The sequence below is a fragment of the Cobetia sp. 5-25-4-2 genome (assembly GCF_013374075.1).
Classification (GTDB): Bacteria; Pseudomonadota; Gammaproteobacteria; order Pseudomonadales; family Halomonadaceae; genus Cobetia; species Cobetia marina.
Genome location: NZ_BLWK01000010.1, coordinates 1 through 57,671, shown reverse-complemented (window position 1 = coordinate 57,671; position 57,671 = coordinate 1). Strand labels below are relative to the sequence as shown.

The 57,671-nt window shown below is 61.4% G+C and carries 49 protein-coding genes (1 of these 49 running past the window's edge); 30 read left to right on the top strand and 19 right to left on the bottom strand.

The genetic code is table 11. From position 1 onward, the window contains the following. The 15 genes from HXS65_RS16255 to HXS65_RS16185 form a co-directional block, all read left to right on the top strand. Window positions 1-643: the 3' portion of a glycosyltransferase family 4 protein gene (locus HXS65_RS16255; protein ID WP_176494395.1), read on the top strand. Its footprint begins 539 nt before the window's first position; only the last 643 of its 1,182 coding nucleotides appear in the window; its start codon lies beyond the left edge, outside the window; it ends in the stop codon at window positions 641-643. Window positions 644-756: 113 nt separating this feature from the next. Further along, window positions 757-1,866, top strand: a complete 1,110-nt coding sequence (locus tag HXS65_RS16250) for a glycosyltransferase family 4 protein (protein ID WP_077374081.1) — start codon at window positions 757-759, stop codon at window positions 1,864-1,866. A gap of 1,041 nt (window positions 1,867-2,907) precedes the next feature. After that, the gene (locus tag HXS65_RS16245; protein ID WP_139345440.1) at window positions 2,908-3,198 is read left to right on the top strand and encodes a hypothetical protein; all 291 of its coding nucleotides are present in this window, start codon (window positions 2,908-2,910) and stop codon (window positions 3,196-3,198) included. Window positions 3,199-3,225: 27 nt separating this feature from the next. After that, window positions 3,226-4,359 carry a polysaccharide export protein gene (locus HXS65_RS16240; RefSeq protein WP_077374075.1) on the top strand — a complete coding sequence of 378 codons (1,134 nt, stop codon included), beginning with the start codon at window positions 3,226-3,228 and terminating at the stop codon, window positions 4,357-4,359. Between the two features lie 5 nt (window positions 4,360-4,364). Continuing rightward, window positions 4,365-6,584 carry a polysaccharide biosynthesis tyrosine autokinase gene (locus HXS65_RS16235; RefSeq protein ID WP_084208242.1) on the top strand — a complete coding sequence of 740 codons (2,220 nt, stop codon included), beginning with the start codon at window positions 4,365-4,367 and terminating at the stop codon, window positions 6,582-6,584. Between the two features lie 54 nt (window positions 6,585-6,638). Continuing rightward, window positions 6,639-7,949 (top strand): exopolysaccharide biosynthesis polyprenyl glycosylphosphotransferase, encoded by a 1,311-nt coding sequence (locus tag HXS65_RS16230; RefSeq protein WP_240499685.1) that lies wholly within the window; start codon window positions 6,639-6,641, stop codon window positions 7,947-7,949. A 96-nt stretch (window positions 7,950-8,045) separates the two neighbouring features. After that, the gene (locus HXS65_RS16225) at window positions 8,046-9,188 is read left to right on the top strand and encodes a DegT/DnrJ/EryC1/StrS aminotransferase family protein (protein WP_176494394.1); all 1,143 of its coding nucleotides are present in this window, start codon (window positions 8,046-8,048) and stop codon (window positions 9,186-9,188) included. A 3-nt stretch (window positions 9,189-9,191) separates the two neighbouring features. After that, window positions 9,192-10,025 (top strand): WbqC family protein, encoded by an 834-nt coding sequence (locus tag HXS65_RS16220; protein WP_176494393.1) that lies wholly within the window; start codon window positions 9,192-9,194, stop codon window positions 10,023-10,025. Next, a complete protein-coding gene (locus HXS65_RS16215; protein ID WP_176494392.1) occupies window positions 10,016-11,494 on the top strand; it encodes a lipopolysaccharide biosynthesis protein in 1,479 nt (492 codons plus the stop codon). Before HXS65_RS16220 ends, HXS65_RS16215 begins: the two co-directional genes overlap by 10 nt. Continuing rightward, complete coding sequence (locus tag HXS65_RS16210; protein WP_176494391.1) at window positions 11,484-12,605, top strand: glycosyltransferase; 1,122 nt, start codon at window positions 11,484-11,486, stop codon at window positions 12,603-12,605. Before HXS65_RS16215 ends, HXS65_RS16210 begins: the two co-directional genes overlap by 11 nt. Continuing rightward, a complete protein-coding gene (locus HXS65_RS16205; protein ID WP_176494390.1) occupies window positions 12,602-13,618 on the top strand; it encodes a phosphoribosyltransferase family protein in 1,017 nt (338 codons plus the stop codon). The genes HXS65_RS16210 and HXS65_RS16205 overlap by 4 nt, the downstream gene beginning before the upstream one ends. A gap of 52 nt (window positions 13,619-13,670) precedes the next feature. Further along, window positions 13,671-14,468 (top strand): glycosyltransferase family 4 protein, encoded by a 798-nt coding sequence (locus tag HXS65_RS16200; RefSeq protein ID WP_176494389.1) that lies wholly within the window; start codon window positions 13,671-13,673, stop codon window positions 14,466-14,468. Between the two features lie 8 nt (window positions 14,469-14,476). Further along, the gene (locus tag HXS65_RS16195) at window positions 14,477-15,595 is read left to right on the top strand and encodes a hypothetical protein (protein WP_077374048.1); all 1,119 of its coding nucleotides are present in this window, start codon (window positions 14,477-14,479) and stop codon (window positions 15,593-15,595) included. A 118-nt stretch (window positions 15,596-15,713) separates the two neighbouring features. Beyond that, complete coding sequence (locus HXS65_RS16190) at window positions 15,714-16,886, top strand: glycosyltransferase family 4 protein (protein ID WP_084208247.1); 1,173 nt, start codon at window positions 15,714-15,716, stop codon at window positions 16,884-16,886. A gap of 860 nt (window positions 16,887-17,746) precedes the next feature. Beyond that, window positions 17,747-18,853, top strand: a complete 1,107-nt coding sequence (locus tag HXS65_RS16185; protein WP_084208248.1) for a glycosyltransferase family 4 protein — start codon at window positions 17,747-17,749, stop codon at window positions 18,851-18,853. A gap of 28 nt (window positions 18,854-18,881) precedes the next feature. Here the strand turns inward: HXS65_RS16185 and HXS65_RS16180 are convergent, their stop codons facing one another. The 3 genes from HXS65_RS16180 to HXS65_RS16170 all read right to left on the bottom strand — a co-directional run bounded on the left by HXS65_RS16180 (window position 18,882) and on the right by HXS65_RS16170 (window position 22,305). Continuing rightward, window positions 18,882-20,138 (bottom strand): FAD-binding oxidoreductase, encoded by a 1,257-nt coding sequence (locus HXS65_RS16180; protein ID WP_176494388.1) that lies wholly within the window; start codon window positions 20,136-20,138, stop codon window positions 18,882-18,884. Between the two features lie 201 nt (window positions 20,139-20,339). Next, on the bottom strand, window positions 20,340-20,912 hold the full coding sequence (locus HXS65_RS16175) for a carboxymuconolactone decarboxylase family protein (protein ID WP_176494387.1): 573 nt from the start codon (window positions 20,910-20,912) through the stop codon (window positions 20,340-20,342). 64 nt (window positions 20,913-20,976) lie between these two features. Continuing rightward, window positions 20,977-22,305: an aspartate aminotransferase family protein gene (locus HXS65_RS16170; protein ID WP_176494386.1), complete on the bottom strand. Its 1,329-nt coding sequence runs from the start codon at window positions 22,303-22,305 to the stop codon at window positions 20,977-20,979. Window positions 22,306-22,470: 165 nt separating this feature from the next. On the opposite strand from HXS65_RS16170, the gene HXS65_RS16165 reads away from it, so the two are divergent. From HXS65_RS16165 to eat, 4 genes are all read left to right on the top strand, one after another. Then, window positions 22,471-23,403 (top strand): MurR/RpiR family transcriptional regulator, encoded by a 933-nt coding sequence (locus HXS65_RS16165; protein ID WP_176494385.1) that lies wholly within the window; start codon window positions 22,471-22,473, stop codon window positions 23,401-23,403. Between the two features lie 295 nt (window positions 23,404-23,698). Further along, window positions 23,699-25,105: an ethanolamine ammonia-lyase subunit EutB gene (locus tag HXS65_RS16160; RefSeq protein WP_176494384.1), complete on the top strand. Its 1,407-nt coding sequence runs from the start codon at window positions 23,699-23,701 to the stop codon at window positions 25,103-25,105. A 56-nt stretch (window positions 25,106-25,161) separates the two neighbouring features. Further along, a complete protein-coding gene (eutC, locus tag HXS65_RS16155) occupies window positions 25,162-25,989 on the top strand; it encodes an ethanolamine ammonia-lyase subunit EutC (protein WP_176494421.1) in 828 nt (275 codons plus the stop codon). A 96-nt stretch (window positions 25,990-26,085) separates the two neighbouring features. Next, window positions 26,086-27,492 (top strand): ethanolamine permease, encoded by a 1,407-nt coding sequence (eat, locus tag HXS65_RS16150; protein ID WP_176494383.1) that lies wholly within the window; start codon window positions 26,086-26,088, stop codon window positions 27,490-27,492. Window positions 27,493-27,585: 93 nt separating this feature from the next. On the opposite strand, the gene thiE is transcribed toward eat, so the two are convergent. Then, entirely contained in the window at window positions 27,586-28,209 is a 624-nt protein-coding gene (gene thiE / locus HXS65_RS16145) for a thiamine phosphate synthase (protein ID WP_176494382.1), read from the bottom strand. After that, window positions 28,199-29,035, bottom strand: a complete 837-nt coding sequence (gene thiM, locus HXS65_RS16140) for a hydroxyethylthiazole kinase (protein WP_176494381.1) — start codon at window positions 29,033-29,035, stop codon at window positions 28,199-28,201. Before thiM ends, thiE begins: the two co-directional genes overlap by 11 nt. A 403-nt stretch (window positions 29,036-29,438) precedes the next feature. On the opposite strand from thiM, the gene HXS65_RS16135 reads away from it, so the two are divergent. Continuing rightward, entirely contained in the window at window positions 29,439-30,509 is a 1,071-nt protein-coding gene (locus tag HXS65_RS16135) for an endonuclease/exonuclease/phosphatase family protein (protein ID WP_255304533.1), read from the top strand. A 162-nt stretch (window positions 30,510-30,671) separates the two neighbouring features. Here HXS65_RS16135 and yghX read toward each other — a convergent pair whose 3' ends face one another. Beyond that, window positions 30,672-31,559, bottom strand: a complete 888-nt coding sequence (gene yghX / locus HXS65_RS16130; protein WP_176494380.1) for a YghX family hydrolase — start codon at window positions 31,557-31,559, stop codon at window positions 30,672-30,674. Between the two features lie 220 nt (window positions 31,560-31,779). On the opposite strand from yghX, the gene HXS65_RS16125 reads away from it, so the two are divergent. From HXS65_RS16125 to HXS65_RS16115, 3 genes are all read left to right on the top strand, one after another. Then, entirely contained in the window at window positions 31,780-31,956 is a 177-nt protein-coding gene (locus tag HXS65_RS16125; protein ID WP_157109441.1) for a hypothetical protein, read from the top strand. Between the two features lie 181 nt (window positions 31,957-32,137). Beyond that, window positions 32,138-32,551, top strand: a complete 414-nt coding sequence (locus HXS65_RS16120) for a Lin0512 family protein (protein ID WP_176494379.1) — start codon at window positions 32,138-32,140, stop codon at window positions 32,549-32,551. Further along, window positions 32,548-32,925: a Lin0512 family protein gene (locus tag HXS65_RS16115; protein ID WP_176494378.1), complete on the top strand. Its 378-nt coding sequence runs from the start codon at window positions 32,548-32,550 to the stop codon at window positions 32,923-32,925. Before HXS65_RS16120 ends, HXS65_RS16115 begins: the two co-directional genes overlap by 4 nt. Window positions 32,926-33,069: 144 nt before the next feature. Here the strand turns inward: HXS65_RS16115 and HXS65_RS16110 are convergent, their stop codons facing one another. Further along, complete coding sequence (locus HXS65_RS16110; RefSeq protein WP_084208260.1) at window positions 33,070-34,101, bottom strand: HlyD family secretion protein; 1,032 nt, start codon at window positions 34,099-34,101, stop codon at window positions 33,070-33,072. Between the two features lie 22 nt (window positions 34,102-34,123). Further along, window positions 34,124-35,662 carry an MFS transporter gene (locus HXS65_RS16105; RefSeq protein WP_218015103.1) on the bottom strand — a complete coding sequence of 513 codons (1,539 nt, stop codon included), beginning with the start codon at window positions 35,660-35,662 and terminating at the stop codon, window positions 34,124-34,126. 124 nt (window positions 35,663-35,786) lie between these two features. Between HXS65_RS16105 and HXS65_RS16100 the strand changes: the two genes are divergently transcribed. Next, the gene (locus HXS65_RS16100) at window positions 35,787-36,536 is read left to right on the top strand and encodes an IclR family transcriptional regulator (protein WP_176494361.1); all 750 of its coding nucleotides are present in this window, start codon (window positions 35,787-35,789) and stop codon (window positions 36,534-36,536) included. A gap of 149 nt (window positions 36,537-36,685) precedes the next feature. Here HXS65_RS16100 and HXS65_RS16095 read toward each other — a convergent pair whose 3' ends face one another. Both HXS65_RS16095 and HXS65_RS16090 read right to left on the bottom strand, forming a co-directional pair. After that, window positions 36,686-37,381, bottom strand: coding sequence for a haloacid dehalogenase type II (locus HXS65_RS16095; protein WP_176494376.1), 696 nt, complete (start codon window positions 37,379-37,381; stop codon window positions 36,686-36,688). Window positions 37,382-37,672: 291 nt separating this feature from the next. Then, complete coding sequence (locus HXS65_RS16090; protein WP_176494375.1) at window positions 37,673-38,191, bottom strand: lactoylglutathione lyase family protein; 519 nt, start codon at window positions 38,189-38,191, stop codon at window positions 37,673-37,675. Between the two features lie 221 nt (window positions 38,192-38,412). Here HXS65_RS16090 and HXS65_RS16085 point away from each other — a divergent pair, with 221 nt between their 5' ends. Further along, window positions 38,413-39,288 (top strand): LysR family transcriptional regulator, encoded by an 876-nt coding sequence (locus tag HXS65_RS16085; protein ID WP_176494374.1) that lies wholly within the window; start codon window positions 38,413-38,415, stop codon window positions 39,286-39,288. A 26-nt stretch (window positions 39,289-39,314) separates the two neighbouring features. On the opposite strand, the gene HXS65_RS16080 is transcribed toward HXS65_RS16085, so the two are convergent. From HXS65_RS16080 to HXS65_RS16060, 5 genes are all read right to left on the bottom strand, one after another. Beyond that, complete coding sequence (locus HXS65_RS16080; RefSeq protein ID WP_141392023.1) at window positions 39,315-40,283, bottom strand: LysR substrate-binding domain-containing protein; 969 nt, start codon at window positions 40,281-40,283, stop codon at window positions 39,315-39,317. A gap of 234 nt (window positions 40,284-40,517) precedes the next feature. Beyond that, window positions 40,518-40,994, bottom strand: a complete 477-nt coding sequence (locus tag HXS65_RS16075; RefSeq protein ID WP_176494373.1) for a GFA family protein — start codon at window positions 40,992-40,994, stop codon at window positions 40,518-40,520. A gap of 124 nt (window positions 40,995-41,118) precedes the next feature. Continuing rightward, a complete protein-coding gene (locus HXS65_RS16070) occupies window positions 41,119-41,445 on the bottom strand; it encodes a gamma-glutamylcyclotransferase family protein (RefSeq protein WP_077373980.1) in 327 nt (108 codons plus the stop codon). A gap of 261 nt (window positions 41,446-41,706) precedes the next feature. Next, the gene (locus HXS65_RS16065) at window positions 41,707-42,306 is read right to left on the bottom strand and encodes an HD domain-containing protein (RefSeq protein ID WP_176494372.1); all 600 of its coding nucleotides are present in this window, start codon (window positions 42,304-42,306) and stop codon (window positions 41,707-41,709) included. Then, the gene (locus tag HXS65_RS16060; protein ID WP_176494371.1) at window positions 42,306-43,475 is read right to left on the bottom strand and encodes a TauD/TfdA family dioxygenase; all 1,170 of its coding nucleotides are present in this window, start codon (window positions 43,473-43,475) and stop codon (window positions 42,306-42,308) included. The genes HXS65_RS16065 and HXS65_RS16060 overlap by 1 nt, the downstream gene beginning before the upstream one ends. A 711-nt stretch (window positions 43,476-44,186) precedes the next feature. On the opposite strand from HXS65_RS16060, the gene HXS65_RS16055 reads away from it, so the two are divergent. From HXS65_RS16055 to HXS65_RS16035, 5 genes are all read left to right on the top strand, one after another. Further along, a complete protein-coding gene (locus tag HXS65_RS16055; protein WP_084208264.1) occupies window positions 44,187-45,968 on the top strand; it encodes a transporter in 1,782 nt (593 codons plus the stop codon). Window positions 45,969-46,084: 116 nt separating this feature from the next. Beyond that, the gene (locus HXS65_RS16050) at window positions 46,085-46,663 is read left to right on the top strand and encodes an acyltransferase (RefSeq protein ID WP_176494370.1); all 579 of its coding nucleotides are present in this window, start codon (window positions 46,085-46,087) and stop codon (window positions 46,661-46,663) included. A 330-nt stretch (window positions 46,664-46,993) separates the two neighbouring features. Then, on the top strand, window positions 46,994-48,877 hold the full coding sequence (locus tag HXS65_RS16045) for a heparinase II/III family protein (protein WP_176494369.1): 1,884 nt from the start codon (window positions 46,994-46,996) through the stop codon (window positions 48,875-48,877). A gap of 461 nt (window positions 48,878-49,338) precedes the next feature. Continuing rightward, on the top strand, window positions 49,339-49,857 hold the full coding sequence (locus HXS65_RS16040; protein WP_176494368.1) for a hypothetical protein: 519 nt from the start codon (window positions 49,339-49,341) through the stop codon (window positions 49,855-49,857). 108 nt (window positions 49,858-49,965) lie between these two features. After that, a complete protein-coding gene (locus tag HXS65_RS16035; protein ID WP_176494367.1) occupies window positions 49,966-50,400 on the top strand; it encodes a hypothetical protein in 435 nt (144 codons plus the stop codon). Window positions 50,401-50,571: 171 nt separating this feature from the next. Here HXS65_RS16035 and HXS65_RS16030 read toward each other — a convergent pair whose 3' ends face one another. The 4 genes from HXS65_RS16030 to HXS65_RS16015 form a co-directional block, all read right to left on the bottom strand. Further along, complete coding sequence (locus tag HXS65_RS16030; RefSeq protein WP_176494366.1) at window positions 50,572-51,543, bottom strand: methylenetetrahydrofolate reductase; 972 nt, start codon at window positions 51,541-51,543, stop codon at window positions 50,572-50,574. After that, window positions 51,540-52,088 (bottom strand): methylenetetrahydrofolate reductase C-terminal domain-containing protein, encoded by a 549-nt coding sequence (locus tag HXS65_RS16025; protein ID WP_176494365.1) that lies wholly within the window; start codon window positions 52,086-52,088, stop codon window positions 51,540-51,542. The genes HXS65_RS16030 and HXS65_RS16025 overlap by 4 nt, the downstream gene beginning before the upstream one ends. A 333-nt stretch (window positions 52,089-52,421) precedes the next feature. Further along, entirely contained in the window at window positions 52,422-52,754 is a 333-nt protein-coding gene (locus HXS65_RS16020) for a hypothetical protein (RefSeq protein WP_176494364.1), read from the bottom strand. Window positions 52,755-53,088: 334 nt separating this feature from the next. Beyond that, the gene (locus tag HXS65_RS16015) at window positions 53,089-57,069 is read right to left on the bottom strand and encodes an S-layer family protein (RefSeq protein ID WP_176494363.1); all 3,981 of its coding nucleotides are present in this window, start codon (window positions 57,067-57,069) and stop codon (window positions 53,089-53,091) included. Window positions 57,070-57,671 lie beyond the last annotated feature (602 nt).

Here is a 57,671-nt window from a genome sequence, read left to right as displayed (position 1 = left end):
GCACGAGATCCTCCAGCGTCAGGCCCGGCTGCAGGACGCCGCCGCCGCGCCGCCCGCAGTGGCGCCTTCTGAGATCGTCGCGCCGAAGGTGGCGGTGGCGGTGGGGCGTCTGACGCACCAGAAGGGCTTTGATCTGCTGCTGGAGGCATGGGCGGCGATTCCCGCCGAATCGCGTGATGGCTGGGTGCTGCGCATCGTCGGCGAGGGTGATGCACGCGAGGCGCTGGAGGCGCAGGCGGAGCGGCTTGGCATCACGCGCCAGCTTCAGATGCCCGGCCAGTGCAGCGACATCCGGCGCGAGTACGCCGCGGCAGACCTGTTCGTGCTGTCATCACGCTTCGAAGGCTTCGGGCTGGTACTGGTCGAGGCGCTCAGCTGTGGCGTGCCCTGCATCAGCTTCGCCTGCCCGGCCGGGCCCCGCGAGATCCTCAAGCATGGCATCAATGGCTATCTGGTCGAGCAGGGCAATGTGGCAGCGTTCAGTCAGCAGCTGGGCGCCGTGCTCGGTGATGATGAAGTGCTTGCGCGCCTGCGTGCCAATGTCGATTACGGCCTGGAGCGGTTTTCGCGCCGTACCGTCGAGGCCAGTTGGCAGGCCGTGCTGGAGGGACTGGAAGCCCCGGCACTGCTGCGTGTCATCTGAGCTGAGTCAGGCACCAGACATGTGATTTGCGAGCCCTCCTTTCGGGGCTCGCGTTCGCGCTATCGGATACGAATCTTCAGGTACGACAGCAGGAGGCTATCGCCGTGAGAATCATGCATGTCATCTCGACCCCCGCATCAGGAGGTGCCGAGGTCTACGTCAAGGACCTGAGCCTTGCCATGGTCGCGGCGGGGCACAGCGTTCATGTCACGTTTCTGGAAACCGCTGAGCAGTGCGGGCGAGATCTGGACTATGAAAGACACTTCCTGGCCCAGCTGAGTCAGGCGGGCATCAGTCATTCGTTTCTGGGCGCCGACACGCGTCGCCGTCCCTGGCGGGGCGGCACGCGGCTGCGCGCGGAAGTGAATCGATTCGCCCCGGATGTGGTGCATTGCCATCTCTACTACGCGCTGATGTTCGCCTTCCTGCTGCCACGCAAGCTTGCGGTGATCATGACCGTGCACAGTATCGAGCTGGGGGCGCCCAACTGGCTGTTTCGACTGTTCGATCGTCGCGTCAGCGCCTATGTCGGCATCTGTCACGCCTGCACGCGCAAGCTTGCGCCGCTGGTCAGGCGGCCAGTGGTCCAGATCGACAATGCCGTCTCGGGGGCACGCCTCAAGCACAGCGGCTGGCAGATGACGGCGCTGGATACCCCGGTGAAGCTGGCAGCCATCGGACGTCTCACCGAAGCCAAGCAGTATCCCTTGATGCTCGAGAGCTGCCGCCGCCTCAAGGCACAGGGGTTGAATGTCACGCTCAGCATCGCCGGGGAGGGGCCGCTCAAGGCCGAGTTGGTCACGCAGATCCGTGACGCCGGGCTCGAGGATCAGGTCACCTTGCTGGGCAACATCTCGGATGTGGCGGGGCTTCTGGCCTCATCGGACATCTTCCTGATGTCGTCTGCCTGGGAAGGACTGCCGATCTCGCTGCTGGAAGCCACGCTGAGCGGGCTGCCGGTGCTGGTCACCAACGTCGGTGGCTGCGCAGAAGTCGTGCATCGGGTCGGCAACGGGCTGGTGGTGGATGAGCAGACGCCGGCGCGCTATGCCGATGCTCTCACCCGCCTGGTGGCTGACGAGGAGCTGCGACGCAGCTGTGCGCGCAACGCGCGACGCCACGGCGGCAGCTACCACATCAACACGGCGCTGGCCGGGCATCTGGAGCTCTACACCAGCCGACTGCAAGGCGAGCTGGATGCGGCACCCGAAGTCTCGGTCTGAACGCGCAGGGCGAGGGTGGCGAATGGGAGAAGAGTGCGCATGGGGCCCTGCGGGGCTGAAGAATGGGCCTGAGGTGCGGACCTGAAAGGTGCGCCTGAAAAGCGGGCTTGAGATGCGGGCTTGAGATGCGGGGCCTGGCGCTGGACATGGCAGTCAGAAGAGTGGGCAATCGATGCGATGATCGGTTGCCCTTTTTCTTGTCCTGGAAATGGGGAATGGCGCTATGCGGCCACCTGAATGAGACGTCTCATGCCAGATGATGGGGAGCGCTGGGTCATGAGGTTCATGCGGATGTCAGTCAGGTGTGGCATCAGGATGAGTGGCTCTCAGCGGTTGGCGATTCATTCACGTCATCGCTCTACTAATACTTGAGATGAGAGAAAGCAGTCTAAAGTGAAGTGCGGCAATACAATCGTCGTGAAAGAGAGTTTACGCCTTGCTGTTGTGGTCGATTAATTTATTATCAAGTCCGTAATCAGACATTGAAAATCAAGCAGATCGCCACCTCATGAAATATCGATGATGTCACGCTGATTAAGACGTGATTATTCACGATTCATCGTAGATGAGAGGGTGATTTGATGATGGTCAAGTGCCGAATCCATCACGAAATCCCTGTGACGTTCTGATCGCTGCTGTCAGTCTCGATGGCGCCAGTTCGTGGCATGGGAGAAGAGAATGGAAAGGCCGACAGGAAGTCAGGCAGGTACGAACTGGTCGCAAGTTGCTGTATTTCATTGTGTCTCACCACTCCAGAATACGTGAATGTCATCTTCTCCTGATGCCGGATGCAGAGGGTTCGCCCTTGCTCATCCGGTGATGCAATGCGGAGATTGACGTTTCACGATTCACCCAGGCCTTCTCGTGATGCGTTGTTGATACTCGGGAAAGTGTCGAGAGATCTCTGAAATACCGGCGAAAATGAGTCCTCATTTTCGTTCTTATGCCCTCCTGTAATGGCTGATCACGCTATCAGTCATCCTTCAATGACGATACTGATGATGTCGAGCATGAGAGTCATGAGTCATCGATGAAGATGCCGTGATTATCTTTCATGTCGTCATGATGAGTTGTGCTGATTCTTCAGGCCGTGTCATGGATCAGGATGGTCTGATGCCGTTGGATGATTTTCATGATCCGGTACATGTCGGGATTGGGTCGATCCTGACAGGTCACCGTTCGTTCAACGGCGCGCTGGCGGAGGCAGGGAATGATTCGCGCCTGTCTCGCAAGGGAACGTCACAGAATTTCCACGTGCTGCAGGGGAGAAAGCCGATTCCTCGGGGCGGTAGCGTGTCCGGATACACGATGAATGCGCCGATCAGGATGTGATCGAGCAGAGCGCAGGGCTTACAGGGGATGACAGAGGTTATGAAGAGATCGACCAGATCGACGCTGCGGGGAGTTTCCCTGGCGATAATGCTGGCCGCCTTGGGAGGCTGTGCCTTCGCCCCTGGCGGCCATATGGACTATGAGGTCGAGACGGCGCCGCTGTCGGACCATGTCACGGTCAGCCCGATCACGCCGGCCTTGATCAGCAGTTATCGCGCACTCCCGGCTCAGACAGCCCCGGCCGATGACGCTCTGGTGGATGACATCAAGCGCTACGTCTACCGCGTGGGTGGCGGTGACATCCTGGCCATCAATCTGAGCACGCCGCTGGATCTGGCCCAGGAGACGGGCGTTCAGCGCCAGACGGTGGAAGCGCTGACCTACATCGTGCAGCCGGATGGCACGCTGTATTACCCCTACGTCGGGCGCATCAACGTCAAGGACATGACCGTGGATGAGGTGCGCGCCTCGCTGGTGCGTGGCCTGTCACGCTTCATCACCGACCCGCAGGTCAACGTCTCCGTCGCCCAGTTCCGCTCGCAGCGCGTCTATCTGAGCGGCGCGGTCCGTGAGCCGGGCTTCGTGCCGGTCACCGATGTGCCCCTGACCCTGATCGATGCCATCAGTGCCAGTGGTGGCGTCACCGAACTCGCCAATACCCACGACATCACCCTGACCCGCGACGGCCACCAGGAGCACCTGAGCCTCTATCAGCTGCTGCAGCAGGGCAACATGCGTGAGAACCGCCTGCTGCACGATGGCGACGTCATCAATATCCCGGTGGCGACCGACCAGAACGTCTTCGTGCTGGGGCAGGTCCTCAAGCCCGGCAACATGCCGGTGGGCAACGAGCGTCTGAGTCTGACCGATGCCCTGTCACGCGCCGGTGGCGTGGATGAGGACCGTGCCGACCCCTCCGGTGTCTTCGTGGTCCGTGAGAACGGCCCGGACGCTGACAAGCTCGCCACCGTCTATGTGCTCGATATCTCCGATGCCACCTCGCTGATGCTGGGGGCACGCTTCCCGCTGCAGCCCAGGGATGTGGTCTATGTCACCGCGGCGCCGGTCAGCCGTTGGAACCGCGTGCTGAGTCAGTTGTTGCCGTCGGTCACCAGTACCGGGGCCTTCGTCTCGGTCATCGACGACATCGAGGGAGATTGAGGTCCATGAATCAGTTCACTTCTCCCATGCCGCCATCTTCCGGTGACGCTGGCCGGGACGCGACGCGTCGCCTGGACTTCAGCACCCTGCTGGCACTGCTCTGGCATCGTCGCTGGTGGTTGATCGCCAGCACCGTGCTGCTGACGCTGATCGGCATCTATGTGGTCGGCAGCCAACAGCGCATCTATCTGGCTGATTCGCTGATCCAGATCGAGGACAAGGGCGGCAGCGCCAGCCTGCTGGGCACGCTGACGGGTCAGTCCGGAGGCCCCGAGGAGGGCAGTACCAGTGACGAGCTGGAGATCCTGGCCTCGCGGCTGGTGCTCGGGCAGGCCGTGGCGCGTGAGCGTCTCAACATCGTCGTCACACCGGTGCGCTACCCCGTCATCGGCGACTGGCTGTCCCATCGCGGAATGCGTCTGCCGGAGAGTCTCGGCGGCAATGAATATGCCTGGGGGGATGACGTCCTGAAGGTCACCACGCTGGAGCTTGGCGGCCAGTGGCAGGGACAGACGCTGACCCTGGAAGTGGTCGATGAGCAGCACTATCGCCTGCTGGACGCCGAGGGCAACCTGCTGATGCATGGCACGGTGGGCGAGAATGCACTGTCCGGTGACATCAAGGTCTTCGTCCAGCGCATGGAGGCCAGCCCCGGGGCGCGCTTCGCGCTGACCAGCATCTCGGACCTCAGTGCCATCAACTCCATCAAGTCGCGTTTCACCGCCGAGCGCAACGGCAGCGATACCGGCGTGGTGACCCTGAGTCTGTCCGGCAGCGACCAGCAGGCCATCGTCAGCACCCTGGACACCATCACCGACGTCTTCCTGCAGCAGAACATCGAGCGCGAATCCGCCGAGGCCGACAACCAGCTGGGCTTTTTGGGTGACCAGATCCCGACGCTGCGCGGCCAGCTCGATGAGGCGGAATCCGCCCTCAACGACTATCGCCGCCGCCGCGATTCCGTGGACCTGACCGCCGAGAGCCAGCAGGTGATGGAGAATCTGGTGGGGCTGGACAACCAGCTGACCGAGATCAAGCTGCGACTGGCGGAGCTGTCGCGTGCCTACACCCATGAGCACCCGGCCTATCGGGCACTGGTGGCGCGTCGTGACTCCCTCAATCAGGAAAAGGCGCGGGTCCAGAAGCAGGCGGAACAGCTGCCGGCGGCGCAGCGCGAAGCGCTCAATCTGAACCGCAACGTCAATGTCAGCCAGGAAATCTACGTCGCGCTGCTCAACAAGCGCGAAGAAGTGCGCCTCAAGAAGGCCGGTACGGTCGGCAACGTGCGGATTCTGGATCCCGCCGTCCTGCAGCCTGGCCCCATCTCGCCGAGAACCTCGCTGATGATGGTGGTCTTCGCGATGGCCGGTTTCCTGCTGGGCGTGCTGGGCATCCTGCTGCGGCATTCCATGCGCAAGGGCATCGACAGCGCCGAACAGATCGAGTCCCTGGACCTACCGGTCTACGCCACCATCCCGCTCTCGCCGCTGCAGCAGGGCATGATGCGTCGCGTGCGCCTCAAGGGCGAGAAGTCCGGGCGCGAGATCTATCAGGGCGTGCTGGCGACCTCGCAGCCTTCCGACATCAGCATCGAGGCGCTGCGCAGCCTGCGCACCAGCCTGCACTTCGCGCTGCTGGACAATCAGCGCAAGTCGGTGATGTTCACCGGCCCGAGTCCGGGCATCGGCAAGAGCTTCGTGAGCCTCAACCTGGCCGCGGTGAGCGCCGAGGCCGGCCAGCGCGTGCTGCTGATCGATGCCGACATGCGACGCGGACATCTTCACCACGCCTTCCAGCGCACCTCCGAGCAGGGCGGCCTCTCGGATGTCCTCAGCGGCGCAAGTCCTCTGGAAGAGGTCATCTATCACACGCGCATCGACAACCTGGACTTCCTGGGCCGTGGGGTGGCACCACCGAATCCGTCCGAGCTCCTGATGCAGGAAAACTTTGCCCAGTTGCTGGAGCAGCTGGGAGAGCGCTATGACCTGATCATCATCGATACCCCGCCGGTACTCGCCGTCACCGAGGCGCTGATCATCGGGCGCCATGTCGGCGCGAGCCTGATGGTGGCGCGCTTCGGCATGAACCAGGTGCGTGAGCTGGAACATGCTCGCAAGAAGCTCGAGAACAACGGCATCCACGTCAAGGGCGCGATCTTGAATGCCATCGAGCAGCAGGCCGGGGATAAGCAGCACTACGGGTATTACAACTACAGCTATACCTGATGCCGTGTCGCGGCACGGCTCTCATGACGCTTGAATCACGGAGGAGATGGCACGATGAGCGGTTTACCCTTATCGATGGAGCACCAGCGTCGTTACTCGCATCATTACGAGCGCTTGATCGCCAGCAAACGCCTGCAGCTGGTCTTCGGCATGCTGGTGGTGGTGATCGCGCCGGCACTCTACCAGGCGGGGCTCAACGAGCTGGTACCCGGTGACCACGGCTGGTGGCTGACCAGCGATGCCCAATGGCACGCCATGATCGGCACGGGGGTGGCCTATACGCTGTCCATCACCGCCGTCAATCGCCTGTCGCGCCTGCCGGGGACCCGCTCCTACCTCTACGTGGTACCCACCATCGTCATCTGCTATCTGATGCTGATGCTGGCGCTGGGGGTCTTCGATCTCGACTACTCGCGTCATCAGGTCGGCCTGTCCTTCCTGCTCGCCGTGAGCCTGTGCACGGCCTACTACTACATCGACACCCATGTCCGGCGCATGCGCTTTGCCGTGGTGCCGTTCGGCAAGGCGCCGGCGCTGTGTCAGCGTCGCGAGGTAGAGTGGCTGACGCTCAAGGGGCCGGACCTCGTGGGCATGCGGCGCATCGATGGCGTGGTGGCAGACCTGCGTGCCGAGATGCCCCGTGAGTGGGAGAGCTTCCTCGCTGACTGCACCATCCACCGCATTCCCGTCTATCACGCCACCCAGGCCCACGAGATGATCACCGGCCGCGTGCTGCTCGATCACCTCTATGCCAATGAATTCGGCTCGCTGATGCCGCGTGAGGATTACGAGGTCATCAAGCGCTGGATGGACTTCAGCGTGGCGCTGGTGCTGCTGCCGCTGCTGGCACCGGTGATGCTGCTGACCGCGCTGGCCATCCGACTGGACAGCCCGGGCCCCGTGGTCTTCCGTCAGCCACGCATGGGCTTTCATTGCCGTCCCTTCACCGTCTACAAGTTTCGCAGCATGTATGACGGCATGAAGGGGGCCGGCTTCACCCAGGAAGGCAGTGACCCGCGCATCACCCGGGTCGGGCGCTTCATCCGCAAGTGCCGTCTCGATGAACTCCCGCAGCTGTTCAACGTGCTCAAGGGTGACATGAGCCTGATCGGGCCGCGTCCGGAATCGATGAATCTGGCGGACTGGTATCGCAAGGATGTGCCGTTCTTCCATTACCGCCATGTGGTACGCCCGGGCATCACCGGCTGGGCGCAGGTCGAGCAGGGCTATGCCGCGGAAGTCGAGGGCATGATCCGCAAGCTTGAATACGACTTCTTCTACATCAAGCACTTTTCCTTCTGGCTGGATCTGCTGGTGGTGATTCGCACCATCCGGATCGTGATCAGCGGGAACGGGTCGCGCTAGCCGACCCTCCTTCCTCCGGTTACCCCTGGCACTCGCGACCTGACAGGGGCCCATGAGCTACCACCCATTGTCTGATGCACGAAAGGAGTCGAGATCATGATCACGGTGACGCGCCCCTATTTTCCCGAGCGGAAGAATTTCGATCGTTATGTGGATGCCATCTTCCAGAGCCGCTGGTTGACCAATCATGGCCCGCTGGAGCAGGAGCTGACCCGGCGCCTGGAGACCTATCTGGGCGTCAAGCATCTGCTGCTGGTCAGCAATGGCACCCTGGCACTGCAGGTGGCCTATCGCGCGCTGGGGATCAACAACGTGGTCGGACAGCGCGAACCCGCCGAGGTGATCACGACTCCCTTCACCTTCATCGCCACGGCCAGCAGCCTGAAGTGGGAAGGGATGCAGCCGGTCTTCGCGGACATCGATCCTGCCACCCTGTGCCTGGACCCCGCACAGGTCGAGGCGGCCATCACGCCGCGTACCCGCGCCATCGTGCCGGTGCACGTGTTCGGCAACGCCTGTGACGTGGAAGCCATCGATGCGCTGGGGGAAGAGCGCGACCTCAAGGTCATCTATGACGGCGCCCATGCCTTCGGCGCGACCTACCGTGGCAACAGCCTGCTGTCGTACGGGGATGCCAGCACCCTGAGCTTCCATGCCACCAAGCTGTTCCACAGCATCGAGGGCGGCGCGATCATCTTCAAGCGCAAGGAAGACCTGGAGCGTGCCCGCAAGATGATCAACTTCGGCATCACTGGCCCCGAGTGCATCGAGGAACTGGGCATCAATGCCAAGATGAACGAGTTCCAGGCCGCCATGGGGCTGTGCGTGCTCGACGAGATCGAGGGCAACCTCGAGAGCCGCGCGCTGGTCTGGCATGCCTATGCCCAGGCGTTTCAGGGCAACGTGCAGCTTCAGGCACGTCAGCCGGGCGTCAGCCTCAACTACGCCTATTTCCCGATCATTCTGGAAAGCGAGAGTGTCCTGCTGGGGGTGATGCAGCGTCTGGAGCGGGAAGGCTACCAGCCGCGGCGCTATTTCTGTCCGTCGCTGGAGTCACTGGCATTTCTGGGGCGACCGGCGGCAGACCTGCAGGACGCGGACTTCCAGCAGCCCGAGATCGTGCATTCCAGAGACATCGCCAGCCGTATCCTGTGTCTGCCGTTGTTCTCGGGACTTCAGGTCAGCGAGATTCTCGCCGCGGTGCGCGTCATCGTCGATCGGCATCAGAAGGCAGCCTGAACGATGAACATCGCGATCATGCAACCCTACCTGTTGCCGCATCTGGGCTACTTCCAGCTGATGCACGCCTGTGACGAATTCCTCATCTATGACGACGTCGCCTACATTCCGCGTGGCTACATCAACCGCAACAGCGTGCTGCTGGGCGGCAAGGCCCATCGCTTCACGCTGTCGGTGCCGGATGCCTCACCCAATCGGCGCATCGGCGAGCTGTCGTTCGCACCGCCCCCCCTGTCACTGTTGACCACTCTGCACCATGCCTATGCCAAGGCGCCGCATTACGCAGAGGTCATGCCGCTGCTGCAGACGATTCTCATGCATGAGGATCGCCGCATCGGGGCACTGTGCCAGTTCAGCTTCGAGACGATCTGCCGCTATCTGGGGCTCGAGTGTCGCTTCGCGCTGACCAGCGAGATGGATTACGAGCGCAGCCAGTCGGCGCAAGACCGTCTCATCGAACTTTCCCGCCAGCGCGGCGGGCGCGGCTACGTCAACAGTATCGGCGGGCGCAAGCTCTACCGGGGGGAGGCCTTCGAGCAGGCAGGGCTGCGTCTGTCCTTTCTCTCCAGCCATCCGCGTGATTACCGCCAGGCAGCGCCCGGCGCGCGTGAGGGCGAGTTCGTCGGCAGTCTCTCGATCATCGATGTGCTGATGTGGTGCTCACCCGCTGACGTCGTCTCGCGGCTGGCGGAGTACACCCTGCTGTCGGGAGATGCACCCTGGGGGCCCGCCGCTGAGGGCATGGATCAGCTCTGGCAGCCGTCGCTTGCAGAGCCTGCTTCGCGCCCGCGCGCCTCTTCACGAGAAGCAGCCGGAGGCGTCGCCGCGTGTCACTGACCCACAAGACGACCATCGGCATCCTGTGGAATTTCATGGATCAGCTGTTGCGCCGTGGCATGGCCAGCATCGTCACCTTGCTGCTGGCCCGTCTGCTGCTGCCGGAGGACTTCGGGCTGCTGGCCATGGTGCTGGTCTTTCTGACCATCGCCTCGGCCATGATGGATTCGGGCCTGCAGCAGGCCATCCTGCGTCTGCCGACTCTCGGCCCGCGTGATGCCAGCACCGCCTTCTTCAGCAACATCGGCTTCGGGGTGGTGGCCTATGTGCTGCTGTATCTCAGCGCCCCGTTGATTGCCGATTTCTACGCTGAACCACGACTTGTCGTGCTGGTGCGTATCGGCGGGCTGGTGGTGTTGATCAACGCCTTCGAGGTGATCCAGGGCGCGATGCTCAACCGGGCGCTGGATTTTCGCACCCGCATGAAGGCCGGCATCCCCGGCAGCGTGATCTCGGGCAGCGTCGCGGTGTTGCTGGGCTGGCTGGGCTTCGGGGTCTGGGCGCTGGTGGGCCAGATGCTGACGGCGGCCTTCGTGACCACGGCACTGATGTGGTGGTGGGGCAGCTGGCGTCCGCACCTGACCTTCGACATGGACGCCTTCAAGGCCATGTTCAGCTTCGGCTACAAGATGTTCCTGTCGCGCATGCTGGACGTGGTGTTCGTCAATCTCTACGTGCTGGTGATCGCCAAGCTGTTCGCGGCTTCGGTGGCGGGGCTGTTCTTCTTTGCGGATCGCCTCAAGGAGCTGGTGCTCAATCAACTGGTCGCCGCGATCCAGAACGTGACCTTCCCGGCCCTGGCCAGCATCCAGCATGACCCGGTGCGGCTGAAGGATGCCTATCGACGCATTCTGCAGCTGATGGTCTATCTGCTGTTCCCCGGGGTGCTGCTGATGGCGGCGCTGGCCCGTCCGCTGTTCGAGGCACTGTTCCCCGACCGCTGGCTGGACGCCGTGCCCTATCTGCAGTTGATGTGCATTGCCGCCGTCATGTATCCGCTCAGTTCGCTCAACCTCAATGTGCTCAAGGTCAAGGGGCGCTCGGACCTGTTCCTGGGGCTTGAGGTGATCAAGAAGCTGCTGATCTGCGTGGTGCTGGCGCTCACCTGGCAACACGGCGTGATCGCGATCCTGATCGGTCAGATCGTGGTGGCGGTGCTGTCCTACATCCCCAATGCGTGGTTCTCGCGAACGCTGATCGATTACAGCATCCGCGAGCAGTGCGTCGACTTCCTGCCGAGCCTGATGCTGTCATCGGTCATCGCGCTTTGCTGCTGGCTGGCGGTGGAGCATCTGGCGGCATCGCCAGACTGGTCTCCGTGGGCGGCGCTGCTGGGACTGGGATGTCTCTCCGGCGCAAGTTACCTGTTGCTCTCTTGCCTGCTGCGCTTTCCGGCCTGGCAGTCGGGTGTTGGTCTGATACGAGATCGTCTTTCACAACGGAAAGTGGAGAATCTTCATGCTAGCTGAAGTGAGCTATTCCCAGGCGCAGGGTACCCCGGTCACGGGGGGCGCCCTCGAGGAAGGGCCGATTCCGGTTCCCCCGGCGCCGGCGGATGAAGCCACCATCATGGCGGACTGGGAGGGGAATCTCTCCACGCCGCGTGTCTCGGTGATGTGCTTCGCCTTCAATCACGGCGACTACATCGCGATGGCGCTGGATGGTTTTCTGATGCAGCGCACGCGGTTTCCCTTCGAGATCGTGGTGCATGATGATGCCTCCACCGACGGCACGCGCGAGATCATCGAGGACTATGCCGCGCGTTACCCCTCCATCATCCGGCCGATCCTGCAGGACGTGAACCAGTACTCGCAGCACGTGTGGCCCATCACCTTCTGCATGCCGGTGATGCGCGGCGACATCATCGCCTACTGCGAAGGGGATGATTACTGGGTCAAGGCCGACAAGCTGGCGCGTCAGGTGGCGCTGTTCGATGCCAACCCGCGTGCCACCGTGTGCTTCCACCCGGCCATCGAGTATGACGAGCATCGCGATGAGCATTCGATCATCTGCCGCTATGCCGACAGCGTCGCGCGTCTCTCCCCCGAGGCCATCATCGGGCTGCGGGGCGGCTCCATTCCGTCACCGGCGCTGACCTTCCGCCGCGTGGAGTCGCATGTGGACGCCATGCTGGAATCCTACCGTGGTGCGCCGATCATGGACTTCTTCCTGCAGGCCTACATGGCGCTGCTGGGTGAGACGCTCTATTACGAGGATGCCGCCTGCGTCTATCGTCGCAACGCCAAGGGCTCCTGGACCTCCCAGCAGCAGGATCATGAGGTCGAGCAGCGCTACCAGCGCGACATGCTGGCCGCCATCGACACCTTCTATGGCGCCACGCGCACGCTGCCGGAAGCCGACACCCTGTATATCCCGCTCTATCACTACTTCAAGCAGTACGTGATGGCGCCCGGCACCACCCAGCAGCGCCTCGCCAACTTCCGCCGCGGGCTGGGCTATCTGCACCACATGCAGCGCAACAAGGTGCTGTCGCTGGTCCGCCGCGACATGTTCGCCAAGCTGACGCGTCGCAAGGCTGCCACGCCCGGGCAGGCGAAGGACACGGAGGCAGCGGCATGAACTATCGCAGCTACGGCGATCTGGGCCGTGACATCGCCAGTCAGATGTCACGCCTGCAGGCAGGGGACTTCGACCTGATCGTCGGCATTCCGCGCAGTGGCATGGTGCCGGCCTACATGATCAGCGCGATGCTCAATCGCGCCTGTACCGATCTCGATGCCTTCCTGGCGGATGGCGTGCCCGGCAAGGGCATCACGCGCAAGTTGCGCGAGTCCACCGCCGGCGAGGTGTCCGAGGAAGGCACACGTTCCGCCTGGGCCTATCGTCGCGTGCTGCTGGTGGATGACAGCCTCAACAGCGGTGCCTCGCTCAAGGCCTCCCTGGCGCGCATCCCGGCGGATTGCCCCTGCGAGATCATGACCTGCGTGATCTACGCCAACCCCGGGGTCACCAATGAAGTGGATCTGGCGCTCGTCGAGCTCGAACACCCGCGCGCCTTCCAGTGGAACCTCTTCCACCATCCGGCACTGGAGGATGCCTGCGTGGATATCGATGGCGTGCTGTGTCTCGATCCTTCTCCCGAAGACAACGATGACGGCCCGCGCTATCGCAGATTCCTGCTCGAGGCGACCCCGCTGCATCTGCCCACCTACCGGGTGCACTCGCTGGTCACCAACCGTCTCGAGAAGTACCGCCCCGAGACGGAGGCCTGGCTTGCGCGCCATGGCGTGACCTATGAGCGACTGATCATGCTGGATCTGCCGAGCAAGGAAGCGCGACTGAAACTGGGCTGTCATGCCAGCCACAAGGCCGGCTATTACCGCGAGTCGGGCTGTCGGCTGTTCATCGAGAGTGAAGTGGGGCAGGCCAGCAGCATCGCGCAGATGACCGGCAAGCCGGTCTACTGCGTGGATGCCCAGCAGATGGTCAACCCCGAATGGCTGGCCATGCTGAAGTTGCAGCGTGGCAAGTGGATGACACGCCAATGCAAGCGTGGCATCCGCCGGGTGATGAAGCTGCTGCCGGCCTCCTGGGAGCGTCAGGCACGGGGCGTCTTCCAGCGAGTGGCATGAACCTCGCGCGGACACCCCCTCGGGGGTGTCCATCCACTGCAAAGGAATCGTTATGAAAACGCACAGGATGGCGCTATTCGTCTCGGCCGGCTCCGATCATGGCGAGACTCGTCAGATGCTGGCGCTGGCCGCGGGTCTGACCCGCCTGGGACACGAGGTGGATGTGGTACTGCCGCATGCCGAGGAAGACGTCGTCACGTCGCTGGCGCATGGCGTGCGTCTGGTGGAGCTTGGCAGGCAGGGGCCGTTGGCCCTGTCATTGGCCCTGACGCGCTACCTGGCGCGCCACAAGCCCTGTGTGCTGATGTCCAGCGGTCTGGAAGCCAACCTGACGGCGCTCAAGGCGGCGCGCCTCAATCGGCGGCGCGTGCCGGTGGTCATCCACCACGTCGCGGCGCTGGCGCAGGAGCTGGCAGCGGCGGGGAATCGTCGCGACGCGGCAAGACGTGCGATGGCGCTCAAGTATCCGCAGGCGGCATTGGTGATCGGGGCCAGCGAGGTGATCACTCAGGCACTGGCCAGCGAGGCAGGCATCCCGCAGGCGAATACCGCGCAACTGGATCTCGCGCCACAGCGCATCGGTGGCGCGGCGCACGCCGGGGAATCGTCTGCGGCGCTGGAAGAAGGGCCCTTGATGCGGTGTCTGTGGCTCTTGATGCAGGCGGCAGGCATGAACACGCAAGAGCTGGAAGATAGCCCGTCAGTCGCGTCCGCGACTCCCGCACGCGTGCAGGGACGGGACACGCAGACCGTGCCGGTCACCGCGTTTGCGGGTGACAGGGCATCGGCGACGTATCGCGTCACGGCCAATGCCGGCCTGTCTGCTACACACACCGACGTCAGGGACTGAGCCGTTTCATGGAAGCCATACTGCTCGACCTGCCCAATCTGCTCGTCTGTCTGGTACTGGTGATGGTGGGCTTCGTGCGCGGGTGGGTGACCCGCAACGTCGCGATCATCCTGAGTCTGAGCAGCCTGGTGCCTTACCTGCTCAACAATGTGCTGTTCTCGCCGGAATACATGCCGGACCAGTTCCGTTACTGGGAGCAGGTACTGGCCATGCGTAGCATGGACTGGGACTCGATGGATCACTCGCTGACCGTCTCGTTCTCCTCGAGCCTGCTGGCCCTGCTGCCATTGCCGCTGGTGGAGACGATTTCCAGTCTGGGATTCTTCAACAAGTTTCTCTACATCGGCGGGCTGATGGTCATGCTGCGCCGCGGGATCATCTCGCATGCGGTGCTGCTGTTCCTGCTCTGCTACCCGAGTCTGGTGCTCTACAGCTCGCTGAGTCTGCGCGACACCCTGGTGACGGGCTTCATGCTGGCCAGCTTCCTGCTGGCCATCGAACGGCGACCGGGCTGGGCACTGCTGATGCTGATGCCGCTGTGGCTGATCAAGTTCCAGAACATGCTGATCATGCTGGTGTTCCTCGGCGTCTACGTGGTCTACGACGTCAGCCGCCGTGGCCTTTCCACCAAGCGCTTCTGCTGGTTGCTGGTCGGTCTGGTCGCCAGCGTACTGATCATCTATCCGCTGGCGGTGGACCAGATCAACTTCTTCCGCGCGGCCATGTACATCGAGGATGGCGGCAAGAAGGAGGATGTCGAGATCATCCAGGGCTTCGGCGACTTCGTGGTCACGGGCATCCAGGGGGCGCTGTACTTCCTGATCAAGCCGCTGCCCTGGGAGGCGGCCAACCCGCTGCAGCTGATCCAGGCCGGCGAGAATCTGCTGGTGGTGGTCTTCCTCGTCTGGCTGACCCTGCAATGCTGGCAGGTCCAGCGCGAGAAGACGCTCTTCTGGCTGCTGTACCTGATCGGCGCCTTCACCATCTATGGACTGGTGGTCTTCAACTACGGGACGGCAGTGCGCTACCGCTTCCCGTTCCTGGTCATCTACGTGGTCTGCATGGCCTACGACACCGGGCTGATTCGCCGCTGGCAGCAGGAACGCCGCCCGGCCTTGCTCGACTGACGCCTCGCGCTGATCGCCTGCCCGCACACTTCCTGCCGCTCATGTGGCTGGCAGATCACCGGGCAGGCGATCCGTGCCCCTCGCTTGTTCCTCTGCATCACATGCCAAGGATAGCCACATGCCGACATCAGATTCCCGGCCCGCCACGGTGGTGCTGGTCTCCAACTCGTCCTTCTTCCTCTACAACTTCCATCGCGGTGTCATCGAGGGCCTGCGCGATACGGGCTATCGCGTGGTGTGTCTCGCTCCCACCGATGCACACAGTGCGCGCCTGGTCGATGAGCTCAAGGTCGAGCATCGGCCGCTGGGGATGGAAGGCAAGGGCACGTCACTCGTGGGTGAGGGCAAGAGCCTGATGGCGCTGTTGATGACGCTGCTCAAGCTCAGGCCACGCTATGTCCTCAACTTCACCATCAAGGCCAATATCTACTCGGGGCTTGCCTGTCGCCTGCTCAACATCCCCTACACCAACAACGTCTCGGGACTGGGCACCGCCTTCCTCCACGACAGCTGGCTGTTCCGCCGGGTACGGGCGCTGTACGGCATCGCCAATCGCGGCGCACGCTGCGTGTTCTTCGAGAACCGGGATGACCAGGCGCTGTTCCTGCGCATGGGGCTGCAGAAGTCGACACCTTCCGTGGTGCTGCCCGGAGCGGGGATCGACCCTGAACGCTTCGCCTTCACCGAACAGCCCCAGAGCCCGCCGCTGACCTTCGTGATGGTCGCGCGGCTCATCGCCGACAAGGGCGTGCGGGAATACGTGGCAGCGGCGGAACGCCTGCATGAGCGCTATCCCCAGGCACGCTTCTGGCTGATCGGGCCGTCGGGCATCAGCAACCGCACCGCGATCAGTGACGAGGAAATCGCCCAGTGGCGTGCGCGGGGCGTGCTGCATTATCTGGGGGAACAGCGTGATGTCAGGCCGTTCCTGGCCGAGTCCAACATCCTGGTGCTGCCGTCCTACCGAGAAGGCATGCCGCGTACGGTACTCGAAGCGGCCTCGATGGGACGTCCCGCCATCGTCAGCGACGTGCCCGGCTGTCGCAGCTCGGTGCTGCCGGGGGCCACTGGCTGGCTGTGCGAGGCCGGCAGCATCGACTCTCTCGAGCAGCACATGCAGGCCTGCCTGGAAATGCCCCGCGAGGCCCTGGAGGCGGCGGGGCTGGCCTCACGGGAGCGTATCGAGCGCGAGTTCGATCAGGCCATCGTGGTACGGGCCTATCTCGGGTGCATGCAGCACACCCTGGCGCCGGAAATCGGACGGGGACGCGGCGCGATGTCACCGGCCTGAGCGGCGAAAGCATGACGGATTTGCTGCTATGCAGTGCGGCGAATATCGGAAACGGCGTGCGCGCGAGAGGCGCATAATGGACAGACCACGTTACCTGTCAGGCCGTCATCCTTCTGGTGCCTGCGCCGCCGTTACCTTCACGTCGTCATCGCCTTGTCGTTACCACGCCCACACGGCGCGAGCCCGCGGTGTCAGTCTGCCGAGTAGAGGGCAGCGCATGATGGCGATTGCGCCATTTGACTGTCCTGCCAGTTGCCATGCACGTAATGGAAGCATCTCGGGGTCGTGCCCGGGATATCTGAGAATACATGGAGTAGAGAGTCATCATGCGTGGATATCGTTTCTGCACCCAATGTGGCGGTGCCAGCGTGCACCGTATCAAGCGCCACTGGTGGCAGCGGCTGATCGGGCTGCCGCCTCGCTATCATTGCGAGGACTGTGGCGTGATTGACCAGGTCTCCGACAGGGAGCATCACCCAGCTCTGCATGAGGCGAAGCCGGGCGGTAGAGCCTCCTCCTGAGCGACGCATGATGTCGTCGTGACACCGCGATCGTGGGCCGAGCTCGCGATTGTCAGGCGAGACAGCGCGATGGCCATGCATGATCGACCCTCGCCAGAGCCCCCGGACATGGCTTCTCGCCAGAGCCCCTCGAACTGGCTTCCGAGCTAGCCTTTCGAAATGGCTCACTCGATATCGTCCACTCGAAATAGCCCTTCAAAATAGACCCCGCCATCGACACTCGTCGGTGGCGGGTTTTTTCTGCGCCGGAGATTGTCATGTCTGGTGCACCGCGCCCCTGGCTGCGCCTGCCGGACACGGCTCTCCTGCGTGAATTTCCCTGCACGGAGCGCATGAGAAATGAAGATCCTGTTCATCGTCGGCAATCTTTCCAGTGACGGCGGTACGGAACGCGTGACCTGCGAGATCGCCAGTGGACTGGCACGCGCGGGACATGATGTCACCATCGCCAGCCTGTTCGGTCCCGCGACCACCTCCTTTCATCTCGATGACGCTGTCATGACCAGTGAGCTCAAGCTCAAGGAAGCGCGCGGTGGCGTGCGCCGCTTCATGGGCATCAGCTCGGGTCTGCTTGCCAAGGTGCGCCGCCATCAGGCGGATGCGGTGATTCTGGTGGACTCCATCCTGTTCGCCTTCTGTGCGTCATGGGCACCTTTCGTGCGTTCGCGACTGGTGTGCTGGGAGCACTTCAATCTCGGCACGCATCATGGCTCGCACCTGCGCACGGTGGGGCGCTCGACCGCGGTGCGTCTGGCGGATGCCATCGTGGTGCTGACCGAGCGGGACGCCACGGCGTGGCGTGCACGCTATGGCATCACCGACAAGGTGCAGGCGATCTGGAATCCGGTGCCGCGCATCCCCCAGGAGGATGCGCCGACTCAGGCATCGCGCACCGTGCTGGCCGTCGGCCGCCTCACCGAGCAGAAGGGATTTGATGTCCTGCTGGAGGCCTGGGCCAGGGTCGCCCGTCAACATCCGGACTGGCGACTGCGCATCGTCGGCTGGGGAGAGGATGAGAACGCCCTCAAGGCCCAGGCCTGGACGCTGGGTCTGAGCGAGAGCGTGGTCTTCGTCGGTCGCACCTCCCGGGTGGAAGAGGAGTATCAGCGGGCGGCGCTGTTCGCGATGAGTTCGCGCTGGGAGGGATTGCCGATGACGTTGCTGGAGGCGCAGTCCTTCGGTCTTCCTGTGGTCTCCACCAACTGCGAGACCGGCCCGGCGGAGATCCTCCAGGGCGGCAGTGGCGTGCTGGTGGATGTGGAAGATGCTGCGGCACTGGCGCGTGAGCTCTGCCTGCTGATCGAGGACGCGCCGCGGCGCCAGCAGATGTCCCTGCTGGCGCGCGAGAACGCGGCACGCTTCGATGCCGACGTCCTGTGTGACGAGTGGCAGCAGCTGCTGGCGCGCATGCTGCCCGGGCAGCGGGTGCTGGACAAGGCATCCTGAGGCTCGGCCTAGAATGCCTCGCGTCGTATCAGAAACGTGCCGGGGAGCAGGGTGCCAGCCAGTCCGGTAAGCCTTCGGCTAAACACTCGCTGACAAGTCGCCCGGTCACGCCCGCCAGGGTCACGCCGATATGCTGGTGGCCATAGGCATGGATCACGCGTGGCTCGTTGGGTGACGGGCCGATCACCGGCACGGAGTCCGGCAGGGTGGGGCGAAAGCCCAGCCAGCGCCGGGCTACCGGGGCATCCAGTCCCAGCACCCTGCGCACTCGGGTTTCCAGATAATCGAAGCGGGCCGGGTTGGCGGGCCCCGCAAGCGAACTCAACTCCACGGTGCCTGCCACTCGCAGACGCGGCCCTTCGGCGCCTCGCAGAGGCGTCATGTAGAAGGCACTCTCCACCGGACAGGTCGGGCGGTTGAGCGGCGAGTGCTCGAGATCGAATTCGATGTGGTAGCCACGCTCGGTATCCAACGGAATCCTGTCGCCGATCTGGCGGGCGAGATGTGCCGACCAGGCCCCGGCCGCCAGTACCACGCGGTCCGCCATCAGCCGTCTGCCGTCGGCGTACTCCAGCAGCATGCCGGAGGCCTGAGAGCTCAGGCGGGTGACCTCGGCGGTGACGAGTCGGCCCTCCTCGCGCAGCGGAGCGGCTAGGGTATCGATGAACACCTGCGGGTCATCCAGATGACAGGAAGAGGGGAACAGCACGCCGCCGGCGGTATGGCCTGCCATGGCGGGTTCCAGCGCGATCAGCTCGTCCGCTGTCAGTACCTGCTGCTGGATGCCGAGCTGGTCACGCAGCCGGATATCGCCCTGTGCGGCCTGCAGGTTCTCGGCCTTGCCGTAGGCATATAGACAGCCCTTGCGCTGAATCATCCCGGCCGCCGCCGGGGCAGCGTCCAGCAGCGGCTGATAGTCCTCGTAGGTGTGACTGAGCAGACGCGCCAGCATCTCGCTGTTGGCTCGAAAGCGCGTGGCGTTGCACTGACCCATGAAGCGCATCAACCACGGCGAGAGCCTCGGCAGGCACTTCCAGTCGATGACGAAGGGGGAGTCAGGTGACAGCAGCAGTGAGGGCATGCTGCGCCAGATCTCGGGGCGAGCGATGGGCAGGCAGCCATAATCCGCCAGGGTACTGGCATTGCCGAAGGAGGTGCCGCTGGCGATGCCCTCGCGCTCGATCATCGTCACCTCGTGGCCGCTGCGCCGCAGCCACAGGGCGCAGGCGACACCGACGGCGCCCGCGCCGATCACGGCCACTTCCGTGTGTTCGCTATCACTCATCGAATGCTCACCATGTTGTCTTGTCGTTGTTGTCGGGGTGCTTGCGCCGCAATGCATCGCGCCCCGGAGTCAGCCGGGGCGCAGAGTGTGACAACCCGAGCATGCCTCGCAGGGGAAATCTCGGCAAGGGCGTCCTGCGTCTCGGCAGCGTGTCCGCCAGGGCGATGGGCGCCGGGCGATGAGCGACTTGCGGCGAGCGGTTCAGGAGCCATTCGGCTCCTCGAAGGGCAGCGGGATGTCATCGCCACGCCGCACGGCGAAGACATTCAGCGTCATCGCCACCAGAGCGTAGTAACCCAGTATGCCAACCAGTTCGACCACGACCGTCTCGCCGAACATCGCGACGGCCTCGGCATACAGCGCATCATCGATACGTCGCTCGGCGTAGAGTGCGCGGGTGACGCGATGGATCAGCCGCTCATCATCGCGGTCGAACTCAGGCTCCCGCTCCTCGCGCAGTGCCGTGATGACATCCGGCGAGAGACCGGCCTGCTCGGCGATCGGCGCGTGGATCTGCCATTCCGCCTGGGACTTCCACCACACCGCCGTGGTGAGAATCGCCAGCTCGCTCAGGCGCAGCTCAAGGCCGGTAGCGTAGCGGCAGAAGGCGCCGAGTCGCTGGGCGTGATTGGCAAGCTCCGGACTGTGGACCCAGGCCAGAAACGGGCCATCGAGGTTGCCGCGCGGGCCGCTGAGAATCTCGGCGATCACCTCACGTTGGGCTGCGCTCATGCTGGCCTCATCCAGTTCGGTCAGGCGCGATGTGATCGCCATGAAAGTCACTCCATTCAAATCCATTCAAAGATCGTGGGTAGGCAATGCGCCTGCAGCTGAGCCGTCACAGGCTGGCCAAGGTGGTGTCGATGGCACGCCCCAGCCTGTCGGTGATCTCGTCCAGATGTGAGTCTTCCAGCATGAACGGCGGCGCCAGCAGGATGTGATCGCCCTGGCGGCCACCCAGGGTGCCGCCCATCGGGTAGCACATCAGGCCTTCGGCCATGGCAGCCTTCTTGAGGCGAGCATGCAGCTTGAGCGCAGGGTCGAAGGGGCGTTTGGTGTCGCGGTCGGCCACCAGCTCCACGCCCTGGAAGAGACCGCGACCACGGATGTCGCCGATGTGGGGATGGTTCGCGAAGCGCTCGTTCAGGCGTGCCTGCAAGCCATTGCCCAGCCGCGTGACCTGCGCCAGCAGCTCGCGGGACTCGATGGCCTGCTGGACGGCCAGTGCCGCGGCACAGGCGGTGGCATGGCCGATGTAGGTATGGCCGTGCTGGAAGAAGCCGGAGCCATTGGCGATGGCGTCACGAATGCGCTGGCTGACCAGGGTCGCGCCGATCGGTTGATAGCCGGCGCCCAGCCCCTTGGCGATGGTGATCAGGTCCGCCGTGACACCTTCCTGCTCGGCGGCGAACAGGCTGCCGGTGCGTCCCATGCCGCACATCACCTCGTCGAGAATCAGCAGCACGCCGTAGCGGTCACAGACCTCGCGGATGCGCGTGAAGTAGCCCGGCACCGCCGTGACGGCCCCCAGGGTGGCACCCACGACGGGCTCGGCCACGAAGGCCATCACGTTCTCACCGCCCAGACGCAGGATTTCCGCCTCAAGCTCGGCGGCGAGACGCACGCCCATCGCCTCGGGCGTCTCGTCGGGTTGCTGGTCCCGATAGGCGTAGCAGGGGCTGACGTGACTGACGTTGATCAACAGCGGCTCGAACTGCTGGCGGCGCCAGGCGTTGCCGCCAGTGGCCAGCGCGCCCAGCGTATTGCCGTGATAGCTCTGACGCCGCGCGATCAGATGCTTGCGTTGGGGCTGGCCGATCTCGACGAAATATTGGCGGGCCAGCTTGAGCGCTGCCTCGACCGCTTCCGAGCCACCGGAGACGAAGTAGACGGAGTCGAGCCCCTCGGGGGCGCGCTCGATGAGGAAGTCGGCCAGCTGCTCCATCGGCTCGCTGGTGAAGAACGAGGTATGCGCGTAGGCCAGTCGGCTGACCTGATCCTTGATGGCCTGAGCTACCGCTTCATCGCTGTGGCCCAGGCATGAGACGGCAGCGCCACCGCTGGCATCCAGATAACGGCGACCCTCTCGGTCGACGATGTAGGGGCCATCGCCCTGCACGGCGGTGGGGTAGTCCTGATGGAGGTTGCGATGGAAGACGTGGCTCATGGGGGCTCCGTGGGGCGGGGGCGCGAAGGTGTAATGCAAATATGTAGTGCATTTGTCGTTTATGCAATCAATAATTGCATGTTGTCGCTTGTGCCTTCGGACTCGACCCGCCAGAGATGCTACCGTTGCCGCCATCTGTCCTGTCCCTTGCCAAGGAGGCATCCCATGCCCCCATCCTCCCGAGCCCCCGGGCCCGCATCCCCTGACTCGCCGCCGGAGACCCTGGAAGGGTTGAAGCAGCTGCTGGTGGCGATCGATCGTCGTGAGGTGGCGATCCGCCTCGGCGCGAGTTCCCGACGCGTGCTGGCCGTGCTGATCGAGTCGCCGCAGCGCACGGCGGTGTCTTCCATCAGCCAGCTGGCGGAGATGACCGGCGTGAATGCCTCGACCTTCTCGCGTCTGGCGCAGCGCCTGGGTTACGAGGGCTTCAGCCGGTTTCAGGCTGTCTTCCGTCAGGCCGTGACGGACGGCGAGCACTTCTACAGTCAGCAGGCGGCGCGACTCTCGTCACGTGATGCCGACAGTGGTGCCATGGCACAGCTGGCACGACTGGGGCGTCAGGAAAGCGCCAACATTCTCGGCATGCTCGAGAAGGTGAACGCCGCGGACTTCGAGGCCGCGACCACCTTGCTGGCCGAGGCACCGCGCGTGCGCCTGCATGGCATGCGTCAGTTCAATTCTCTGGCACTGTTCATGGCCTATGGACTTGGCATGCTGCGCCCGGACGTGGCGCCGCTGGATGCCAGTCGTCAGGGCGTGGCGGATGCGCTGGCCCAGCTGACGGCCGGCGACGTGCTGGTGGTGGCCAGTTGCTTCCCCTATACCCCAAGCGTGGTGGCCTGTGCCGAGGTCGCAGTGAAACGCGGAGTCGTGGTGATCGCGTTGACCGATTCGGCCAGCTCCCCGCTGGCGCCGCTGGCGCGCCACAGTTTCCATGTGCCCAATCACAGCCTCTTCTACAGCAACAGCATGAGCGCCTTCATGTTTCTCGCCGAAGGTCTGCTCAGCGAGGTGGCCAGCAAGCTGGGAGAGGCAGGCGTGGCCTCGCTCAAGCAGCGCGAGGCGATCATCACGGAGCTGGGAGGCGCACGTCGCTGATCTGGCGCCGATGCACTTGTCCCATCTCACGCGGCATGGCTGGGCGGGCGCACCAATTGGCAGCATCTGTCTGCTCGCCTCCGTTCGCGAATAACTGAAGGCGCGCCAATCTGGTGCAAGGGTGTCGCCGCGGTGATGTTCACTCTCGCCGTGCAGGCGTGTCAGTCATGAAGGCACGCCTTGCAGCGTAGGGTCTGCAGGCATGTGCAGGACCAAAGAGGGGCCTGAAGAAATTGGCGTGATTCCTGCAAAACGACTGAGATGAAATGACATCTGTCAGTGCAAGGAATCACCCATGAGTCGCGAATACCGTTACACCCTGGGCAGTCAGGTCCATCGCTTCGCCAGTCTGGCCGAGCTGATGGCCAAGGCGACCCCCGCCCGCTCCGGAGATCGCCTTGCTGGCGTGATCGCGGAAACCGCCGAGGAGCGAGTGATCGCTCAGCTGTGTCTGGCCGAATTGCCCCTCAAGACCTTCCTGAACGACGTGCTGATTCCCTACGAACAGGACGACATCACCCGCCTGATCATCGATGAGCATGATCCGGTAGCCTTCCTGCCGATCGCCCATCTCACCGTCGGCGACTTCCGCAACTGGCTGCTGAGTGATCTCGCGACGCCCGCGGTACTGGCGCAGGTGCGTGCCGGCATCACCCCGGAAATGGCTGCGGCGGTCAGCAAGCTGATGCGCAATCAGGACCTGATTCTGGTCGCGAAGAAGTGTGAGGTGGTCACGGCCTTTCGCAATACCATCGGCAAGAGCGGCCATCTCTCCACGCGCCTGCAGCCCAACCATCCCACCGATGATGTCACCGGCATCGCTGCCAGCATTCTCGATGGCCTGCTCTACGGCAACGGCGACGCCGTGATCGGCATCAATCCGGCCACCGACAACGTGGCCCAGAGCATCAAGCTGATGCGTCTGATGGATGAAGTGATCCAGAAATACGAAATCCCCACCCAGTCCTGCGTGCTCACCCACGTCACCAACACCATTGAATGCATCGAGCAGGGCGCCTCGGTGGATCTTGTCTTCCAGTCCATCGGCGGCACCCAGGCCACCAACGAGAGCTTCGGCGTCGAGCTTTCCGTGCTGGCGGAGGCCCAGCAGGCCGCGCTGTCGCTCAAGCGCGGCACGGTGGGCGACAACGTGATGTATTTCGAGACCGGCCAGGGCAGTGCGCTGTCCGCCGATGCCCATCACGGCCTGGACCAGCAGACCTGCGAGGCACGCGCCTATGCGGTGGCCCGCAAGTACTCGCCGTTGCTGGTGAACACCGTGGTCGGCTTCATCGGTCCCGAGTATCTGTTCAATGGCAAGGAGATCATCCGCGCGGGGCTTGAGGACCACTTCTGCGGCAAGCTGCTGGGGCTGCCGATGGGCTGCGACATCTGCTACACCAATCATGCCGATGCCGACCAGAACGACATGGATACCCTGCTGACGCTGCTCGGGGTGGCCGGCTGCAACTTCATCATGGGCATCCCCGGCTCCGATGACATCATGCTCAACTATCAGACCACCTCCTTCCACGATGCTCTCTATGCCCGGCGGGTGCTGGGCCTGGGCCCGGCGCCGGAATTCGCCGCCTGGCTCGAGGAGATGCAGATCTTCACCGATGTCGCCCAGCAGAAGCTGCCCGCTGACATGCCATCCTGCTTTGCCGATTCCCTGCGTCAGGTGTCCGGAGGTGAGGCATGAGCCACGACTCCTCCCCCAGTGATACGTCATGCGCGGCTCGCGAGGGCCAGCAGGGAATGGCTGTCAGCGAGTCGCCCGCCATCGTCACGCCCAATGCCTGGCAGTTGCTGGGGCAGTTCACGGATGCGCGCATCGGCCTGGGCCGCGCCGGCATCAGCCTGCCGACCCAGCGCTCGCTGGAATTCCAGCTGGCGCATGCCCGCGCGCAGGACGCCGTCCATCTGCCGCTGGAGATTCCCCGGCTGACCGAAGATCTCCAGCAGCTGTCTGCACTCGAGAACGCCCCAGATATTCAGCATCTGCACAGCCGCGCCGTGGATCGCACCACCTATCTGCAACGCCCCGACTACGGTCGGCGTCTTGATGAGGCCTCGTGTGAGCAATTGTCCAGCCTCGCACCGGAGCCTGCGGATCTGGCCATCGTGATCGTCGATGGGCTGTCGTCTCTGGCGGTCCAGAACAACGCCGCGCCCTTCATCGCGGCATTGCTGGAAACGCTTGCCGAGGAGGGTCCGGATGCCTGGACGCTGACACCCATCAGCGTGGTGGAGCAGGGACGGGTCGCGATCGGCGATGAAGTCGGTGAACTGCTCAAGGCGCGGGCGGTGCTGGTGATGGTCGGCGAGCGCCCCGGTCTCAGTTCTCCGGACAGCCTCGGCCTCTATCTCACCTGGCAGCCGCGCGTCGGCCTCAGTGATGCCAGTCGCAACTGCATCTCCAACGTGCGCCCGGCAGGGCTCGACTTCGCCATGGCTGCCCAGCGTCTGCATTACCTGCTGCGCGAGGCACGCAAGCTCGGCCTCACCGGGGTGGGGCTCAAGGACAGAAGTGGTGACAACTCGCTGGAGAGCGGGGGCGGTATCCAGAACTTCCTGCTGTCCTGACGGGATGGCAGCGCATCAGCGGGAATCTCCCGATCCAACAATGACAATGCTTGACGGAAACTAGGCGGCACCATGACTCGCGACACGAATCACGACATGAATCACGACACCAACGAGCAGGACTATCTGGCCAGACGCCAGTTGAAGAAGGGCACGGCGGGCTGGATTCTGCTGGCGGGACTCGGGGTCTCCTATGTGATCTCCGGCGATTTCGCCGGCTGGAATTTCGGTATCGCGGAGGCGGGCTGGGGCGGCTTCGCGATCGCGGCGCTACTGATGGGCATCATGTATCTGGCGCTGGTGCTGTCGCTGGCGGAAATGTCAGCGGCGATACCGGCCGCCGGCGGCGGTTACAGCTTCGCGCGTCAGGCCATGGGCCCGGCCGGCGGCTATCTCACCGGCCTTGCGGTATTGATCGAATATGCGCTGGCACCCGCAGCCATCGTCATCTTCATCGGCAGCGCGGTGGAGTCGCTGCTGGGCATCAATGGCCCGATCATCTACGCCATCTTCTACCTGGTATTCATCGGCATCCACTTGGCGGGGGTCGGCGAGGCGCTCAAGGTGATGATGGTGATCAGCGGCCTGGCGGTGTTCGCGATCATCGCCACCGCGGTCGCGCTGATCGGTGACTTCGACAGCAGTCGCCTGTTCGACATCGCGCCGACGGATGCCTGGGGCGCCAGCGATTTCATGCCCAATGGCTGGTATGGCATCTGGGCCGCGCTGCCCTTCGGCATGTGGCTGTTCCTGGCCGTGGAAGGGGTGCCGCTGGCGGCTGAGGAATCGCGCAATCCGGCTCGTGATGTTCCGCGTGGCATCATCGGCGCCATGCTGTTTCTGATGTTCACCGCCGTGCTCGTCGTCTTCCTTCTGGCCGGTGCCGCCGGTGCCGAGGCGATCGGCAGCAGTGCCGTGCCGCTGGTGGATGCGCTGAACGCGACCGGCAGCGAAGGGTTGGCGACGCTGGTCAACGTGCTGGCACTGGCCGGGCTGGTGGCCTCGTTCTTCTCGATCATCTACGGCTACAGCCGTCTGGTGTTCGCGCTGTCACGGGCCGGCTATCTGCCCAAGACGCTGTCGCTGACCAGCAAGCGCAAGGCGCCGACCTGGGCGCTGGTGGTGCCGGGCATCTTCGGTTTCCTGGTCTCGCTGACCGGTGAAGGCGATCTGATCCTGGGCATGGCGGTGGTGGGGGCGACAGTCTCCTATGCGCTGATGGCCGGCAGCCATATCCTGCTGCGTCTGCGCCAGCCACAACTTGCGCGCCCCTATCGCACGCCGGGTGGCATCGTGACATCTTCCATCGCGCTGGTGCTGTCGCTGATCGCGCTGACCGGGGTCTATGCCTTTGACCCGCGCGCCTTCAACTACACTCTGGTGCTGTTCGTGGTGGGCATCGCCTACTACGCCATCTTCAGTCGCCATCAGCTGGTGGCGAAGACCGCCGAGGAAGAGTTCGCGCTGGTGGCCAATGCCGAGAGTGATCTCGCGGCCAGCTGATCCGCTCAGGCAGACCCTTTAGCAAAGACGACAACGCCCGCCATGGCTGACCATGGCGGGCGTTGTCGTCTCTATCTGATGGGCAGGATCAGATCAGAAAGGATACTGCGCCAGAAATTGCTGGGCGGCGGCGGCGGGGTCCTCGGCACAACACAGCGCCGAGACCACGGCGAGGCCGTCAGTGCCGCTGCTCATGACGTCTCCCGCATTGGTCAGCGAGATGCCGCCGATGGCCACCGTCGGCAGCGGGCTTGAGCGCACCAGCTGGGTGAGTCCTTCGATGCCCAGCGGTGCGGCGTGATCGGGCTTGGTCGCGGTGGCATAGACCGGGCCGAGGCCGAGGTAGTCGATGCGCTCGAGATCGACGGCCTTGAGCTGCTCAAGCGTCTGGACCGACAGGCCGATCAAGGCGTCCTCGCCCAGACGGCGACGCGCCTCGACCGGGTCGCCATCGCTCTGGCCGATGTGCAGGCCATCGGCGCCACTGGCCAGCGCGACCTCGATGCGGTCATTGATGATCAGCGGCACCTCGTACTCGTCCAGCAGCGCCTTGAGGCGGATGGCCTGGGCGATCATCTCCTCGTCGCTGGCGTGCTTGTCGCGCAGCTGCACGACACTGACGCCGCCGCGCACGGCGGCCATCACGGTGGCTTCCAGGCCGCGCTCGGCGCACAGCGCGGGGTCGGTGACCAGGTAAAGGGATAGATCAAGTGACATCGGTCAGCTCCAGGCGAGAGGCAAGCAGAGTGGAATCGGCGTCGAGAGTATACAGGGCATCCAGGAAGCGTGGCACGAAGCTGCCCGGGCCCTCTGCTGACTGGCCCGCCGTCTCACCGGCCTCGGCGTAACAGGCCAGCGCGGCGGCGGTGGCCTGCAAGGTGTCGTCATGTCCGTCGAGTGAGGCGGCGAGGAAGGCGGCGACCACGCTGCTCAGCGCGCAGCCCATGGCGGTGACGCGGCCCATCAGCGCATGGCCGCCCTGAATCGTGATTTGCCGCTGGCCATCGGTGACGACATCGACGTGGCCGGTCATCGCCACCACGCAGTTCTGCGCGCGCGCCAGGGTGATGGCGGCGCGGCTGGCGCGTTCCAGCGCATCTTCGCCGTCATCGCCGCTGTCCACGCCACGGCCCTGATTCATCTCGCCGGCCAGCGCCAGCACCTCCGAGGCATTGGCACGTATCACGCTGGGGCGATATTCCAGCAGCGCGCGGCACGCGTACTGGCGCAGGCTTGAGGCGCCGATGCCGACGGGGTCCAGCACCCAGGGTTTGCCATCGCGGTGGGCGCACATCGCCGCCAGCTGCATGGCCTCGATCCAGCTGGGCGACAGGGTGCCGATATTGATCGACAGCGCCGCACTGATGGCGGAGATTTCCTGGATCTCCTGCTGCGCATGCGCCATCAGCGGCGAGGCGCCAATGGCCAGCAGGGTATTGGCGGTCGGGGTCATGGCGACATGATTGGTGATGTTGTGCACCAGCGGGGTGGTCTGACGCAGACGGCGCAACGCGTTGCCGGGGGAGTGGGATGGCGATGTCATCATGGAAGCTCGTGGTGAAAGACAGGGAAGACGCTGTGAGTCGAGGGTAAGAGCTTGCGCTGCAAGGTCAAGCGACGACCGTCGTGAGCGTGTGGCTGACCCGGTAGTCATCGAAAGTCGCGCAAAGGGTAATAAATAACATCATGGTTCTATAAACCTTGACGACAAGTCCATAAGATACAGGGCCTTACGGTCTTTTGTGTACGAGTCATCAGTCAAGGGTCATGCAGTGATACGCACAGGTCATCGCGGTAGCGTCAGCAATTCGAGCAGCAGTCACTCAAATATCGCCAGCAACAGCAGCACGAGTAGCATCAGCAAGAACACGCGCGGCCGGCAGCCCTCTGATGGCTCTCGGCTTGAGCGGATTGTCAGACGGGTGGTGACGGCGCTGGCAGTCCCCGTGCTGTTGGGCGCTGCGGCCAGCAGTCAGGCGAATGCGGTGATTGCCAGCTGGAACCTGAAACATGCCGGCTGGAACAACGGCAAGCATCTCGAGCAGGTCGCGGCGGTGGCCAGCCACATGGATCTGATCGGCCTGCAGGAGGTGATGAAGGAGGAGGTCGTCAGCGAGCTCGAGCAGCAGCTGGAGGCCCTGACCGGCGACGAGTGGGACAGCCTGGTCAGTCATGCGGTGGGGCGCAGCACCTATACCGAGCGTTACGCCTATCTGTATCGCGACAAGACGATCGCCTATCAGGGCGGGGCTACCGTCTATCTCGATCCCGAGGATGTGTTCTCGCGCGAGCCGCTGCTCGCCACCTTCGTCGAGAAGGACACTGGGCGGGCCTTCAGCGCCGCCAACGTGCACATCGTCTATGGCGACAGCAAGGCGGATCGCTCGCCGGAAATCCGCGCGCTAGCCGATATCTATGACCTGATGAAGGAAATCTCGCCCGGCACCCCGGCGATCATCATGGGCGACTTCAACATGGCACCGGATGAGCCTGCGTGGGGAGATCTGCGTACCCTCGGCCTGCGCCCGCTGATCACCGAGGGTGCGACGACGCTCTCCAAGACCGATGGCCGCTATGCCTCGCTCTACGACAACATCTGGTATGTGCCGAGCGAATGGCCCAAGGCCAATGGCGACGTGTTCCGCTTCCCGGACTATCTGGGTATCAGTCATGAGACAGCGCGTGCCGATGTCTCGGACCACGCGCCGATCTATCTGTCGGTGACCGGCGAGACACTGGCGTTGCTGCCGCTGGAGGGTGGTCAGCCGCAGGCAGCCGGGGCAGAGGTCGCCTCCCGCAGGGCGTCAAAGACCTCCAGCTCGGCGAGTCAGACCTGCATCGACCTCAACACCGCCAACGCCGACCAGCTGGATCAGCTGCCCAATATCGGGCCGGCGCGTGCCGCAGACATCATCCGTCAGCGTCCGTGGAGTTCCAGTGGTCAACTGACCCGCATCAGCGGTATCGGCCAGGGCACGCTCAGCGAGATCGTCGCCAGTGGGCTACTGTGCAGCTGAGCTTTTTTCAGAACTGGCCTGTTCTGAACTGATCAGGCCTGAGCCTGAGGAAGTATCGGCCCCGGTCACACGGAAATGACGAAGCCAGCCATCACGCAATCCAGGTGATGGCTGGCTTCGTCGTATCGAGGCTGGTGGCTGTTTCCCCGGTGCCGCCTGAGGTCAGCTCAGATACTTCTCGAACCAGGCAAGGGTTCTGTCCCAGGCGAGCTTGGCGGCCTGTTCGTCATAGCGTGGGGTCGAGTCGTTGTGGAAGCCGTGGTGGGTGCCGGGGTAGAGATAGGCCTCGTAGACCTTGTCATGCTCCTTCAGCGCGGCTTCATAGGCGGGCCAGCCGGCATTGACGCGCTCGTCATGCTCGGCGTAGTGCAAGAGCAGCGGGGCCTGGATGGCCGCGACTTCCTCGGCGCGTGGCTGGCGGCCATAGAAGGGCACGGCGCAGGCCAGTTCCGGATAGGCGACGGCGGCCGCATTGGAGACCCCGCCACCGTAACAGAAGCCGGTGATGCCGATCTTGCCGGTGGTGCGGTTCTCGGCCATCAGGTAATCGATGGCGGCAAAGAAGTCGTTCATCAGCTTTTCCGGGTCTACCTGTGCCTGCAGCTCCTTGCCCCTGGGGTCGTTGCCGGGATAGCCGCCCACCGAACTGAGGCCATCCGGCGCCAGCGCGACATAGCCGGCCTTGGCCACACGCCGCGCCACATCCTCGATATAGGGATTCAGGCCGCGGTTCTCGTGCACTACCACCACGCCGGGCAACGGCCCGCTGGCATTGGCCGGTGTCACTCGATAGGCGCGCACCTCGCCGTGGCCTTCGGGAGAGGGGTAGGTGATGTATTCGGCGACGATGTCGGGGTCGGTGAACTCGACCTGTGAGGCCAGTGCGTAGTTCGGGCTTAGACTGGCCAGTATCGAGGTGGCCGTCATGCCCGCGACGGCAAAGGCTGCCGCGCGATCCAGAAACTGGCGGCGGGTGATCTGGCCATGCACATAGCCGTCATACAGCTCCAGCAACTCGGGGGCAAAATCCTTTGCGGTCAGGCGGGTCATGTCAGACTCCTGTGATCAAGGGAATTCTGAACATAGCAACCCTGAGGTGACGCCACCATGTCAGCGCGAGTCTTTTTGTCGGATAGGCGAAGGGAGGCTGAATTCGGCATTCTTCCTGTACTACGCTCACCAGAGCGGTGGCCAATCGCTTGAGGCAAGCGGTGGGTGAGCGGTGAGCCGCCTGAGAAGCGTGCTCAAGACGTCTGACGTGGAGGCCAGCATGACAGAGGCGGAGTATCAGAGATTGCGCTGGAGAAGCATCGCGCTCACCAATGCCCAGTTGGTGTCGGCCGGTCTGGCGGTGGTGAATCTGTTTCGCGGCGATTTCGCCTCGGTGGTGGTGCTCGTCGGGGTCTGCTGGGTGCTTGGCTGGTTCAAGCCACGCTGGGATGTCTAGCGTTGATGGCGGGCCTATCGCGCCAGTTGCGGATGGATATTCATGAAAGTGGAACGTATTGTATGGAAAATTGATGTTTGATGGCGGATGATGGCGAAGCAGGCCGAGAGATTGCTCTGACTTGCCTTCATTTCCGTGCCATCGGCATGGCGCGGTGAACGACGTTTCTCAAGGAGGCCACATGTCCAGGACACGCATGGTGACCCAGTTCGGTATGGGCACTTCCATTCGCAGCCAGAACTACACCGAGGCGGCGGCCCGCGGGATACGTGATGCCCTGTGGCACAACTCCCTGAATGTGGCGGATGCCTTCGGCTTTCCCAGGGAGGCGATGCTGATCGAGGTCGAGATCGGCGTGCAGCAGCCCGACAAGGTCGACAGTGACGCCCTGCTGGGGATCTTTCCCTATGGCCAGCCCAGCGTGAAGGTGGTCAAGGGCGGACTGGACGTGGCCAAGCCGGATGGCAGCGGGGTGAGCGTGATCGCCAATGTCGCCCTCATCGTGTCGTTTGACATGCTGGCGAGCGGTATCGACATGCCGGAGCGCCCTCAGGCTTCGCGACAGACCCGCCATCCGTCAGGAGGTCAGGCATGAGCGAGCAGCGCATCATTCTCGAGATGGGCACCGGCAATGACCTCTACGGAGAGGACTACACCAAGGCCGCCTGCCGCGCAGTGCAGGATGCCCTGCATCATTCCTCCATCGTGCTGTTTCAGTCCCTGGGCATCGACCATCGTCAGATGCGTGTCGAGGTCACCATCGGCGTACAGACACCGGAGGCCGTGGATGTGGATGTCGTGACATGCGAGTTGCCACGCGGGCGCGCCGAGGTCACGGTGGTGCACGGTGGGCTGAATGTGCATGATGAGGCCAATGGCCAGACCCATGTCATCGCCTCGGCCGCCATCGCGGCAATGCTGGAGATCGAGCACGACGACTGGCAGCTGTGCCCGCCATCGTCTGGATAGTCCGTAGTGTCCAGGCAGGCCGTATTGCCTGCATCGCCTGTCTGCAAGGGCACGCAAGACAAGACGCCCCATCTGTCACTGACAGATGGGGCGTCTTGTCTTGCCGGCTAGCCGGCCGTCGCGTCCGGGAGCGAGTCCCTTGGATCAGGAGGCGTCCCGAGTAGTGACGTGGGTGATCACCGACATGCCGATGCGCACCTTGTCGAAGTCGGGTTGATCGGGGTCAAACGCGATCTTGACCGGCATGCGCTGGGTGATCTTGGTGAAGTTGCCGGTGGCGTTCTCGCTGGCCACTGCCGAGAAGGCGTTGCTGGAGGCCGGTGCGATGCTCTCGACATGACCGTGGAAGGTCTTGCCCGGCAGGCTGTCCAGCGTCATCTCCACCGGCTGGCCCGGCGCCATCTCGGCCATCTGGGTCTCGAGATAGTTGGCGACCACGTAGGCTTCCTTGTGTGGCACGATGGCCAGCAGCGAGGAGCCCGGCTGCACGTAGGCACCGACACGCAATGAGCGCTGGGTGACGATGCCATCCTTGGGGGCGCGGATGGTGGTGTAATCGACGTTCAGCGCTGCCTGCTCAAGCGTGGCGCGCGAGCGCTCGACCTCGGCGCGGGCCTCGACGCGCTGAGCCTGCAGGACACCGATCTGTTTCTCGGCCGAGCGCTGAGCGGCCTGATACTGCACGAGTCGTGCCTCCCAGATGCCCTGTTCCTCATCGGCCTTTTCCTTGTCCTGCTGGGAGGCGGCATTGGTCATGCGCAGGCTGCGATAGCGTTTGGCATCATTGCGTGCGTAACGCAGTGACGCCTCGGTCGCCTTCACTTCGGCGAGGGCTTGCTGGACCACCGCGCGCTGACGTTCGATGTTGGCGTCCAGATCTCCTACCGCCGCCTGACTGGCGGCGAGATCCGCCTGGGCGGAATGCAGGGAGGCCTGGTAATCACGGTCGTCCAGCGTGGCCAGTATCTGCCCCTCGTGAACCACCTGGTTGTCTTCCACCCGTACCGTGTCGATCTGGCCGGCCACCCGTGGGGTGACCATCACGCTATCGGCACGCACGTAGGCGTTGTTGGTGGCCTCGCGGCCATCGTGACCCTTCCAGTAGAGCGCTGCATAGAGAATCAGCAGCAGCAGGGCCAGTCCGCTCAGCAGCAGAGTCGTGCGTGTCTTGTTCATGGCAGTATCGTGTTCTCGCTTTTCAGGTCGCAGGAGAGTGGGTGTGCTGGCGGGCGGCAGGTGCCGGTTGCGGCGGGTAGGCGCGCACCGGCAACACCATGACCAGCACCAGCAGGGCCACCACGAAGGGAATGATGGCGAGGTAGGCATCCGCGTAGCTCATCACCGCGGCCTGCTCGGAGAGGCGCGTGGCGATATCGCGCGCGGCGTCCAGCGGGATGAGGCCAGCGGGCTGATTGCCCTGCAGGCCCAGCGCCTCGCTCAGACGGGTCGAATGCAGGGCATCACGCTGGACGATGAAGCTGCCATAGACAGTGGCGGCCACCACCGTGAACAGCGCCCGCAGCGAGTTGACCATCGCGGTGGCGAAGGGGCCGTCCAGCGGACTGATGGCGCCGGTGGCATTCATCAAGAGCGGCACGACCACCATCGGTTGGCCCAGGGTATTGAGCACCTCGATGAGCAGGAAGTTGTCACGGTTCCAGTCGCTGGTGAGCTGCGAGCCCAGCAGGCAGCTGATCAGGATCAACACCAGGCCCGTGGCCATCACATAGCGGCTGTCGACGTTCCTGCGATTGATCAGTGTCGCCACCAGCGGTGCCAGCACGAGCTGCGGCAGAGCCATGGTCAGCATCACCGGGAACAGCTGCATGGGGCGATAGCCCTGTACCTCGCCCAGGAAGGCGGCGGGAATGGTGCCGGCGGCCAGGGTCAGGAACATGAAGGTACACAGGGTAAGAATGCCGAAGGCGAAGTTGCGATGGGCCAGGAGCTGCAGCTTGTAGAGCGGCAACGGGTGGAACCATTCGTGGATTAGGAAGGCGGCGAAGGCCAGTCCGCCCGTGCCCAGCAGGGCGATGATCACGGGGGAGTTGCCCCAGTCGAGACGCTCGCCCTGGGTCATGCCGGCCACCAGTGCGCACAGGGCGGTGACGCCCAGCAAGGCACCGAGCCAGTCGAACTGCTTGAGGCGCTCCAGCTTGAGCGGGTCCTGTGGCAGGCCCCAGGACACCAGCGCCGCCGCGATGAGACACATCGGCGCGGTTTCCCAGAACACCAGATTCCAGTCGCCCAGGTCGCCATAGAGTGCGGCCAGCGGTGCCGACAGATAAGGGCCGAAGGTGGCCGTCATCGCATAGGCTGACAGGCCATAGAGCTTGCTGTGCCACGGCAGAAAGCGCAGCGCCGACATCATCAGCAGCGGCAGGATGCTGCCGGATGCCAGCCCCTGGGCAACGCGCAGCCCCGCCATCAACGGGAAGCTGTCGGCCAGTGGCACCAGAAGCGAGAACACTGCCAGTGACAGGCAGGCACCGATGGCGAAGCGGCGCAGGCTGAAGGTGACGGCCAACCAGCCGGCCAGCAGCATCATCGAGACTTCAGCGGCGCTGTAGAGGGTGGTCAGCCAACTGCCTTCATCATGGGAAAAGCCGAAATGACCGATCACATCCGTCAGCACCGTCTGAGTGACTCGCTCGCCGACACCGGACATCAGCGAGGCGAGCAGGATACCCACGAGGCCGAGAGCGATTCGTAGATTGAAGGGTTGAGCAGCAGCCACTGGCAGGTTCTCGCGTCTGACGGAAAGGGCAGGAAGATATCGCGGTGGGTGTTTCGTTATGCGGTACACTGTACCATTCAGTGGTTTTGTTGAGCAAGTAGTTAGCTTGTTAAGGAGATGTGACTTGACCACACGTGAAGGCGGTGGCGTACAGGTCGTGGCCAGGGTCGCGGCGATTCTCAAGAGCCTGGAAGGCAATGAGCGGGGCATGAGTCTGGGGGAGATCGCGCAGCGCAGTGAGCTGCCGCGCTCCACCGTCAAGCGGCTGGTGGACGCGCTGGCGCAGGAGGATCTGCTGGAGATTCATGGGCATGGCGGTATCCGGCTGGGGTCTGCCTTGATGCGACTGGCGCGGCATAGCCAGCTCGACATCACCACGCACGCCAAGTCATTTCTGGAAGCCTTGAGTGTCACCACCGAGGAGACGGTGGTGCTCTGCAGCCTGAGCGGCAACGAGTTGCTGATACTGCATTCCGTATTGTCCCCGCAGCCCCTGCGGGTATCGCCGATGGCCGGCAATTTCCTCTCACTGCACGCGACGTCCAGTGGCAAGGTCCTGCTGGCACACCTGCAGGACGCGCAGGTCAAGCACTTGCTGGGAACCGCGCTCACGGCCTACACGGACAAGACCGCGAACATGCCCGAGCTGCTCGAGCAGCTGGCGGAGATTCGTCGCTGCGGATACGCATACGACGCCGGTGAGCACACCCGCGGGGTCGCGGCCATCGCCATGGGTCTCGAGACCAGTCAGGGGCATTACGCCATCTCGGTACTGGGACCGGAGTGGCGCATTGCCAGCCGGCATGACGAGATCAAGACGGCCCTCGGCCAGACCCGTGACGAGATGCTCAAGACGTTCCGGTCACTGGAGTGAAGGCATCGACAAGAGGCAGGGGGCAGAAGAAGGCTGCAGATCACCAGGGAGGTGGAGGTGAGGCGGGGGAAGAGGTGAATCGGACACGCCACGGGCCTTGAGTAGGCGCCGTGGCGTGTCTGTCATGCGGCTTTCACCAGCGGGGGAGATCAGGCGTGTCGGGTGGCGATCAGGTGATCGGCCAGGGTCATCAACTCATCGGCCACATGGTCCGGTGTCGGGACATTGCTTGCCGGCAGCACGGCATTGTGCGGACGCGTCAGGAGTGCACCCTGCATGCCGGCTGCCTGGGCGCCGATGGTATCCCAGACGTGACAGGCGACCATGCACATGTCATCGAGCTTGACCTCGAGTTGCTCGGCCACGTGCTGGTAGGTCGCGGGCGCCGGCTTGAACTGTTCGACGGCTCCGACACTGAAGTGCTGCTCGAAGGCCTCGCTGATGCCGGCCTTTTCCAACGGTGTCGGTGAGGCACCGGCGGGAGAGTTGGTCAGGGTCACCAGGCGAAAACCGGCCTGCTTCAAGCGCTCAAGCGCCGGTGCGACGTCGGGGTGAGCCGGCATCTCGGCCATGCGCGACTTGAGCTCATCGATATCGCTGTCCTTGAGCGTGACCTGATGGATATCGGCGACCATCTTCAGGGTACCCACGCCAAGCTCACCGAAGGGGGTATAGCGATGCGCAAGCGTCATGGTCTGGGAATACAGCACCAGTTGCGCGAACCATTCACGCAGCACGCCTTCATCGCCGAAGACGCGCCCGAACAGCGGTGAAAGGGTGGTGATGTCGAGCAGGGTCTCGTTGACGTCGAATACCAGAACGGAGACGGGCTTTGGGGTGGACATGAACACTCCTGGACAGACTGGGTGTGGGGTGTGGGCCTGGGGAGGCAGTACAGCGGATGTCGGTGAAAGGAGTCTCCCTGCATTGCTGGCCCGGTAGCGCCCATCGATTGCCTACCAGCTTACGCAAATTTGAATGATTGCTCAACAATCGACAGGAGGCGACCGTGATGGGGCCTGGCCATGACGAAAAAAGCCCCTTGCCCCTTCTGATGACAGGGGGCAAGGGGCGCTGGTTCGATGCACGCATGCGTCGGTCATCGACTCATGCGTGCATCGCTGCCTGGGGCTTGATCAGTCGTTCTGATAGGCACCGGCGGCATAGGTCATTTCATAGCTGTGGCTGTAGACCTCGAGGATGTTGCCGAACGGGTCTTCCATATAGACCATGCGGAACGGCTTCTCGCCCGGGAAGTACTCGCGTACCGGCATGCGCTGCTTGCCGCCGGCGGCCACGATGCGTTCGGCCAGCCCTTCGACGTCCGGGTCCTGAACGCAGAAGTGGAAGATGCCGGTCTTCCAGTACTCGAAGTTGTTCTCCGGCGTCTCGTGGTGCGGGAATTCGAAGATCTCGACCCCGATACGATCACCGGTGGACAGGTGGGCGATGCGGAAGCTGCCCCAACCCGGACCGAAGACATCGCTGCACATCACGCCGATGGCGGAGTCGTCTTCGGTGATGGTGGTCGGCTCCATCACCACGTACCACCCCAGTACCTCGGTATAGAACTTGACGGCGGCTTCCACATCACCGACGGACAGGCCGATGTGGGAGAAGGTGCGCGGATACGGTGTGTGCTTTTCGCTGCTCATGATTCACCTCGTGAAGGGAGTCGTGAAGGGAATTGGCTCAGTCACTGTCTGCGTGACGTTGGATGCCATCTTGGGTGTCATGAGCAATAATGAAAACTACGTAGCTGTTATGATAGTGATAAGAGTTCGTTATGGCGGACCGGCGTCGACGCCGATCAGGACTGCCGGCTGTCAGGCCAGACACGTCCCGGGCGCCATGACTGTCGCAACGAGGAGCCGACATGCTGCAACCCCAGTGGTTACGTACCTTCCGCACTCTGGTGAGTGTCGGCAATTTCACGCGCACCGCAGAGCAGCTCGATCTGACCCAGGCCGCTGTCAGCCAGCATGTGCGACATCTGGAAACCCAGCTGGGCAAGCTGTTGATTCGACATCCTCGCAAGCTCGAGCTGACACCGGCCGGCCATGCGTTGCTGGATTACGCGCGCGAGATGGAGACGGCGGAGCAGCGCCTGGCCCAGCGCCTGGCCGGCAATGAAGACAGTCACGGGGATATTCGGCTGATCACGCCGGGCAGCATCGGACTGGCGCTTTACCCCCGCTTGCTGGCGCTGCAGCAGGCGTCACCCGGTCTCAATATCCATCATCGCTTCGCCCCCACGCGCGAAGTGGTGGAGTCAGTGCTTGAGAATCACTTCGAGCTGGGCATCGTCACCCAGAAGCCGGATGACCCGCGCCTGAGCGTGACGGAGCTGACCCGCGAGCCACTTGAGCTGGTGGTGCCGGCGGGTGTCGAGATCCATGACTGGCGCGATCTCGAGACGTTGGGCTTCATCGATCATCCCGATGGCCAGGACATGGCGTCACGACTGCTCAGTCGGCGTTTCCCGGGCAATCCGGGGGTCCGCTCATTGCCGCGCAGTGGCTCCACCAATCAGATCAGCCTGATTCTGGAACCGGTGGCCTGCGGGCTGGGCTTCAGTGTCGTGCCTCGCCATGCCCGTGAGGCCTTCCAGAATCATCAGGCCATCAAGGTGGTGGCACCCGCAGACGGGGATGTCGAGGTGGTGGATACGCTGTGGTGGATTACACGGGCGGAGTGGCCGCTGTCAGCGCGCGCCAGACGGGTACAGCGCGATCTTCAGGCCGGTCTCTGAGAGCTGATGAGTGAGGAGGGCGGGCGTCAGGCGTCAGGCAATGTCAGGCCTGAGAATTCGCGCATCAACCAGCGAGTGATGGGCTGGATCACGGCGCTGTTGGGATGGCGGACACTCATGCGATAGCCATGACGGTCACGCGAGATATGCGGCGTCAGGGCGATCAGCGAGCCGTTGTCGAGCAGGTCCTGAATGACGTGACTCCAGCCCAGCGCGACTCCCTGATGGTTGACGGCGGCGTTCAGCGTCAGCGGGAAGTTGTTGAAGGGAAAGGCCTTGTCGAGACGCGGTACCGGCAGTCCCGCATGACGACACCAGGTGGCCCAGTCCAGCCAGCGACTATCGCGCATGTCCAGATGCAGCAGCGTGATGCGCGACAGCGCCTCGGCATCCAGCCCCTTCTCCAGCCCATGACGCCGCGCGTAATCCGGGGAGCAGACAGGAAAGGCGCGCTCCGCGACCACCAGCGTATCGCGATGATCGCCCGTCAGCGGCGGGCCGAAGCGGATCGCGATATCGGCCTGCTGCATCTGCGGGTCTTCATCGCGATCGATCGGCAGCAGCGTGAAGTGACACTCCGGAAAGGCCTGCTCCAACCGCTCCAGTCGCGGGCGCAGCCAGACGTGGGCAAAGCCGGCACCCGCGGCGATGGTGATGCGCGGTGTCGGCTTGTGCACCTTGCGACGTGCTTCCGTGACGGCGCTGCAGACCTGGCCAAGTCCGCCTGCCAGTTCGGCATGGAAGCTCTCGCCGTAGTGGTTGAGGATCAGCCTGCCGCCCTGGCGATCGAACAGCGGATGGCCCAGGTGCTCCTCCAGCGCGCGGATGCGCTGGGAGATGGTGGGCTGGGTGGTATCCAGCTCATTGGCCGCAGCCGTCATCGAGCCCAGGCGAACCGTCACGTCAAAGGCGACCAGCCCGCGCAGGGAGGGCAGGTCATCCAGAGGGCTGGCGGTATCGTCTGGCGCAGGGGAGCGTGTCTTTCGGGCCGGCACGGGAGTCCTCGCTGTGATGCACTGTCACGGCGGTCCTGTCCTGGAATATCCGGGCCTGCGAGAGGCTTCACGCCGTACACCGCGGATATCAGGCAGGAGCGCCGCCTTGTATAGGCGGCACTTATACGCGACGCAGCGAGTGACATCAACGCTCAGCCCGGCGAATCAGGGCGCGAGGTCGCACCTGATCCTGACCAGGGTCGCACCTGTTCCTGTTGGAGGGCGTCCCTGAGCTTACTGAGTGCCGCGCTCGGCAATTCGCGCATGCCAGGCCGCGATGCTCTCGTCGGGATACTCGGCGTGATGGGCATCACGCACCTCGTGCGGGACTTCCACCCAGTTGGCCTTGCTGTCGAGCATGATGTGGACATGCTCCGGTGGCACGGGCAGCGGGGTGTCTATCGCCCCCGCCTGCGGGTGGATCAGTTCTGGCCAGCGGGCATCGTAGAGCCACAGTGCACTGCCGCAGTGCTTGCAGAAATGACGTTCCGCCGGGCTTTCGACCCCGTCGATCACCGCGTGATAGATCGAGATGTGCTCGCGGCCTTCCACCTTGAGGGTGCCGGCGTCGCCCGCCAGGTTGATCGCGTAGCCGCCGCTGCCTGCCGTCTTGCGACAGATCGAGCAGTAGCAGCGCTGGTACGGGTAGGGATGCGGTGACTCAAGCTGGAATGTGACGGCCTGGCAGTGGCACGAACCTTCAAGCTGCATGAGAAATTCTCCTTGTGATGCCTGGGCGAGGGTGCTGGCGAGGCTGGGGCCGAGAGGGTGACGCGATCCAGAGGCAGGGGGATCGCTCTGTCACTTGTCGCTCTGCCTGCCCGGCAGGAGATTCTCACATCGCCAGCGCATAGACATAGACCTCGAGCTCACGATTGTCGTCGAGAATGACGGTGGTGACGCGACGCTGATAGATGGGGCCCTCGAAGTCATCGAGAGCGTCCCAATGCTCGGGCAGCTGCGGTGAGGAAAAGACGTGGCCGCGTATCACCTGCCCCGTGTTGTCGACCACCAGCCCGGGGAAGTTGTGCTCGGTACCCTGATCGCTGTTCTCGAGTCGGCCGCGCAGATAGGCCGGGCGCCATTCGCCATCGATGTTGGCGATGACATGTTCGTTGAGTCCGCCTGGCCCCAGCGGGCCATAGATGAAGAGGTGTTCCATGTGTCTGCCTGTCGGGTCGGGGAGGGGGAATGCGTCTCAAGGAGCGAGACTGCCGCATCATCAGGGACAGTCTTCATGGATACTTGCCTTGCCCCACGATGATGAAGGCTGAGTGGCGAGGTTCAACCCCCTGTTGGCGTGGTGCGCTCAACGCAACGCCCACAAACCACATTGCCCCCACTGGGCGGGCCAGTGGGGGCAATGGTCAAGCACAGGAGTGGAGCAGGTCAGGCGCGATTCATGCGCCCGCCATCCACACGTTCAGACGCGGCTGTCGAAACCGCCGGCGGGCTCTTCGCCGATCACGTCCGGATCGAAGGGCTTGCGTGCGAAGACGCGACGCAGAGCCGGCTCGAAGTGCTCCAGCGGCGGGGTCGGATAGTCCGGATCGAAGGCCGCCTGATCATAACGCTCGCAGAAATCCACACACTTCTGATACCAGGGGTGATCCTTGTAGATCTCGCGCTCGTTGCGGTCCTCGCCGGAGAAGTGACCGTAGTAGAACTTCTGGAACAGTCCATGGTGGTGGATGATCCAGGTCACTTCGGCACGCACATAGGGGCGCACGATGGAAGCGGCCAGCTGCGAGTGATTGTAGGGCGCCAGCTCGTCACCCAGGTCATGCAGGAGGGTCGCGACGACGAGATCATCATCGCCACCGTCGGCTTCGGCACGTGCCGCTGACTGCAGGGAGTGCTCCAGACGGCTGACCTTGTAGCCGCTCAGACCATCATCGAGCTTGCGCAGGGCAAGCTTGAGGCGCTCCACCAGCCCTTCATTGAACTGATCCTCAAGACGCTCGAGCAACGCATAGTCTTCTGCGGTGCCGTCCTTCATCTGGGTGAATGAAACCTGATCCATTACGCCATTTCCTCACGGTTTTCTTGTTGTGCCTGCTGCTGACGCTGACGCATCAGGGTCGTGGCGAAGCGCTCACGCGGGCCGTCGCTGTCCATGTAGCAGCCCTGCAGGTGACGATGCCCCTCATTGGTGTCGAACGCCGTACGGCCATGCAGCACGCGGGTGTTGTCGAACATCATCAGCTCACCGGACTCGAGCTGGAAGCGAATCTCGTTGGCCGGGTCCTGGAACAGCTGTCCAAGACGCTGACGGGCCTGATGGTAGCGGCGCGTGTTCTCCAGCGACATGTGCGGCAGATGATCAAGACGCGGGCTGTAGTTGACGCCGATCGGCTCACCATCGGAATTCTCGCGAATCACGCAGCGACGGGTGGTCAGCTCGGTACCGGCATCCAGGAAGCGGAAGCCCACCGGGGTGGTACGCAGCAGTTCATAGCCTTCCGGCATCTCGGCCTTGAGCTGCTTGAGCGCATTCAGGCTGTCGACCAGCGTGGACAGGCCGCCAGTGGTCTCGTTGACCAGGCAATGCAGCATCTGGATGCCCGGCACCGGATCACGATACGGATTATCGGTGTGCGGTCCAAGTGCCACGCTGCGATAGGCCAGATCGTTGCCGGTCGGGCGCGAATACACCTCGAAGTAGCTGCCGAAGTTGGTGTCCTTCACGTAACCGAAGTGACCGGCCACTTCCAGAATGCGCTCCGGATCGGTCGGCACGTTCTGCACGATGATGTAGCCAAAGCGCAGATAGGCCTCCAGTGCCTTCTGGAAGTCCTCATTGTTGCCCATCTTCTCCCAGTCGACGCGCTGCGCCTGCTGATCGATGCCCGCATCCCAGCTCTCGGCCTTGGGGAACGGCGTGATGCCCTGCAGCTCATGCGCCAGCAGGGTGAGGTCATACACCTCGCAATGCCCGTCACTGAAAGTGAATTCCACGTGCGTCTCATCGACCGGGCGCGCCGCGGTCAACTCGAGATTGACGTCGATGGCATGCGAATCGAACAGACGCTGGGTGGTGACCTCATCGAGCTGCTCCGGGTCCTGGGTGCGCTCGCGCAGCCACAGCGGGCTGACCGGCTCGTGGCCTTCAGCGGTGATCAGGTTCAGTGACAGCGGCGACTCGCTCAGGGTCAGCGGCAGCGCGTCGGACAGGGCATTGGTCAGGGACATGCAGGCATCTCTCCATTAGCACGGTTGTATATCGTGGCCATTATGGGAGCGAGGCATGGGACCTAAGTAGGGGGTGAGTGTTATCGGAGGGTATGCATTTTTCTTATGGAGTGAGTCGTGGCGAGATGACGTGAATGCTCAGCCTGAAGATGCTGACGTCACTGGGCGGTTGACGTGTTCTCGTGACTGCCGGGCGTGGGGGGGAGCACTCCCTTAACCACCACTCATACCAGGGACTCTCGGCTGCGATGGACGATGATATTGACATGCCATTGGTCGCATATAGGAGGTCTTGCGTGTCAAGAAATCCAGCGAATCACTCCTGTAAGACCAAAGGATAAATGCGATTTTATTTTTCTATATCAATGACTTGTATTTTAAGCGGGGTGCTCGAAAAGAGAATTTTCGTGAAATTGACTGCGTGTAATCATGGTTTGTCGAACCCGTAATATGAATACATATTTATATATTAAACAAGAATTAAAACGACATTTCATATTTTTGGTGTGCTTGCTAGCTTTGGTGAAACGCCATTTCATTCGCTTGGTTCAAGGAGAGGCGTGACGCCACGGGGTCCTGCTCGAAAAGTGCTCGTCAGGTGATGAGTTACGCACTGCCCCCCCTTAAGACCGGAAGTCATCGGAGTGCCCTGCCGCGGCACGGCGCTTCATCTCTGCACGCCATACGCCAAATAAATACAAGAGGCACAAGATGAGCATCGATATATTGATCGTCTTGGTATATTTTGCATTTCTAATGTTGCTGGGGTGGCTCTATCGCTCCGCGACTCGTTCGACAAACGATTATTTCCGAGGTGGCGGTCGCATGCCGTGGTGGATGGTCGGCGCCACGGCATTCATGATGTCGCTGAGTGCCATGACCTTCACCGGACTGATGGGCAAGGCGCTGACGGGCGGGATCTCCATCGTCATCGTCTTCGTGGCCAATGCCACGGGGTATTTCATCAACTACCTCTTCTTTGCCGCCAAGGCTCGGCAGATGCGAGTGGTCAGCCCCATCCAGGGGATTCGCCTGCGCTTCGGTCGCGTCAACGAGCAGGTCTTCACCTGGGCGAATGTGCCGCTCAACGTGATGCAGGCTGCCATCTGGCTCAATGGCCTCTCTGTCTTCGTCAGTGCCGTGCTGGATATCCCCATCGAGCAGACCGTGGCAGGGGCTGGCTTCGTTGTCCTGTTCATGTCCCTGGTCGGTGGCAGCTGGGCGGTCATCGCCTCCGATTTTCTGCAGATGGTGCTATTGACGGTGATGACCTTCGTCGCGGCGGTGGTGGCGGTCGTCAAGTCGGGCGGCGTGGAGAATCTGATGAGCCGAGGCCTGCCGGAGCATGCTTTCCTCGGGGATGGGTACAGTTATGGATATCTGTTCGTCGGCTGGTTCATCTGCATCTTCGTGAAACAGTTCTTCAGTACCAACAACATGATCGATTCCTATCGCTATGTGGCCGCCAAGGACACGCGTCATGCGCGTAAGGCAGCACTGCTTGCCTGTGGCCTGACGCTCTTCGGCACCAGTATCTGGTTTCTTCCCGCGTGGTATGTGGCTGGGAATTACCCTGACCCGGCCAGCTGGGGGCTGGCAGATCTCGGCAGCAATCAGGCGGACGCGGCCTATTACATCTTCGTCAAGCGCGAGCTTCCCCTGGGCATGGTGGGACTGATGCTCTCGGCGATGTTCGCGGCCACCATGTCGTCCATGGACTCCGCCCTCAATCGCAATGCCGGGATTCTGGTGAAGAGTGTGTATGAGCCATATTTCTGCAAGGACGGTGATGAACGCAAGCTGATGCTGGCAGGCAAGATATTCACGGCGATGTTCGGGTTGATCGTGATCGGCGCGGGACTGTTCTTGACCACGCTGCAGGAGTTCGGGCTGTTCGATGCCATGATGATCGTCGGTACTCTGGTCGGGTTCCCATTGCTGATCCCCGCCATTCTCTGCTTCTTCGTACGCAAGACGCCTGACTGGGCCGGCTGGGGCACCATCTTGGTCGGTATGTGCGTGTCGGCCATCATCGCCTTCGGTGTCACGCCGGAGCTTGTGCAGTCCGTGATGGGCATGTCCGAGCCGATGGAGGCACGCGAGTTCGCCGAACTCAAGTCAGTCACCCTCGGGGTAGGGGCACACATGTTGATCACGTTGCCGTTCTTCCTGCTCACCACACTCTTCTACAAGGTGCCCTCGGCTGAACGTGCCGCGGAGATCGCCCGGTTCTTCGACAACGTGGATACCCCGGTGGTGTCCGAGGATACTGCCGAGACACTCGAGCTGGATCGTCAGCCCTACCAGCTGTTGGGGAAATTGCTGATGGCCTCAGCCTTGGGTGTCCTGCTGCTGGTGCTGGTGCCCAACGAGATGACGGGACGTCTCATCTTTGTCAGCATCGCCGCGATTCTAGGCATCCTGGGCTTCTTCATGAATCGGTTCGGTCAGGAAAAGGTACAAAAAGCAGCATATCGGCCTTCTCATTCGTAACCCCTTGGACAGCAAGTGACTGTTACCAGCATGGGGGAGAGGATGTCTTCTTTTCCCATGTTCTCCCATGCTGAGTGACTCGACCCGAAAACCGTCATGTTCCATCAGGAGCCATCATGCCCGAGCGACCTAGGTCCGCCATTCACGCCACGCCATCGGTTCAGGCCCGGCATGGCGGCATCTTGAGCGAGGAAGAGTTCGAGAAGTTCACGCTCTATCTACAGGCGAGCAACAACCGCGAGGATGACCAGGCACGCGCCCGTATCCTGGGATTCACAGGAGAGGGCATCCGCATTGCGCCGGGAGCCATCGTGCGCCCTCATGATAGGAGTGCCATTCATGAGCAGGTCTATATCGGCCTACAGGCTTACATCAATGGGGATGTCACCATCTATCCGCATGTACTCATCGGCCCCAATGTCTCGATCGTGGCCTCCAACCATCAATATTCTCCACGGGATGACCGTTTCAGTGATCGCTCGGATGAGGTGAAAGGTCGCGTCATCATCCAGCATGGCGCGTGGTTGACCTCTGGCGTGGTCGTGACACCTGGGTGCGTGCTGGGCCGTTGTTGCCTGATCTGTGCCAACTCCGTGGTCACGAGCGATGTGCCGGACTATGCCATCTTCGCTGGTATGCCAGCGCGTCAGATTGGTCATATTGACCGTGACACCGGCGAATATCATTGGATCTGAAGGAGAGGCTGGATGCTGCTGTTGACACGAGATCACGATTTTCAGGTCTTCCTCTCGCCCTGCGAGTCACTGCCGGCCTGTACCAACCCGCCCGCTTTTACCTGGCCAATGGCCACGACCGACAGCGTCTACACCTTTGAGCTGGTGAGGACGGAATCGGGAGACTCACTCTGTCGTGAGCAGGTCACCTCCCCGGTGCTTCTTGAGGATATCCTCGAGGTCGGGGGATATCGGTGGCGTGTCACTGACGAGATGGGGGAAAGCTCGCAGTGGGTCGAGTTCACCCTGACCGGCCGAGAGCCTGAGTATCTCCCGCCACGTGCAGAAGTCTTGTTTGCCGCCTGCGAAGCACAGACGCAATGGATGCTGTATCTCGATGCCGACCTTCCACTGGTGAAGCAGGCCGCTGCCGAGGATATTCCCCGTATGCGGGCGACAGCCAGAGTCGCGCTGGATAACGGGTTGCCGGAATATCCTGACCACCATCGCCGGGGGCGTGAACGTTACAAGCGTCTGGCCATCCATCGGATACGCGAATGGGTGGATCGTGACCTGATGGCACTGTGCCTGCTCTATCGCATCGAGGGGGATGTCGCGGCAGGCGAGGCTGCCGTCGAGCGATTGCTCACGTTGGCGGAATGGAGCACGGATGGCCCTGCCACCCTGGAGAGACCTTGCCAGTGGGGTGATGAGGTCGGGTTGTCTCTGGCGCGAAATGTCTTCCTGGCCTATCACTGGCTGACGCCGCTGCTGGCGGATGGAGAGCGTTCCTTTGCCCGAGCGCTGCTGGTACGTGTCGCCGAGCAGATGATGCATCGTCTCGAGCAGGATGACTTCGTGCAATATCCCGGTCATTCACATACGTCGCGGTTGCCAGCCTATCTCGGTGTGGCAGCGCTGGTGCTGCACAAGGAACACGACCGCACCAGGTGCACGCAGTGGTTGCAGTGTGCGCTCGACCTCTATCGAGGCGTATTGCCGTTCTATGGCAGTGCGGATGGCGGATGGGCAGAGGGTGCCTTCTATTCGTCTTCCTATACCAAGTGGTTTCATCCGTTCTTTCTTGCGGTGGAGCGGTTATCCGGCTTCTCGTTCTATCAGCATCCCTTCTACGTCAACTATCTGACGTACTGCCGCGACTTCGTCGTGACGGACAATGACCTGCATCCCTTCGGAGATGGTTTCTGGTGTTATGCCGATGGCAAAGAGTGGCCAGGGTTCTTCGCTCAGAATCCGCTGCGGATCTACGCCCAGCGTTTTGGCAGCCGGGACGATATGCATAAGAGCCGTCAGCTGGAAGAGTCGATCGAGATCCATGCTCTGCATCTGCTGGATGTCATCCCGACGCTGGATCAGATACGTCTTGCACACGAACGTAGTGAGCAGCAGACAGGATCTCGGCATAAGTCTCCTGATGACTCCCGTCATGCTTTCTACCCGCATGCCGGGCATGGTCTCGATCGTTTCGGCAAGCTGGAGCTGCGCTACCGCTGCAGCCCCTTCGGCAACAGCTCTCACCGCCATGGTGATCAAGGCAATGTGAGTTTCATCGATACTGGTCGCTCCGTTTTATGTCCCACAGGAAGTTACGGTTATGCTTTCGGCAGCCAGCATCACCGTGAATGGACGCGCACCTCACTTGCCCACAACGTGCCATTGATCGATGGAGTGGCGCAGTCTCTGGATGATCCAGCAGCGATAGCTCGCGTTATCTCGAGTACCCGAACGGGTGGAATGGTGGCTCATCGGCTGGACTTGAGCGCTGCCTATATAGGTGATATCCGCTATGTACGCACCATCGTGTTATTGGAAGGTGTCGGCATCGTGATATTTGATGACCTCTCAAGTCAGCAGCCATTTACTGTGCAGTGGCAGCTGCATTCTTCACTGAAAGCTGGCCTTCAATCCGACGAGCAGGGCAAAGCAGTAACACTTTGCGAAGGCCAGCGTGACTACCGACTGCGCCTGGAAAGCCACCCGGAACTGACTCCTGAAGTGACTCATGGCTACGCTGAAGAGCGAGAAGAGCACATCATCATCGACAGCGATGCAAACCCCGATGTCGCTCACATGACGTGGACAATTCCTGCCCAGCGACAGCATTGCATCCTTGCCAGCTGTGTCAGTCAGGAGGTCATTCTGAAGCAGGAGGAGGGAAGGTTGCGTATCGTCTGGGAGGGTAAGGAGATGGTGGTGGAATTGATTGATTATTAATGGGAGAGGTTTTCTCTATTGTTATCATTCATTTTCAATCTCTACTTTGTTGTCACACATTGAGTGTCCCGGCACTAGAATATGGTCCTTGTTCAAGGAGGTTATAAATGACTATCCGTAGTGGCCGGGTTTGTACTCGCTTCAATTCAGTGTGGATAAATTTAGCTTCCTGTACTGGCTTGTTTTCTCTACTGGAGGGCATAAAAACCAGCAGAAATAGTGTATGGATATCCATCGGGCCTGGTCTGAAAGGGAGAGATGAATGTATGGTGATTATCTTGATTCAGTCATAGGTCATAAGATAATCGTACTATCTATTGTTATTGTAATATATCAGAAATCTCCTTCCGATTTAGCCCTTTGTATAATGTGGATAGCATGCTCTTCTTGATCATGAAGTGTAGAGTTCTCATTACTGCAATGCTATGATCAGCGTTCTGAAAATATATAGAGAACATGGGATGTCAAACGATAGGGAAGTTGTTTCTCGGAAATATCATGTTGATGACTTGCCGGGTACAAAATTACCCGCCACCAGAATTACTGGTATCTTGGAGCGGCTTCAGCAGGGAGAACCCATATCTCAGCTATCATTACGATACTTGGATAGTCAGGGTCTGCTGGCCCTAAAGAAATTTATCATGCAAGACATCCCTTTTGATCAGTTTCATCAAGAAGCAGAAGAAGAGCAGATTCTCAGAATACGGAAAGCCAAGCTAGACAGGATCGCAAAGGAAGAAGAAGCACGGTTGATAGAGGAAGCAAGACAAGAGAGTGTCCGAATAGCACAACAAAAATCCTTGGAGAAACGAAAGGCGCTAGAAAAGACACCTCAATATAAAGCCAGGATGAAAAATCGATTTCTGAGAAACAAGTATGCTATCGACTGTTACATTGAGAAAATCGACTTTCATCGTTTGATGGATATATTGCGTCGAATTGATGAAGACAATCGTCTTTTCGAAAATGATTTGCTGTGACTTTCTACACATGGCCGGGATTATTTCAGCAAAGAGTTGAGGTCAGCCTATCATCATGCAGAGGCCAGGTTTTACGAGGAACATTTCAATCGTAGTCAAGATGTATGGATGGCGATTAATGCCAGTAGCCACTATCGAAAATGCGGAAAATCTCTCAGAGCTGCTGAAATTCTCAAGGCTATTTATATTGTAAATATGGCATCAAGAAAAATGAAAACCGCATTTCATACAACATTTGGTGGTGTACAACGTGACCTCGGACACCGAGACGAGGCTATTGATCTAGCAATGATCGCTCACGGGCTCATGAGTAAAGACTTCAGACCATGCACATTGTTGGGTGCAATTTATATGGAAGGTGGACAGGTCAGTCTCGGTCATGAGTGGTACGAAAAAGCGATTGAACGTGGTGCGAGTGAGGAGGCTATTGATAGTGAGCTAAGAATCATCTTCAATCGCGCCAACCATAAGGACCGTCAGGATATTCGCAAGTATCTTCTTCAGGTTGATTCAAGACGTTTTTCCTGGGTCAAGAATAGATGAGACGTTATTGAAGACCGTGGCCATTCCAGACCCTGTGCGCAACATCTTTAGGGATTGGACGTGGTGCGTAGTTAGCCGAGCAAATATCCATCCCGTAGCTTCCTGGAGTCTGACGCTATCAGTCATATGTCAGCGGGTTTGCGGAGAAGGGGTTGGATGAGGTTCGGGTGTTCATGGCATTCGTTCCCCCAGAATGCCCGCGCGCTGGATGATCTCCGGCACAGACGCTTCCTGACGATGCGCCATGATATGCACGCCACTCACACCCTCGATCTCACGCAACTGCTGGATCATCTCGATGCAGATGTCACGGCCTTCCGCCTTTTGATTCTTGGCACCCTTGAGGCGTTCGATCACCTGGTCCGGGATATGCACCCCGGGGACGTGTCGACGCATCCACTCGGCGGTACGTGCCGAGGCCAGCGGGCCGACGCCGGGCAGGATGAAGCATTTTTCCACCAGGCCCAGATCACGAGCGCGATGCATGAAGTCCTGAAAGCGTGGGAGGTCGAAGCAGTACTGTGTCTGGATGAACTGAGCCCCGGCGGCGATCTTCTTGGCCAGACGATGAGGGCGAAACGCGAAGGGCGGAGCAAAGGGGTTGGCGGCGGCGCCCAGAAATACCTGGGGCGCAGCGGTCAGTGACCGGCCGCTTGCGAAGGCGTGCTTGTCACGCAGTCCGGTGACGATTTCCAGCAGCGACAGGGAATCGAGGTCGAACACCGGCTTGGCCTCGGGGTGATCCCCGACCTGCACACCATCGCCGGTCAGACACAGCAGGTTGCGGATGCCCAGCGCCGCGGCCCCCAGCACATCGCCCTGGATGGCGATGCGATTTCTGTCACGACACGAGATCTGCATCACCGTCTCATGGCCTTCGCGGGCCAGCAGGGCACACATCGCCACGCTCGATATGTGGCAGTTGGCGCCCGAGCCATCGGTGGCGTTCATGGCATCCACATGACCGGCAAACAGCTGCGCGCGTGCATGGACGTCCTGTGGGTCAGCCGAGTCGGGAGGCGCCAGCTCGGCGGTAACGGCGAACTGCCCGTTTCTGAGCACTCGCTCCAGGTGACCGACGTTGCCATCGCGCTCGGCAGGTGGCGCCTGGGTGTTGTCCGGGATAGTGAGTCTGGAGGTCATTTCAGGCTCTCTCGACGCTCAGCGGCTTGCCGAGCCACACGCAGCCAGGATGAAGTGCCCTGCAGGCGGTGGTCCACCGGCAACTGCACGACCTGGATCGCGTCGCTGTCCTTCATTCGCTGGCTGCCTTCCCAGGCTTCCACCCAGACACAACGCTTGTCCGGTTCGACTTCACAGTTACCATTCTGCATGACACCGCCGCAGGGACCGTTGCGCAGATTCTTGGGGCAGTTCATGGAGCAGGACATGCCGGTCGAACTCAGAATGCATTGGCCACACATCTGACAATCAAATAGCAAGCCCTTGCAGGCTTGTTCCAGCCTGGCAACGGGCTTCTCTGCACGTGCGTAGCCCACGGATTTCCATAGCGGATGCAATTTGATGATCACCGGCTCGATGGCCCGATAGGTGAGCTCCAGCAGTCGCGCGTGATGTGCGGCCCACAGACGAATCGAATACAAGGATGTCTCCTGCAAGAAATCTTTCAGGTGAAGGCTTGGACATGCATGCAGGGCAGTAAGGGAGCCGGTCACGTTGATCTGCATGACGCCATGAGGTTTGCCTATCTTCGCACGTCCTCATGGCAAGCTGGCATGTGAATGTAGCAACCCAATAGGCATTACAGGCATAGGCGGGTTTTTCAGGTCTGGCGACACCACTGTGTCGGTTGTGCCGTCTTGGCATGTGCTCAAGCCGTGAAGACAGGTCTTAGTGAGGAGTTGACGCTTCAAGACTAAAATCTGGAGGCATCAGGCAATTTTCAGGAGGTGGTCGTCACGCCATCCCTGAAATGCGGCCTTTCTCCCTGAATCTCCTGACAAGGAGGCATATCAATGGGATGCCGGGATATCTGTCTGACGCTCAATGAATGGATTGGCTCAGGGGGCGAGAAAGTCATCGAGGAGGGGAGTTCGTGATGAATGATCACTTGCCTTTAGAGTGATATAGGACTTGAGTTCTTCTGTACTGATATTCGAACTGTAGCGAATGTGCTGATCGATCAGGTGGACCAGGAGCTCGGCGTAGCACTGTCGAGCGACCTCTATTGTCGTGACGGTGACTCCAATACGTTGAACGATCACGAAAAAGGTATTCGTCTGTGTTCCGGCCAATATCAACGTGAATCCATTTTCGCTTGGCGTCAATGCCAAGGGCGTATTGTGGCAATCGGAAGGGCTTCCGTGCAGTGTAATGATGGTCATTTCTGCCATGAACTTGTCCAGGTTCTGAAGCGCTAATGCTCGGCCTCTATTATTCAATCCATGAATCACGATGTCTCAGAATGGTTTCTGGTAAAGCGTCCAGCTATTTTCTTGAGTGTTAAAGGCATGCAGGTCATCGGGACTTGACGAGTTCCAGCAGGGTGCGACAACGCTCTGTGCGATGACGGCTCGCTAGAGGAACCGGTCGCTCAGCGACAATGTCACACTCATTGGAAGACTCGAGATTCCACGCTGACCAGGCTTCATGGTCGATACTCTGATATGGGCACGGGTAAACGAAACAGCCGCCCGATATCGGACGGCTGTTTCGCCTATTCATGCCTCAAGCGTTGGTCGTGACTGAAACATCCTGATCGATATACAGCGTGGCAGACCCCAGCGCGTAGGTATCATAGGTCGCGCCGTTGATCACTTCCTGGCCGACCATTTCTGCACCGTCAGCCTCGACTGTATCGTTGCTGTCACCTTCGATACGCAGCACATCCTCGTCATCAGTGAGGTTGAGCACCGTATCGGCATCCAGTGTCAGCGTCGTCCCACTTTCACTGCTATCACTGATATCGAGCACTTCGATATTGAGCATCTCGCTGGTGCCGGAATCAGTCGCCAGCAATGCGCTCAGATCGATGCTTTCTCCGGTGCCATCGAACTGCACGGTATCCGTACCGAGCCCGCCATCGATATCGAACGTCAGTGTCGAGGTGACGATGGTGTCATCGCCCAGGCCACCGTCGAAGCTGTTGTCGCCAGCTTCACCAAACAGCAGGTCATCGCCGCTTCCACCGACAAGAATGTCATCGCCATCACCACCACGGATCAGGTCGTTGCCAGAACCGCCCGTCAGAGTGTCATCCCCATCCAGTCCGTAGAGATTGACATCGTCACTTGCGGTACTTGCATCAATGACATCTGCGGCCTCGTCATCGATGAATACCGTACTGCCTTCCGCACTGTCGAGCAGGTTGGCATCCAATAGTGATCCCAGAGCCTGGGTGGTCGTGGCGCCTTCGCTGTCCGTTGCACTGATGGACAGGTAGTCAAGCAAACTCAGGCTAACGAGGTCGCTTTGATTGAAGTCCAGTGTGCTCAGAAGCTCATTGATCTGCAGGTTGTCAATCGTGCCTCCGTCAGTTGACGTGATGGTGATGGAGGCTTCAGCTGCGACAAGGCCCAGCAGACCAGCACTGCTGGTAGTCTCGATCGAGAGCCCGAATTCCTCTGCCAGAGCCGTGTTGACGGATAACTCCGGTGCGCTCAGTAGACTGCTGAGATCCACGTTGACCAGTGGCTCGAAGGAAACGGTCACACTGGTCAAGTTGCCATCGACATCCGCCACGTAGAGATCATTCTGCGACAGATCAAGAATGCCCAGGGCGTCCAGACCCACCAGGCCAAGGAGTTGCTGGCTGGAGCCAGCCACCGTCGGCGCGGAGTTCGAGGTCTCGACGATCGTCGGTGCATCTGCCGCGAAGACCAGATCTCCCTGTGCCGTATCTCCGTCCCCATCGATCGCATTGACCTCGATTTCGCGTGAGATGTCCCCCAGCACGGTGGACGACGTGGCCTCATCGACCAGCAGCTTGCCTTCTTCCAACAATCGTGCGATCAGATCGGCGCTGTCCTCGCCAGTCTCGAACAGATTCACACCCTCGAAGGTGATGGTCTGATCCACAAGCCCGGTATCGGTCTCTTCACCCGTGAATGCTCCCGCGCTGCTGATCGACAGCACGGTATCTGCTCCCACCAGTTCAAAGGCCAGATAGCTTGAGAGATTGTTGAGTTCAGAGGTGACATAGCCCTCGCCCTGCAACAGTCGCGACAGATCGATGATGTCACCCGGGTTGTCGGCATCTGTCAGCGCGTTGACGTTGAAGTCTGTAATGACGTCATCAGAAGGCGCAGCGGTCGTTCCTTGATCACCCTCCTCCCAGCGGAAGATATCGACACCATCGCCACCGGTCATGGTGTCATTGCCGGTACCGCCTATCATCAGATCACTGCCGGCACCACCATCCATGATGTCGTCATCGGCACCGCCGCGCAGGATATCGGCTTCGCTGCTGCCGATGATGGTGTCATTGCCACCGTATCCATAGAGGCGAGCACTTTCGGTAGGCACATCAAGTATCTCGTTGGCATCTTCTCCAGTGGCATCCTGAACTCCATCGATGATATTCGCACTGGCACCGCTGTCTTCACCGTCCAGTAGCGTGAGGCCCAAGAGATCGCCCACTGAACTGGTGTCCGATGCACCATCACTATCCTTGACGGTCATGGTGGTAGAGCCCAGCAGATCTACATCCAGCACATCGTCTGAGGTCAAAGTCACCGTTGCCAGGAATTCGTTCAGCTGTTGTTGATCAATAGTACCGCCATCCATTGCAGTGACTGTCAGGGTGGATTCTCCTAGGATGGAGATCGTACCAACTAGTGGAATTGTTATATTTATGCCCGTACTGACAAGTTCTGCGTTGAGCCCAAATTCATCTGCCAATTCTTGGGAGAAGCCGATTGTCACATTGGGTGAATCACTGCTGATATTCAGAAGCCCTTGGGTAGTGATTTCCACTTGTTCAATATTGTTGTCGACATCGCTGACGCTCAGGTCCTGTGTTCCCGCAAGATCGAGTAGGCCAAGCGCTTCTACGTCTACGATCCCCAGCAAACCACCGGTATCAGCTACATTGGCTGAAGGCGCACTATTCTCAGGTGAAACAATATCCAATACGCCCGTGTACTCGTAATCATATGAACCGTCTACCAGGTTGATCTCGAATGTCTCGCCCAGCAACGTCGTGATGGAAAGTACGCCATCAGTGATTGCCACATCAGACGCGAGATCGATGATCTCTGAGGTGCCAGCGGTACTGAGGGTATAGCCATCCGTTGCGTCTTCAGCAATGGTGAAGGTGACGCCTTCAAACGTGACGCTGTTGATGTAACCGCCATCCGCGCCGAAACCAGCGGTCTCGAGCAGATTGCCGCTGACGGCCGCAGCACCCGCTGTCACTTCCTCGTACTGATAGCTGGTGACCTCAGGCACATCATCCACCACCTTGACGCTGATATCGCTGGTCAGGATATCGTCGCCATCCGTCAGCGTGACGCCGACAGAGAAGTTCAGGCTGTCTTCGCCTTGCAGCGTGTGATCCAGGGTCGAGAACAGCTCGGTGTCATAATTTCCGGCGTCATCAATGGTGATCTGCAGCACTGTCTCGGCGGAATCTGGATTCACTGCCTGCAGTGTCTGGCCATCTTCGCTCAGCACCCACTCGAGATCAGTTCCGTCCTGGCTCAGTGTCGTATCCGCAGGCGCCACCAGGGCGAAGCTGGCATCACGAGACACGTTTGTATACGTCAGCTGCCCGCTTGATGTCGTTTCTTCTATATCGCTGTCATCTTCAGTGGCGGGCAGGGCGGCAAATCTTGCGAAGCTGAAGGTAAAGGCAGCTGGTTCAACTGTCTGAGTAGATTCGACCGTCTCTGTTGTCAGTGCATCCTCGGTGACAGCAGTGCTACCTGTACCAAGCGTCGCAGTGGTGTCCTTGGTGGTGGTATCAACGAAGTCTGTCGTGTTTCCTGCTTCATCAGTGACACTCATGGTCACTGTCAGCTCACCTTCTGCCAGCCCGGATAGATCTTGTCCGACGGTACTGATGACTCCATCAGTGACGGTGATATCCGCCGTGTCGACGGTAATGGAGCCACTCTCGCTATCGGTGATGGTAATCACGACATCGTCACTATCGATGCCATCTTCCACTGCCCCTGTCAGCTGAACGCTGGTGATCTCATCAAGACTCAGCGTTTCGTCTCCACCATCCACGAAATCGATGGAGTTATCCGCTGCTGACGGCGCGGTCGTATCGATCACGATATCCTGCGAGGTCGCTGGACCTGTGTTGCCGGCGGCATCCTGCACACGGAGCTGCACGGTGGCGGACTCGGTGAGGCCGCTGTCGTAGCTGACCGCAGTGCCTGTCACGCTGGCATCGGGGATGTCGATCCAGGTGGTGCCATCGGTGCTGTACTGCAGGGTCTCATCTGCGGCCAGCGGCGCAGTCAGGGAGGCCGTGATGGTCAGGCCGTCATTGTCGCTGGTAATGAAGTCATCCGCGGTACCGGTGTCTTCACTGATGCCAGTGATGCTGATGGTGGTGGTCGGCGCAGCGGTGTCTTTGACGCTATCCGCTGTGAAGCTGTTGTCGTTGCCGGCGTCGTCAGTGACCGTCAGGGTGGCGGTCAGCTCGCCCTCGGCGAGGCCAGACAGATTCTGGCCAGCGACAGTCAGAGTGGTGCCCAAGANGTGGTGCCATCGCTGCTGTACTGCAGGGTCTCGCCCTCGGCCAGCGGCGCATCCAGTGTGGCAGAGATCGTCAGGCCATCATTGTCGCTGGTGATGAAGTCGCCCGCGGTACCGGTGTCCTCACTGATGCCAGTGATGCTGATGTTGGTGGTCGGCGCAGCGGTGTCTTTGACGCTATCCGCTGTGAAGCTGTTGTCGTTGCCGGCGTCGTCAGTGACCGTCAGGGTGGCGGTCAGCTCGCCCTCGGCGAGGCCAGACAGATTCTGGCCAGCGACAGTCAGAGTGGTGCCCAAGACGGTGATATCGNGCCGTCATTGTCGCTGGTAATGAAGTCATCCGCGGTACCGGTGTCTTCACTGATGCCAGTGATGCTGATGGTGGTGGTCGGCGCAGCGGTGTCTTTGACGCTATCCGCTGTGAAGCTGTTGTCGTTGCCGGCGTCGTCAGTGACCGTCAGGGTGGCGGTCAACTCGCCCTCGGCGAGGCCAGACAGATTCTGGCCAGCGACAGTCAGAGTGGTGCCCAAGACGGTGATATCGGCGGGGTCGACGGTGACGGAGCCACCTTCGCCGTCGGTGATGACCAGCTGAACGTTGCTG

Excerpts from the sequence above, each read along its gene's own strand:
- HXS65_RS16250 (WP_077374081.1), top strand. The coding sequence starts at position 757 with ATGCATGTCATCTCGACCCCCGCATCAGGAGGTGCCGAGGTCTACGTC.
- HXS65_RS16240 (WP_077374075.1), top strand. The coding sequence starts at position 3,226 with ATGACAGAGGTTATGAAGAGATCGACCAGATCGACGCTGCGGGGAGTT.
- HXS65_RS16235 (WP_084208242.1), top strand. The coding sequence starts at position 4,365 with ATGAATCAGTTCACTTCTCCCATGCCGCCATCTTCCGGTGACGCTGGC.
- HXS65_RS16230 (WP_240499685.1), top strand. The coding sequence starts at position 6,639 with ATGAGCGGTTTACCCTTATCGATGGAGCACCAGCGTCGTTACTCGCAT.
- HXS65_RS16225 (WP_176494394.1), top strand. The coding sequence starts at position 8,046 with ATGATCACGGTGACGCGCCCCTATTTTCCCGAGCGGAAGAATTTCGAT.
- HXS65_RS16220 (WP_176494393.1), top strand. The coding sequence starts at position 9,192 with ATGAACATCGCGATCATGCAACCCTACCTGTTGCCGCATCTGGGCTAC.
- HXS65_RS16210 (WP_176494391.1), top strand. The coding sequence starts at position 11,484 with ATGCTAGCTGAAGTGAGCTATTCCCAGGCGCAGGGTACCCCGGTCACG.
- HXS65_RS16205 (WP_176494390.1), top strand. The coding sequence starts at position 12,602 with ATGAACTATCGCAGCTACGGCGATCTGGGCCGTGACATCGCCAGTCAG.
- HXS65_RS16200 (WP_176494389.1), top strand. The coding sequence starts at position 13,671 with ATGAAAACGCACAGGATGGCGCTATTCGTCTCGGCCGGCTCCGATCAT.
- HXS65_RS16195 (WP_077374048.1), top strand. The coding sequence starts at position 14,477 with ATGGAAGCCATACTGCTCGACCTGCCCAATCTGCTCGTCTGTCTGGTA.
- HXS65_RS16190 (WP_084208247.1), top strand. The coding sequence starts at position 15,714 with ATGCCGACATCAGATTCCCGGCCCGCCACGGTGGTGCTGGTCTCCAAC.
- HXS65_RS16185 (WP_084208248.1), top strand. The coding sequence starts at position 17,747 with ATGAAGATCCTGTTCATCGTCGGCAATCTTTCCAGTGACGGCGGTACG.
- HXS65_RS16180 (WP_176494388.1), bottom strand. The coding sequence starts at position 20,138 with ATGAGTGATAGCGAACACACGGAAGTGGCCGTGATCGGCGCGGGCGCC.
- HXS65_RS16175 (WP_176494387.1), bottom strand. The coding sequence starts at position 20,912 with ATGGCGATCACATCGCGCCTGACCGAACTGGATGAGGCCAGCATGAGC.
- HXS65_RS16170 (WP_176494386.1), bottom strand. The coding sequence starts at position 22,305 with ATGAGCCACGTCTTCCATCGCAACCTCCATCAGGACTACCCCACCGCC.
- HXS65_RS16165 (WP_176494385.1), top strand. The coding sequence starts at position 22,471 with ATGCCCCCATCCTCCCGAGCCCCCGGGCCCGCATCCCCTGACTCGCCG.
- HXS65_RS16160 (WP_176494384.1), top strand. The coding sequence starts at position 23,699 with ATGAGTCGCGAATACCGTTACACCCTGGGCAGTCAGGTCCATCGCTTC.
- eutC (WP_176494421.1), top strand. The coding sequence starts at position 25,162 with ATGGCTGTCAGCGAGTCGCCCGCCATCGTCACGCCCAATGCCTGGCAG.
- eat (WP_176494383.1), top strand. The coding sequence starts at position 26,086 with ATGAATCACGACACCAACGAGCAGGACTATCTGGCCAGACGCCAGTTG.
- thiE (WP_176494382.1), bottom strand. The coding sequence starts at position 28,209 with ATGTCACTTGATCTATCCCTTTACCTGGTCACCGACCCCGCGCTGTGC.
- thiM (WP_176494381.1), bottom strand. The coding sequence starts at position 29,035 with ATGACATCGCCATCCCACTCCCCCGGCAACGCGTTGCGCCGTCTGCGT.
- yghX (WP_176494380.1), bottom strand. The coding sequence starts at position 31,559 with ATGACCCGCCTGACCGCAAAGGATTTTGCCCCCGAGTTGCTGGAGCTG.
- HXS65_RS16125 (WP_157109441.1), top strand. The coding sequence starts at position 31,780 with ATGACAGAGGCGGAGTATCAGAGATTGCGCTGGAGAAGCATCGCGCTC.
- HXS65_RS16120 (WP_176494379.1), top strand. The coding sequence starts at position 32,138 with ATGTCCAGGACACGCATGGTGACCCAGTTCGGTATGGGCACTTCCATT.
- HXS65_RS16115 (WP_176494378.1), top strand. The coding sequence starts at position 32,548 with ATGAGCGAGCAGCGCATCATTCTCGAGATGGGCACCGGCAATGACCTC.
- HXS65_RS16110 (WP_084208260.1), bottom strand. The coding sequence starts at position 34,101 with ATGAACAAGACACGCACGACTCTGCTGCTGAGCGGACTGGCCCTGCTG.
- HXS65_RS16095 (WP_176494376.1), bottom strand. The coding sequence starts at position 37,381 with ATGTCCACCCCAAAGCCCGTCTCCGTTCTGGTATTCGACGTCAACGAG.
- HXS65_RS16090 (WP_176494375.1), bottom strand. The coding sequence starts at position 38,191 with ATGAGCAGCGAAAAGCACACACCGTATCCGCGCACCTTCTCCCACATC.
- HXS65_RS16085 (WP_176494374.1), top strand. The coding sequence starts at position 38,413 with ATGCTGCAACCCCAGTGGTTACGTACCTTCCGCACTCTGGTGAGTGTC.
- HXS65_RS16075 (WP_176494373.1), bottom strand. The coding sequence starts at position 40,994 with ATGCAGCTTGAAGGTTCGTGCCACTGCCAGGCCGTCACATTCCAGCTT.
- HXS65_RS16070 (WP_077373980.1), bottom strand. The coding sequence starts at position 41,445 with ATGGAACACCTCTTCATCTATGGCCCGCTGGGGCCAGGCGGACTCAAC.
- HXS65_RS16065 (WP_176494372.1), bottom strand. The coding sequence starts at position 42,306 with ATGGATCAGGTTTCATTCACCCAGATGAAGGACGGCACCGCAGAAGAC.
- HXS65_RS16060 (WP_176494371.1), bottom strand. The coding sequence starts at position 43,475 with ATGTCCCTGACCAATGCCCTGTCCGACGCGCTGCCGCTGACCCTGAGC.
- HXS65_RS16055 (WP_084208264.1), top strand. The coding sequence starts at position 44,187 with ATGAGCATCGATATATTGATCGTCTTGGTATATTTTGCATTTCTAATG.
- HXS65_RS16050 (WP_176494370.1), top strand. The coding sequence starts at position 46,085 with ATGCCCGAGCGACCTAGGTCCGCCATTCACGCCACGCCATCGGTTCAG.
- HXS65_RS16040 (WP_176494368.1), top strand. The coding sequence starts at position 49,339 with ATGTCAAACGATAGGGAAGTTGTTTCTCGGAAATATCATGTTGATGAC.
- HXS65_RS16035 (WP_176494367.1), top strand. The coding sequence starts at position 49,966 with ATGGCGATTAATGCCAGTAGCCACTATCGAAAATGCGGAAAATCTCTC.
- HXS65_RS16030 (WP_176494366.1), bottom strand. The coding sequence starts at position 51,543 with ATGACCTCCAGACTCACTATCCCGGACAACACCCAGGCGCCACCTGCC.
- HXS65_RS16025 (WP_176494365.1), bottom strand. The coding sequence starts at position 52,088 with ATGCAGATCAACGTGACCGGCTCCCTTACTGCCCTGCATGCATGTCCA.
- HXS65_RS16020 (WP_176494364.1), bottom strand. The coding sequence starts at position 52,754 with ATGGCAGAAATGACCATCATTACACTGCACGGAAGCCCTTCCGATTGC.